Source organism: Streptomyces sp. NPDC050422 (assembly GCF_044458665.1).
In the GTDB taxonomy this organism is placed as follows: domain Bacteria; phylum Actinomycetota; class Actinomycetes; order Streptomycetales; family Streptomycetaceae; genus Streptomyces.
In genome coordinates this window covers 1-56,110 of the sequence record NZ_JBITIE010000031.1, presented here as the reverse complement: position 1 = coordinate 56,110, position 56,110 = coordinate 1, and the positions used below count along the sequence as shown (strand labels likewise).

Here is a 56,110-nt window from a genome sequence, read left to right as displayed (position 1 = left end):
GGGTGGGGGTTGCTTCCTGGGGGCGGTCGGGGCGGGTACGCAAACGGGGGCGGGTGCCGGCGCGTGTTTCGGGGCCTCAGTCGTCTTCGGTTCGGGTGTGGGCGAGTTGGGAGTGATGTGGGCGGGTTTCGGGGCTGATTCGGGTGTGGTGGGCGCCCACATCGCTCTCAACTCCGGGGCTGGAGGTGGGTTGAGCTGTCCGGCCTGCCGTCGTGGCTTCTGCTGTGGTGCGGTGACCGGTGGTGTGGTGGCGTCCGGCTGGTTGTACGAGAGGGTGCGGGTGACGAAGCGGCCGTTGGGGAGGCGTACGCGGCTGCGGTGGAGGTAGCCCTCGGCTTCGAGTTCGTGGAGTGCGGCGGTGATGCGGGCTTCGCTTTCGGGGAAGCGGTCGGTGAGGACCTTGATGCCGACTTTGGCCCCGGCGGGCATGGACTGGATGTGGACGGCGAGCCCGATGGCGATGAGGGAGAGTTCGTGGTTCTGGGCGAGGTGGTTGCCGATGATCACGAAGCCGGAGGCGTGGCGGGTGTTGACGTGGATGACGCCGGATGTCGGCGTGACGTCATGGGAGCCGGGAGCGCCGGGGGAGCCGGGCTGGGCGCACGGGGGCGCGATAACCTGCGGGGTATCCATCGGGAAGCGTCTTCTTCCTCGTGGTCAGGCCTCGGTCGGGATTACAGTCCCGGCCGGGGCCGTCTCGTGTCTGTGGTTGTCGCGGCGAGCATATGCCAGCCAACCCGCCTCGGATCCAGCCCAGTTGCCACAGTTCACTCGCGCGAGTGACGCAGGTCAGGACGGGGGTGGGGTGGGGTTTGGTGGGGTTATTTCCCTGAGTTCTTTAAAAGCATTCAGCGGTGGTGGGTTGCGGGGGGGGGGGGCGCGGGGGCGGGGCGGGGGGGGGCGCGCCCCCCCCCGACCCGGTGGAGTCGGTCACGGTACGAGGTCGAGTTCCGCCCACACCGTCTTGCGCGGGACGGGGCCCGGAACGATGCCCCAACGGTCGGCGAGCGCCTCGACGATGAGCAGGCCCCGCCCGCTGTCCGCGAGTGGGTCGGGCGTGGCTGCGGCGGGCAGGCGGTCGCCCCGGGTGTCGGTGACCTCGATCCGTAGTCGGCTGTCGGGGTGGACGGTGAGGCGGAGTTGGAAGTCCCGTCCAGTGACCCGCCCGTGGACCGTGGCATTGGTGGCGAGCTCCGCAACGATGTGCGCGGGCGACTCCGAGCGCAGTCCCCAGAGGTCGAGATGGGCCACGGCGTGAAGGCGGGCGAGCCGGGCGCCTCGGCGGGTGGGGGAGAGCAGCACCGTGAACGTGCGTTCGGTGGTGCGGAGTTGGGGGGTGGCGGTTTGTTGGTTCACGTCACTCAGCGTGGCCGGATCTGCGTACCGTGCCCAGTGACCCAGCCCTTGCGTACGGTGATTGTCCCGGGCTTGTCCAGCGCTGTCCCGGCTGTCCGGAGTGACGTGCGGGGAACAGAGGCGGTTGAGAAAGAACGGCACGCACGTCGGAAGTGGGGCACGGATGAGTGTGGACGGGGTCGGTACGGAGCAGGGTGACGGCGGGGCGGACGAGCCGGGTTGGGACGTCGATCCCGATGACGAGTCGGGCGTTGCGGTGGTCGCCGCCGTGGGACGCCAGATCAAGGCCTGGCGCGAGGCGGCCGGGCTGCGGGCCGGCGAGCTCGGTGCCGCGATCGGGTACGGGGAGAACCTGGTCTACAAGGTGGAGGGCGGGCAGCGGATCCCGCGCCCGGAGTTCCTGGACAAGGTGGACGAGGTGGTCGGCGCGGGCGGCAAGATCGCTGCGATGAAGCAGGATCTGGCGGCGGTCCGGTACCCGAAGAAGGTGCGGGACCTGGCGGGGGTGGAGTCGAAGGCAGTCGAGATCGCCGCCTACGTCGCGCACGGCGTGCATGGGCTGTTGCAGACTCCGGGCCATGCGCGGGCGCTGTTCGAGGCCCGGCAGCCCGCGTACTCGCAGGATGAGGTCGAACGGATGGTGGCCGCGCGGATGGCCCGGCAGTCGATCTTCGAGCGGTCACCTGCTCCCGCCCTCAGCTTCGTGCTGGAGGCGTCGGCACTCAGGCGGCCGATCGGGGGCACAATGGAGTGGCGGCAGCAGCTCGAACGGCTGCGGCAGATCGGGCAGTTGCGCCACGTCACCCTCCAGGTGATGCCTACGCACCGTGAGGCGCATCCTGGGATGGACGGTGACATCGACGTGCTGAAGTTCAAGGACGGCACGGCGGTCGGACGTTCGCACGGCGCGTTCAATGGGCGCTCAGTGACCGACGCCAGACAGCTCCGCATCCTTGAGCTGCGGTATGGCATCATCCGGGCCGAGGCTCTCACTCCCCGAGAGACTCTGGCCCTCATCGAACAAGTGCTGGGAGAGACATGATCCGCAGGACTTCTGCGCAGGACGTTTCTGAGCTGGCCTGGTTCAAGAGCAGCTACAGCAGCAACGGCAACGAAGGCGACTGCGTCGAGGTCGCCGCGGCGCCGGGCTCGGTACACGTGCGCGACTCCAAGAACGTGCAGGGGGCGCGGCTCGCCTTCGGGTTCGGCGCGTGGGCGGCCTTCACGCCCTACGCGTCGACAAGCTGAACTCGTCGCGATCTGAATGCCTCCTGCTGCGGAAGCCAGGAGGGATAGGGCGCCCGGAACCCATCGGTTCCGGGCGCCCTTCGTTGCTCCGCAGACCCGCCGAGAATCCGAACCGCTCACGGAAGCCCCAGCCTCTGCCTCGGCGCACGCGCGCCCCGGGCGACGGGGCAGGCCCACGCCGTGGTGGGGCCACAGGGGAAGGCCGGACCGAAAGCCGTCCGTAACATCGGCCGCCGCCCGGGCGTGTATGGGGTAGAGGCAGTTCTCGGGCATGTGAGGAGACGGACGGGGGCCATGACGGCAGATTTCGAGGATTCCGAGGCATTCGACGCGTTCTATGCGGCGACCGCCAAACGCCTGGTCGCCACGGTGTACGCGGTGACGGGCGATCTGGGTGAGGCAGAGGACGCCGTTCAGGAAGCGTATGTGCGGGCCTGGCAGCGGTGGGACAAGGTCTCCGGGGCCGGTGACCCGCTGCCGTGGGTACGGACTGTGGCGGTGCGGCTGGCGATCAGTACGTGGCGCAGGACGCGCGGCCGGCTGCGGGCGCACTTCCGGCACGGCGTGCCCGCCGATGTGCCGGGTCTGTCCGAGGACCGGGTGGCCCTGGTCGGCGCGCTTGGGGAGTTGAGCAAGGACCAGCGCCAGGCGGTGGTCCTGCACCACATGCTCGGCCTTCCTGTGGAGGAAGTGGCCCGGGAGACAGGAGCGTCGAGCGGTGCGGTGCGGACCCGGCTCCACCGGGCCCGCAGGATTCTCGGCGAGCGGCTCGCCGACACGTCGGTCGTTACGGAGCGGAAGGGGAGGGTGGACCATGGCTGAGGTCGAGGACCTGCTTGAGGGCGTTGCCGTGCGGTTGCCGGCCGCGGAGGAGATTCGGGCAAAGGGACAGCGGCGGCGGACCCGCAGCCGCGCGGTGCGGGCGGGTGCGGGGGGCGCGGCCCTCCTAGTGGCGGCGGGTGCGTGGGTGCTGCTTCCGTCGGACGACCAGGGAACCCGGCAGACGGTCGCCACCGCGACGGCCAACCCCTTCCGGACGGACGGGGAGATCCAGATGCTCCGGACCGACGAACTGCCCGGGAACGCGCGGTGGCACTGGAAGGAGAGCGCGAGCCTGCCGGCGGGCGCCGGACGGCGGAGCGGCCCTCTGCCCCAAGTGGGCCTGGACGAGGCATGTCCTGGTTCGTTCGTCGTGAAGGACTCGCCCGGGCAGAAGGCGTACAGCCTGTTGTACACGGGGCGCGACCACGCCCTTGCCCAGTACCGGGTCGTCGAGTACGACGACACCGCGACTGCCCGGTCCCAGGTGGCGGAGCTGCGGGAGGAGATCACGAAGTGCGGTCTGCGGGCCGTGTCGCCGACGGCGCGGGAGGCGGAGGAGGGCAGCAAGGCCTGGTCCGGAACGGTGCGGGACGGCCGGTCGATGCGGGTCACCGTCCGGCGCTGGAACTCCTGGGTGTCGGTGGCCGAGGTACTGGACGGGGCGCCGCCCGTCGGCTGACCGCCGCTTGCCTCGAAGAACGGCCACGTAGGCGCCGCCCGCAACCGCGTGACGAAAGGCGCCCCGGAACCGATCGGTTCCGGGGCGCCTTCCCCGTATACCCGGGAACCGGGCTCGCAGGTGGCTCGGGTCAATGGGCCGACGTGCTCGGTTCTCTGGGCCGGGACGGACGCGCGGGACGAGGGACCGATCGGGTCCACCGTCCGCGGGGCAGCCCCGGGGCCGAGGAGAGGGGTGTCAGCCTCGGGCCTTGGGGTCTTGGGTGGTCTCCTTGCCGGACTTCGCCAGGTCGGCCTTGCGGGCCTGCGGGACCAAGGACGCGGACTGGGAGTCCTCGGGGTAGTGGCAGGCCGTCAGATGGCCGTCCCGGCTGCCTTCTATCTGCACCAGCGGCGGGGCCTCGCTCGCGCACTTGTCCGTCGCCTTCCAGCAACGGGTGCGGAAGCGGCAGCCCGACGGCGGGTTGAGCGGGGAGGGCACGTCACCGGTGAGCAGGATGCGCTCGCGGGGCGGGACCTGGTCCGCGGTGGGCTCGGGCACGGCGGACAGGAGGGCCCGGGTGTAGGGGTGGCGGGGGTTCCCGTACAGGTCCTCGCGGTCGGCGATCTCGACGATCTTGCCGAGGTACATGACGGCGACGCGCTGCGAGAAGTGGCGCACGATCGCGAGGTCGTGGGCGATGAAGAGGAACGCGATGCCGAGTTCCTTCTGCAGCTTCTGGAGCAGGTTGACGACCTGGGCCTGGATCGACACGTCCAGTGCGGAGACCGGCTCGTCGGCCACGATCAGCTTCGGCTCCAGGGCCAGCGCGCGGGCCACCCCGATGCGCTGACGCTGGCCGCCGGAGAACTCGTGCGGGAAGCGGTTGTAGTGCTCCGGGTTGAGACCGACGGTCTCGAGGAGCTCGCGGACACGCGACTCGAAGCCCCCGGCCGGCTTGATGCCGTTGATCTCCATCGGGGCCGAGATGATCTTGCCGACGGTCTGACGCGGGTTCAGTGACGCGTACGGGTCCTGGAAGATCATCTGGATGTCGGACCGGATCGGTGCGAGCTGCCGACGGCCGGCGTGCGTGATGTCCTGGCCCTGATAGCTGATGGTGCCGCCGGTGGGCTCCAGCAGACGGGTGATGAGCCGGCCCGTCGTGGACTTGCCGCAGCCGGACTCGCCGACCAGGCCCAGGCTCTCGCCGGCGGCGATCTGGAGGTCGAGACCGTCCACGGCCTGGACCGCGCCGATCTGCCGCTTGAAGGGGAACCCGCCCATCACCGGGAAGTGCTTGGTCAGGCCTTTGACGTCAAGGAGGGGGGTCGTGTTGCTCATGATCGTGGAATCCCGTCTCTTGTACGTCAGTGCGACTGGCTCGTGGTGTATTCGGCGAAGAAGTCGCGCCGTTGGTCCGCCGTGAGGTGGCAGGCCGCGGTGTGCCCGCCGACACCCTCAAGCACCGGCCGCTTACCGGAGCAGAGGCCGCTCTCCGTCCGCTCCGTGAAGCCGCACCGCGGGTGGAAGCTGCAGCCGGACGGCGGGTTGAGGAGCGACGGGGGCGCTCCCGGGATCGGCGACAGCGGTACGTCGACCGGCCCGTCCAGCGTCGGCATGGACCCCAGCAGACCCCAGGTGTACGGGTGCTGGGGCACGCCCAGCACCTCCTTCTTCGTGCCGCTTTCCACACACCGGCCGCCGTACATCACCAGCACGTCGTCGGCGATGTCGGCGATGACACCGAGGTCGTGGGTGATGAAGATGATCGCCGTGCCGAACTCCTGCTGGAGTTCCTTGAGCAGGTCCATGATCTGGGCCTGCACGGTGACGTCGAGCGCGGTGGTCGGCTCGTCCGCGATCAGCAGCTCGGGGTCGCAGACCAGCGCCATGGCGATCATCGCGCGCTGGCGCATACCGCCGGAGAACTGGTGCGGGTAGTCGTCGACGCGCATGTCCGGCTGCGGGATACCGACCCGCCGCAGCATCTCGACCGCCCGCGCGCGGGCGTCCCTCTTCGAGGCGCCCGTGTGCTTGCGGTACGTCTCGCTGATCTGCTTGCCGATCGTGTGGTACGGCGACAGCGAGGCCAGGGCGTCCTGGAAGATCATCGACATCGTGTTGCCGCGCAGCTGCTCCAGCTGCCGCTCGGTCGCGGTGAGCAGGTCCTTGCCGTCGAGCAGGATCTCGCCGTCGATGGCGGTGTGGCCGGGGTCGTGCAGGCCCAGGATCGTCAGGTTCGTGACGGACTTGCCGGAGCCCGACTCGCCCACGATGCCGAGGGTCTTGCCCCTGGCCAGGTCGAAGGAGAGACCGTCGACGGCCTTGACGACGCCGTCTTCGGTGGAGAAGTGGACCTTCAGGTCCTTGACGGACAGGAAGGGCTGCTGGTCGGTGCTCGTCACGGGGACGCTCCTGAGAGGGTGATGCCGGGGTAACTGTCGAGGGCGGGGCGCCCGGGGTCAGGCGAGCCGGATCCGCGGGTCGATGAAGGCGTAGACGGCGTCGATGATGATGTTCATGAACACGATCGCGCCGGCTGCCAGGACGGTGACGCCCAGCACCATCGGCAGGTCGCTCTTGATGGTGGAGTCCACCGCCAGGCGGCCGATGCCCTGCATGCTGAAGGTCGTCTCGGTGATGATCGCGCCGCCGATCAGCACACCCAGGTCGATTCCGAAGACGGTGACGATCGGTCCCATCGCGCCGCGCCAGGCGAAGCGGAAGAACACGTTGGCCCGGGAGAGGCCCTTGGCACGGGCCGTGCGTACGTAGTCCTCGCTGAGCTCCTCGACGAGCTGGGAGCGTGTCATACGGGTGTAGTTGGCGGTGAAGATGATCGCCAGGACGAACCACGGCAGAAGGAGTCCTGAGAACCAGGCGGCCGGGTCCTCGGTGATCGGGGTGTACGACGGCTGCGCGAACAGGCCGAGCTTCGTGACGAGGAAGAACATCGCGATGTAGCCGACGAAGTAGATCTGCAGCGAGGAGCCGAACAGCGAGGCCGAGCTGGCGAACTTGTCCAGGAACTTGCCCTGCTTGACGGCGGCCAGCATGCCCGCGCCGATGCCGAGGATCAGGAACACGATGGCCGCGCCGAAGGCGAGCGAGAGGGTCGTCGGCAGGCGGTCCAGGATCGTGCCGAGGACGGGCTCGCGGTTGGCGAAGGAGTAGCCGAGGCAGGGCGCGGCGCAGTATCCGTAGCTGGCGTAGTCGCGCCCCGCGAAGACGCCCACCAGCCAGTGCCAGTACTGCACCGGGACCGGCGAGTCGATGCCCAGATTCTGCCGCACCTGCGCGAGGTTTTCCGGTGTGCAGTTCTTGCCGCACGACATCATCGCCGGGTCACGCGGGACGGCGTAGAAGAGGGCGAAGGTGATGGCACTGACGATCAGAAGGATGACCAGTGCGCCGAGGATTCGGCGGAAGAGAAAGCGGGGCATGGGGGCGTGACTTTCCGGACGGGGCGCCGTCGCCGGGGCGTGATAGGGAGAGAGCCGGAGAGGGAGGCCGGGCGAGCGGCCGCCCCCGGCGGCCCCACCGCCGGACCCGCGTCGGCCTCCTCCGAGAGGCGGCCGACGCGGGTCCGGCGACGGGACCCGGGTGGTACGGCCTACTTCATGGCGTACATCTTGCAGAGGGCGACGCAGGTGTTGGCGCTGTCGTAGACCACGTTGCCGACCTTGGACCCGTGCATCCAGTTGCGGAGCGGGTGGTAGTCCGGGACCGTGGCGGCCAGCTCCATGATCTGACGGTCGATCGCGCCCCAGGCCTTGTTGGCTGCCTCGGTGTCCGCGATCGCGGAGGCCGCGTTGATGGCCTTGTCGACGCTCGGGTCCTTCAACTGGGCGTAGTTGCTACGGCCGTCGCCGATGTTCTCGCCGCTCCAGCAGGGGTAGAAGACGGAGTAGCCGTTCGGCCAGTCCGGGCTCCAGCCCGCGGCGAACATGTCGAAGTCGTTGTCGATCTTGCCGATCTGGGTGTAGAAGGTCGACTTGTCGATCTGCTTGTTGACGACGGTGAAGCCGGCCTTCTCCAGCGCGTTCTTGACCGCGACGGCCTGCTTCAGCGCGTTGTCCGAGGTCTGCCAGGCGATGACCAGCTTCTGGCCTTCCTTGCCGGCCTCCTTCAGCAGGGCCTTGGCCTTGACCGGGTCGCCGCCGGGCTTCGTGGTCGCGCCGTACAGGTCGAACTTCTGGTAGCCCGGGGTCACCGGCGAGAAGATGGTCGTGGCGATCTCGGTGCTCGAGGCGCCGCCGCGGATGGTCTGCAGCTGCTGGTGCGGCCAGGCCCAGTTGATGGCCTGGCGGACCTTGACGTCCGTGATGCGGGTCGTGTTGATCGGCCAGTAGTAGGTCGCCGTGTCGACCGCGTTGAGCACGCGCTTCTTGTACTGCGGGTTGGTGAGGACCTGGGCGATACGCTCCGCGGCGACCTCGTTGAAGATCGTCATCGCGTACTGGTCCTTGCCCGAGTCCGCGATGAAGCGGTCCGTGGCGGCCAGCGGCTGGAAGCCGAACTGGAAGACGTACTTGTCCGGGTAGTTGTTGCGGATCGAGTCGGTCGCCGGGTCCCAGTGCTCGTTGCGCACGTAGGTCAGCGACTTGCCTATGCTGCGGCTCTCGATCTTGTACGGGCCGTTGCAGAACGGCTGCTTGTCGTACTTCTCCTTGGTGTCGTGCTTCTTGTTCACCAGGGCGTAACCACGCATGGCGAGCGTGAAGTTGAAGTCCGCGCGCGGCTCGTTCAGACGGAAGGTGATGGTCTTGCCCTCGACCTCGAGGGAGTCCAGCTTCTTGCCCTCGTAGGGGCCCTTGTACTTGTCGCCGCCGACCAGGAACTGCTGGACGTAGCGGGGGCCTTCGGTGACGAAGGAGGCGAAGCCGCGCTCGAAGGTGTGGCGGAGGTCGTCCCCGGAGATCTCCGAGCCGTCCTCCCACTTCACACCGTCCTTCAGCGTGAACGACCAGGTCTTGCCGGCGTCCTTCATCGTGCCGGCGTCGGTGGCGAGGTCGCCGACCAGCGTGGCGCCGCCCTTGTTGTCGATCTTGTAGCCGGTGAGGCCACGCAGGATCGGGACGGTGATCGCGGCCTCGGTGGAGACGTAGATCTGCGCCGGGTCCATGTGGTCCATGTCGAACTGGTCGAGCGAGTAGAGCGTTCCGCCCTTGACCGCTCCCGTGACCTCCGCGGCCGGCCCGGTCGAGTCGGCCTTGGTGCCGACCAGGATCTCCTGGGTCTTGGAGCCGCTGACCTTGGGAGCCGAATTCTTCTTGGAGCTTCCGCCGTCGTTGCTGCCGCCGCACGCCGTGAGGACGGACGACGAGGCCGCCACCACGCCGGTGGCGATCAGAAAGTTTCTACGGGAGAAAGACATGGGTGATCCTGCCTCATAGGGACGATCGGAACGGATGGTGCCGGCCTTGCGTGCTGCACTGAACGGGCCGGTGGAACGAGGTGGTTACCGCTTGGACTTCGGGTCGAGCGCGTCGCGCACCGAGTCGCCGAGCAGGTTGAAGGCGAGGACGAAGATCACCATCGACAGGCCCGGGAAGAGCATGAAGGTGAGGTCCTCGGTGTAGAACTGCGCCCCGCGCTGGATCATGACGCCCCAGTCCGGGGTCGGGTCGATGATGCCGACACCGAGGAAGGCGAGCCCTGCCTCCGCGGTCACGAAGGCGGGGAGCATCAGGGTGGACTGGATGATGATCGGTGTCCACAGGTTGGGCAGCAGTTCCTTGAAGACGATGCGCCGCGGTGATGCACCCGTGACCTTGGCCGCCTCGACGAACTCCCGCTCGCGCAGGCCGAGTACCTGACCGCGCAGCAGACGGGCGATGGAGGCCCAGCCGAAGGCGGAGAGAACCAGGATCAGCGAGATGGCGCGCAGGCTGGTGGGGATGTTCTCGTCGGGGGCGACGAACAGCCCGTAGACGACCGGCATGAAGGCGATGAAGAACAGCGTGGAGGGGAACGACAGCAGGATGTCGATGACCCGTCCGACGAAGTAGTCGGTCCTTCCGCCCAGGTAGCCCGCCGTGATGCCGACAATCACGCCGGCGAGGGTGGTCAGCAGAGTGGCGGCGACGGCGATGCTCAGTGAGGTGCGGATGCCGTACAGCAGGAAGGTGAAGACGTCCCGCCCGAGCTGCGGCTCGATGCCGAACCAGAACTCCGAGCTCATCCCGCCGTTGGGCCCGGACGGGTACGCGAAGGCGTCCAGGAGCTCCGGCCGGTCACTGGCGTAGGTCGTGTACGGGTCCTTGCCGTACAACTTCGCGATCAGAGGTGCCGCGAGCGCGATCACGAAGAAGAACACGACGATCCAGGCGGACACCACGCCGGTCTTGTCGCGCTTGAAGCGGATCCAGGCGAGACGGCCCGGACTCCTGGAGGTGGCTCCCTTGTCGGCGCTGTCGGGCAGCCGGGACTCCCCGGTCACTTCGGTGGGCGTCAAGTCCACCGACAGGCTGGGGGCCGGGGATGGCGTGGTCATCGTGCTCCTGTCCCCGTACGGAACGGCGTCCTCCGGGTGGGAGGAGTGTGAAGAAGAGGTTGGGATGGACCCAATCAACCGAGTTGACACTGGTCAATCGGCTGTGGAAGTCCATACGGGGTCTTTAGGTTCTTGACCTGAACTTGACATACGCAAGGTGAAATAAGAGTGGACGGCCGATTCACAGGGAGGGCGTTCCGGATGATCTCGGGCGCACGTGTCCGATCAGACACGTGTCCTTTTCGTTATCCGGATCTCTCGATCACACGTTCTTCCCTTCGGGTGGCGGTCTGACACATTCGGCCGTAGTGCGGGTGCAGTGATCCGCTTATGAGGTGATATTTGACCTCACGTAAGACGGAGCACTACGAGGAGGCACTCCATGCGCGGAGCCACACAGGTCAAGTGGGCCGCATGCGCGGTGGCCGTCGCTTTGACGGCGACGGCCTGCGGCGGAGGGGGCAGTGGCGGTGGTGGCGGTGGTGCCAATGGGATCGTGAGCTCCTCCTGGGGTGACCCGCAGAACCCGCTGGAGCCCGCCAACACCAACGAGGTGCAGGGCGGCAAGGTCCTCGACATGATCTTCCGGGGGCTCAAGAAGTACGACCCGAAGACCGGCGAGGCGACGAACATGCTCGCCCAGAAGATCGAGACCAAGGACAACCAGAACTTCACGATCACGGTGAAGGACGGCTGGACCTTCAGCAACGGCGAGAAGATCACCGCCAAGTCGTTCGTGGACGCCTGGAACTACGGCGCCCTGTTGAAGAACAACCAGAAGAACGCCTACTTCTTCGGATACATCGACGGATACGACAAGGTCCACCCCGAGACGGGCACGGCGAGCGCCACCACGCTCTCCGGGCTCAAGCAGGTCAACGACATGACCTTCACGGTCAAGCTGACGCAGAAGTTCTCGCTGTGGCCCGACACCCTCGGCTATCCCGCCTTCTCACCGCTGCCCAAGGCCTTCTTCACCGACCACGCCGCGTGGGTGTCCAAGCCGATCGGCAACGGCCCGTACACGATCGACAAGTACGCCAAGGGCTCGTCGATGAACCTGCGCAAGTGGGACGGCTACCCCGGTGACGACAAGGCGCAGAACGGCGGGATCGACCTCAAGGTCTACACCGACAACAACACCGCCTACACCGACCTGACGGCCGGCAACCTCGACCTCGTGGACGACGTGCCCGCCTCACAGCTCAAGAACGTCAAGGCGGACCTGGGCGACCGCTACATCAACACCCCGGCCGGCATCATCCAGACCCTCGCGTTCCCCTTCTACGACAAGGCGTGGGACACCCCGGGCGGTGCCAAGGTCCGCCAGGGGCTGTCCATGGCGATCAACCGCGACCAGATCACCAACCAGATCTTCCAGAAGACCCGCACCCCCGCCTCCGACTGGACCTCGCCGGTCCTCGGCGCCGACGGCGGCTTCAAGAAGGGGCTCTGCGGCAAGGAGTGCACGTACAACGCCGCCGACGCCAAGAAGATGATCCAGGACGGCGGCGGCATCCCCGGCGGCCAGCTCAAGATCTCGTACAACGCGGACACCGGCTCCCACAAGGAGTGGGTCGACGCCGTCTGCAACAGCATCAATAAGGTCATGGGCAACAACAAGGCGTGCGTGGGCGCCCCGATCGGCACCTTCGCCGACTTCCGCAGCCAGGTCTCCCAGCAGAAGCTGCACGGAGCCTGGCGCGCGGGCTGGCAGATGGACTACCCGCTGATCCAGAACTTCCTGCAGCCTGTCTACTACACCAACGCCTCGTCCAACGACGGCAAGTGGAACAACAAGCAGTTCGACGACCTCGTCAACAAGGCCAACGCCGAGTCGGACAAGGCCAAGGCCGTCTCCACCTTCCAGGACGCCGAGAAGGTCATGGTCCAGCAGATGCCGGTCATCCCGCTCTGGTACCAGAACGGCAGCGCCGGCTACTCGGACAAGGTCACCAACGTCTCGCTGAACCAGTTCAGCGTCCCGGTGTACGAGCAGATCAAGGTCAAGTAGGCCGCTGAAGCCGGGTGGCCGGTGCGCTCCCCGCACCGGCAGCCCGGCTTCCCCGTCCCCACGACACCTCAGCCACCCCGCGACCCCCGGAGCCCTTCATGGGACGTTATGTGATCCGGCGGCTGCTGCAGATGATTCCGGTCTTCTTCGGCACCACGCTGTTGATCTTCCTCATGGTGAACGTGATGGGTGACCCCATCGCGGGTCTCTGCGGCGACCGCCAGTGCGACCCGGCGACCGCCGCCCAACTCCGTTCGGAATTCGGCCTCGACAAGCCGGTCTGGCAGCAATACCTGACCTACATGGGCAACGTCTTCACCGGCGACTTCGGCACCGCGTTCAATGGGCAGAAGGTCACCGAGCTGATGGGCACGGCCTTCCCCATCACCATCCGCCTCACCGTCATCGCGATCGTGTTCGAGATCGTCATCGGCATCAGCCTCGGCGTCGTCACCGGCCTGCGCCGCGGCCGGCCCATCGACACCACCGTGCTGATCCTGACCCTGGTCGTCATCTCCATCCCGACCTTCGTCACCGGTCTGCTCCTCCAGCTCCTGCTCGGCGTGGAGTGGGGCGTCATCAAACCCTCCGTCTCCAGCGAGGCCCCGGTCAACGAACTGCTCATCCCCGGGCTCGTGGTCGCCTCCGTCTCGCTGGCCTACGTCACCCGGCTCACCCGGACCTCGATCGCCGAGAACGCCCGCGCCGACTACGTACGCACCGCCGTCGCCAAGGGCCTCCCCAGGCGCCGCGTGATCATCCGTCACCTGCTGCGCAACTCGCTTATCCCCGTCGTCACCTTCATCGGTACGGACGTGGGCGCCCTGATGGGCGGGGCGATCGTCACGGAGCGGATCTTCAACATTCACGGCGTCGGCTACCAGCTCTACCAGGGCATCCTGCGCCAGAACTCGCAGACCGTCGTCGGGTTCGTCACCGTCCTGGTCCTCGTCTTCCTGGCGGCGAACCTGATCGTCGACCTGCTGTACGCCGTACTCGACCCGAGGATCCGCTATGCCTGAGCAGACACCGGACGAGGCGATCTCGTCGGCCGGAGCCGGCGGGACGATGGACCTCGCACTCGACGAGGGCGACACCCTCGAGAAGACACCCGGCGGCCCCGAGGGGACGGGCCCCGGCACCAAACCGCAGAGCCTGTGGTCCGACGCCTGGCGCGACCTGCGCCGCAACCCCGTCTTCATCATCTCCGCGCTGATCATCCTGTTCCTGGTGATCATCTCCATCTGGCCGCAGCTCATCGCCTCCGGCGACCCGCTCGACTGCAACCTGGACAAGGCGCAGGAGGGCTCCCAGCCCGGCCACCCCTTCGGCTACGACGGCCAGGGCTGCGACGTCTACACCCGTGTCGTGTACGGCGCCCGGAACTCCGTGACCGTCGGTATCTGCTCCACCATCGGCGTCTCCCTGATCGGCTCCGTCCTGGGCGGCCTGGCCGGCTTCTTCGGCGGCTGGTGGGACGCGATCCTCTCCCGCCTCACCGACGTCTTCTTCGGCATCCCCGTCGTCCTCGGCGGACTGGTCTTCCTCTCCGTGGTGACCAGCTCCACCGTCTGGCCCGTCATCGGCTTCATCGTGCTGCTGGGCTGGCCGCAGATCGCCCGCATCGCCCGCGGCTCCGTCATCACCGCCAAGCACAACGACTACGTCCAGGCGGCCCGGGCACTCGGCGCCTCCAACGGGCGGATGATGCTGCGCCACATCGCACCGAACGCCATCGCCCCGGTCATCGTCGTGGCGACCATCGCGCTGGGCACGTACATCTCCCTGGAGGCGACCCTGTCGTTCCTCGGCGTCGGCCTGAAGCCACCGGCCGTCTCCTGGGGCATCGACATCTCCGCCGCGTCCCAGTACATCCGCAACGCCCCGCACATGCTCCTCTGGCCCGCCGGTGCGCTGGCGGTCACCGTGCTCGCGTTCATCATGCTCGGCGACGCGGTGCGCGACGCCCTCGACCCCAAGCTGCGCTGAGGAGTCCGCTGCCATGTTGCTCGAAGTGCGCGATCTGCACGTGGAGTTCCACACCCGGGACGGGGTCGCCAAGGCCGTCAACGGGGTCAACTACTCGGTGGCCGAGGGCGAGACGCTCGCCGTGCTCGGCGAGTCCGGCTCCGGCAAGTCGGTCACCGCACAGGCGATCATGGGCATCCTCGACATGCCGCCCGGCAAGATCAGCGGGGGCGAGATCCTCTTCAAGGACCGCGACCTGCTGAAGCTCAAGAAGGAGGAGCGCCGGAAGATCCGCGGCCAGGAGATGGCCATGATCTTCCAGGACGCCCTCTCCTCCCTCAACCCCGTGCTCACCGTGGGGGAGCAGCTCGGTGAGATGTTCGTCGTGCACCGCGGAATGTCCCGCAAGGACGCGAAGGCCAAGGCCGTCGAGCTGATGGACCGGGTCCGCATCCCGGCCGCGAAGGAGCGGGTCGGCAACTATCCGCACCAGTTCTCCGGCGGGATGCGCCAGCGCATCATGATCGCGATGGCGCTGGCCCTGGAGCCCTCGCTGATCATCGCGGACGAACCCACCACCGCCCTCGACGTCACCGTCCAGGCCCAGGTGATGGACCTGCTCGCGGAGCTCCAGCGCGAGCTGAACATGGGCCTGATCCTCATCACCCACGACCTGGGCGTGGTCGCCGACGTCGCCGACAAGATCGCCGTGATGTACGCGGGCCGCATCGTGGAGACCTCACCCGTCCACGACATCTACAAGGCGCCCGCGCACCCGTACACCAAGGGCCTGCTCCGCTCGATCCCGCGCCTGGACCAGAAGGGCCAGGAGCTGTACGCGATCAAGGGTCTGCCGCCCAACCTGCTCCACATCCCGCCCGGCTGCGCCTTCAACCCGCGCTGCCCGATGGCCCAGGACGTCTGCCGCAAGGACGTGCCGCCGCTGTTCGACGTGGCCGAGCACCGTCAGAGCGCCTGCTACTTCTGGAAGGAGACGCTCGATGCACGCTGACCACTCGGGGCGCAAGGGAGCGCGCGAAGAGGGCGAGGTGGCGCGCGACCTCCTGGCCAAGTCGCGGGAGGGCAGCAGGTACGCGGGCGGCGAGCCGATCCTTGAGGTCCGCGACCTCGTCAAGCACTACCCGCTGACCCAGGGCATCCTGATCAAGAAGCAGATCGGTGCCGTCAAGGCCGTCGACGGGGTCTCCTTCGACCTGGCGGCGGGCGAGACCCTCGGCATCGTGGGGGAGTCCGGCTGCGGGAAGTCGACCGTGGCCCGGCTGCTCGTGCACCTGGAGGACCCGACGGCCGGTTCGATCCGGTACAAGGGCGAGGACATCACCAAGCTGTCCGGCCGCGCGCTGAAGGCCGTACGCCGCAACATCCAGATGGTGTTCCAGGACCCGTACACCTCGCTGAACCCGCGCATGACCGTCGGCGACATCATCGGGGAACCATACGAGATCCACCCCGAGGTCGCCCCGAAGGGCGAGCGGCGGCGCAAGGTCCAGGACCTGCTGGACGTCGTCGGCCTCAACCCGGAGTACATCAACCGCTATCCGCACCAGTTCTCCGGCGGCCAGCGCCAGCGCATCGGCATCGCCCGCGGCCTCGCGCTCAACCCCGAGATCATCGTCGCCGACGAACCCGTCTCGGCCCTCGACGTCTCCGTCCAGGCCCAGGTCGTCAACCTGCTGGACCGGCTCCAGACGGAGTTCAACCTCAGCTACGTGTTCATCGCCCACGACCTCTCCATCGTCCGGCACATCTCCAACCGGGTCGGGGTGATGTACCTCGGCCGGTTCGCCGAGATCGGCACGGACGAGGAGATCTACGACCACCCCACGCACCCGTACACCCAGGCGCTGCTCTCCGCCGTGCCGGTGCCGGACCCGATGGCGCGCGAGTACCGCGAGCGGATCATCCTGCACGGCGACGTGCCCTCGCCCGCCAACCCGCCGTCCGGCTGCCGCTTCCGCACCCGCTGCTGGAAGGCGCAGGAGCGGTGCGAACTGGAGGTGCCGCTGCTCGCGGTCCCGGCGGTCTTCCGGCTGACGGAGACCCCCGCCAAGCACGATTCGGCCTGTCACTTCGCGGAGGAGAAGCGGGTGGTGCCGCCGGAGGGGACGCTGGAGCAGGTGGGCGAGGGCGGTGAGGGGGCCGCGGGGGCCGGACCGGACGTGGAGAAGGTGGACCGGGAGGCGCGGAAGCCGCCGCAGTCGCCGTCGTCTCCGGAGACGGAGGGCGGGGACGCGGAGCCGCCTCCGGCGACCGGGGGCAGGGACGAGGAGCCGCCTCCGCCGTCCGGCAGCAGCCGGGTCAGTTGAGCCGGCGGCCCGTTAACGAGGGGGCAACTCGGGCGTCTCACGTCCGATATACGGACCCGTCAGCATGGATGACGTACGGCCGTGCGGGTGCCGTGGACCGGCCGGAAGGACTCAACCCCCTCCGGCCGGTCGCCCGACGGGACCGCGCCGACGGCCCTCTTGTCGGGAGGCCGGGCGCGGTGGAGTATCGCTGGGGTGATACTCACCCGTGGAGCAAGAGTGACCGGCGCCGCTCTCTGCGCTGTGCTCGCCGTGATCGTCGCGAGCTGGCTCGTACGGGACCTCAGGGCCGTGGACGCCGACCAGCTGTGGCGCTACTGGGCCGGTTTCCACGACGCGCGCCCGAAGGCGATGCCCTCGACCTCACCCCTGGATGTCGCCCTCCTCGTGGTGTACGTCGTCGCCACCGTCGCCGCGCTGCGCTCCGCGGTCGCCGCCACCGTGCTCGTCGCGACCGGAGTGATCACCCTCGCCGTACGGCTGCCGGGGCTCTGGAACATCGGCAGCCGCCGGATGGAGACGGTGTTCTCCGACGACCTGCGCTCACGAGCGCTGATCTGTGCCTTCGTCGCCCTCGCCGCGGGCATCGCGCTCCTCATCACCGCCGGGGCCGGCCGCCGTCCGCCGGCCGACTCCTACGAACAGCTGCCCACCCGGCCCGGCCCGGGCGCATCCGTCGCCGCGTTCCTGATGCTGGGGGCGGCCGGAGCGGTGCTGATCGCCTGGGAGATCCGCCAGATGGTGCGGTACCCCGAGATCTATCCCGAGTGGTACGTGGGCGGCGACCGGGTCCCGCAGGGCGTGATCGACCCGCCGCCCGGCTGGGGCACCGCGGCGCTGGCGCTGCTCTGTCTGGTCGCGGGGGCGAGCGCCCTCTTCCACGCCGTGCACGCACGGCCGTTCGGGCTGGTGGCCGCCGCGCTGCTGCTGCCCGGCGGGGTGCTGGGCGTGGTCCGGGTCGTGCGCTACGACCTGTTCGACCACTTCGGTTCGCTGCCGACGGAGACCCAGCTCACCCTCCTGAGCTGGATCTTCGAGGTGATCGCCGCGCTGGTGGTGCTGATCGCCCTGGCGCCCAGGGGCTTCGCCGACGTCCCCGGCCCGTACGGACCGGGGCAGGGCCCGGGGTACGGCACCCCGGAATTCGGTCCCCCGGGTTACGCCCCCGCTCCGTACCCGGGGCAGCAGCCGCCGGCCCCGGGGTACGGGTACCCGCAGGGCGGCGGCTTCGGGCCGCCTCCGCCGCCCTCGCAGCCGCCGCCGGGCTGGTAGCCCTACCTGCCGAGTGACCGCTTCAGGAAGTCCACCTGGAGCAGCAGGAGGTTCTCCGCCACCTTCTCCTGCGGGGTCATGTGCGTCACCCCGCTCAGCGGCAGCACCTCGTGCGGGCGGCCGGCGGCGAGCAGCGCCGACGACAGCCGCAGGGTGTGCGCGACCACCACGTTGTCGTCCGCCAGACCGTGGATGATCATCATGGGGCGTACCTGCTCGGCGGCGTGCGAGAGCCCCTCGTCGGTGAGCAGCGAGTTGTACGCGTACACCTCCGGCTGGGTCGCCGGGTCGCCGAGGTAGCGCTCCGTGTAATGGGTGTCGTACAGCCGTTGGTCGGTGACGGGAGCGCCCACGACCGCCGCGTGGAAGACGTCGGGCCGCCGCAGCACCGCCATGCCGGCCAGGAAGCCGCCGTACGACCAGCCCCGGATGCCCACCCGGTCCAGGTCCAGCGGGAACCTCTCCGCGAGTGCGTGCAGCGCCTCGACCTGGTCGTCGAGGGTGAGGGCGAGATCGTGCTTGACGGCCTTCTCCCAGCCGGGCGAGCGGCCCGGGGTGCCTCGGCCGTCCGCGACGACCACGGCGAATCCCTGGTCGGCGAACCACTGCGAGGTGAGATGCGGATTGTGGGCGGCGAGGACCCGGCGGCCGTGCGGCCCGCCGTACGGATCCATCAGGACCGGAAGCGGACCATCCGATTCCTTGTAACCGGTGGGGAGCATCACGGCGCACGGAATCCGCCGTGCGCCCCCTTCGGTGAGCTGCGGCCGGGCGGACAGCACCGGCTGCTCCGCGTGACTGGTGACGGTGGCGATCCGCTTCCCGTCCCGGAACACCCGTGCCGTCGATCCGGGCACGTCCAGCGCGGTGGAGACCATGACGGTCACGCCGCCGGACCGGACCGCCGCGTGCACGCCCGCGCCCTGTGAGACCCGCTCGACGCCCAGCTCGTTGACCCGGTACACATGGCTCTCGCCGATCTCGGCCTCGGCCGCCCGCTCACCCGCCGACGCCGTGACGAGGATGTCGGACTCCCCGATGTCCAGCACCGCCTGGATCTGCAACTGGGCCCCGGTCAGCGGCCGGTCGCCGACCGCCAGGACCCGCGCCCCGCCCTCGTCCGCGATCCGCACCAGTCGCCCGTCCGCCGCCCACGCGGGCACCCCGGGGAACAGTTCCAGCCACACCGGGTCCTCGTCCGCGTGCACCGTCCGGGTCGCCCCGGTCTCCGGGTCCACCGCCAGGTAGAGCTGACTCTGCTGGTCACGGGCCTGCACCAGCAGCAGCGGCGCCCCGTCCGACGACCAGTGCACCCGCGCCAGATACGGGAACGCGGCTCGGTCCCAGGCCACTTCGGTACGTTCTCCGGCCAGCCCCACGACGAAGAGCCGCACCTCGGCGTTGGGCGTACCGGCCGCCGGGTACGCGATCTCGGCGGGCTTGCGGTCCGGGTGCGCGGGATCCGCGATCCACCACCGCCGCACGGGGCTGTCGTCGACCCGGGCCACCAGCAGCCGGTCCGAGTCCGGCGACCACCAGAAGCCGCGCGAGCGCTGCATCTCCTCGGCCGCGATGAACTCCGCGAGACCGTAGGAGACATGCGCGTCCTCCGGCTCCGCGAGCGCCCTGTCCCCTTCGCCTTCGGTGCTCACGACGCGCAGCGCGCCCTTGGACACGTATGCGATCTGTCGTCCGTCGGGGGAGGGGCGCGGGTCGATCACCGGGCCCGGCACGGGCAGGGCGCGCGCCGTTCCGGCCCGCAGTTCGGCGACGTACACCTTCCCCGAGAGCGCGAACGCCGCCAACTCGGCTGCCGCGTCCACCGCGTAGCCCACGATCCCCGACGACCCCTCGCGGCTCCGCTCGCGGCGGGCCCGCTCCTGGACCGAGAGCCGCTCCGCCGAGCCGCCCAGCAGCACCGCCGGATCGGCCACGACCCGCTCCCGCGGGGCCTCGCCGTCGCCGAGGTCCAGCACCCAGAGCTGCCCCGAGCGGTCGGTGCCCGACCCCGAGCGGAGGAAAACCACGCGTTCACCATCGGGTGAAACCGTGAACGCGCGCGGTGCACCGAGGGTGAAGCGCATGGTCCGGGCCAACTGCAGCGGGAAGGTGATATCTGACGAAGTCATATGCCGAACCTATCGGCCGGCCCCGCCGTCCGTGCGCCCCTCGTGCTGCCGTGCCCCGATCAATGCCATGCCACGGATAGTTATGATCCGTAGCGCTCGGTGGGTATGAACCTGCTGGCTCCATGCGTGCTGCCTGTCCCGACCGTACAGATGGAGGTGAACCGCTGTGGTGCTCTCGATTTCGGCGGTGGTGCTGCTGGCGATCGTCGTCTTCCTGCTGATCCGGAAATCCGGACTGAAGGGCGGACACGCGGTCGTCTGCATGCTGCTCGGCTTCTACCTCGCCAGCTCGTCCGTCGCACCCACCATCTCCGAGCTGACCACGAATGTGGCCGGCATGATCGGGGGCATGAAGTTCTGACCCCGGCAGCCGCCCGTGAACCAGCGGCGTCCGGAGGGCGGCCGCAGTCGGCTCCGGGGGCCGTCGGCTCGTAGGGTGGTCCCCATGACGGACCTTCCCGCCCGGCGTCTGCTCCTGGTGCACGCGCATCCCGACGACGAGTCGATCAACAACGGCGCCACCATGGCCAGGTACGCGGCCGACGGCGCCCTGGTCACCCTGGTGACCTGCACGCTCGGCGAGGAGGGCGAGATCATCCCGCCCGCTCTCGCGCATCTCGCCGCGGACCGGGACGACTCCCTGGGCCCCTACCGCCGAGGTGAACTCACGGCGGCGATGAAGGAACTCGGGGTCACCGACCACCGCCTCCTCGGCGGCGCCGGCCGGTACCGCGACTCCGGAATGATGGGCGCCGAGCAGAAGCGCCGCCCCGGCGCCTTCTGGTCCGCCGACGTCGACGAGGCCGCCGGGTACCTCGTGGAGGTGATCCGCGAGGTGCGCCCCCAGGTCCTGGTGACGTACGACCCCGAGGGGGGCTACGGGCACCCCGACCACATCCAGGCGCACCGGGTCGCGACGCGCGCCGCCGAACTGGCCGCCGACCCCGCCTGCCGTCCGGACTCCGGCGCTCCGCACACCATCGCCAAGATCTACTGGAACCGGGTGCCGCGCTCCGTCGCCGAGGAGGGCTTCGCCCGGCTGCGGGCCACGGCGCCGGACACGTTCCCGGGCATCGCCGCGATCGACGACGTGCCGGGTGTGGTGGACGACACCCTGATCACCACCGAGATCGACGGCACCGGTCACGGCGAGGCGAAAGCCGCGGCAATGCGGGCACACGCCACCCAGATCGCGGTCGACGGCCCCTTCTTCGCCTTGTCGAACGACCTGGGCCAGCCCGTCCTCACCACCGAGTACTACGAGTTGGTCAACGGCGCCCCGACCGGCGGCGGGGGCGCCCGGGAGCACGTTCTCTTCGAACACGATCTCTTCGAAGGCGTGCTCTTCGAAGGCGTGACGGAGGTGGACCGGTGAGCAGCAGCAGGCAGCGGGCCGCGCGGACCAACGCCCCTCCGAGGGACATTCCGGCCACCGGCCTGGCCGCTCCTCTCAACCTGCGCCGGATCGCCGCCCTGCTGGGCCTGGCGGTTCTCGGCGCGCTCGTCGGTATCGCCGGAACGCTGGTCCAATCCGCCTGGTTCCCCGGCGGATTGCTGCTGGCCCTGCTCGCGTCCGGCGGCCTCTTCTACGGCGGCCGCTGCCTCATGGGCACACAGCCCGGAGCGCTGGCGCCCGCCGCGGGGTGGCTGATTTCGGTCATTGTTCTGCTGGGCGGAAGACCCGAAGGGGACTACGTTTTTGGGGACGAACTGGGCCTCGCCCTCTTCATGCTGGGTGGCATGGCCATCGCTGTGATCTGTGCCACCATGTCGCGGTCGCCCCAACTGGGGGCCGACAGCGGCCGACCAGGCAAGTAATGTGCCACGTCCGATCGCGTAATGCCCTCTGTCCGTCCGGGGGGTAGGCAGTCGTTTCCCCCGGTCGCGGGGTGTCTGTCGGCCGCGGCCAGTAAGGTGGTTGCGCGCCGAGCCGTCCCCTGGCCTGCGGCATGGGGGAAGTACGGGCGGCGGAGCCAATCGGGAGAACTTGCTTTGAGTCGTGAAACTGACAGTTCGTCCTCCGGGCCCCAGGGTCGCGGAGGAGCCGCGTACCCCTCGGGTACGCCGCCGTACGGATCCCGCCAGTATCCGTCGCTGCACCCTTCACAGGACGGCCCGGAGGAGTCCCCGGAGTCTGCGGATCCGCCTCAGCCCGACGAGCCGAGAACCGAGACGACGCTGACGACGCGGATCCGGATCAACATTCCGGGCTCTCGCCCCATCCCTCCGGTTGTCATGCGTACGCCCATGAGCGACGTCGACGGCCCCAGCGGCGAGCGCACCGGCTCCACCCCGCGCCCGGGCGCCCCCGCGTCCAACGGCGCGCAGGCGGCGCCGACCACGCCGGGCCCCGAGACCCGGGAGATCCCGGTCGTGGCGGAGCCCGCTGCCGAGAAGCCGGCCAGGGAGAAGAGCGGCAGCGACTGGTTCGCGCCGCGCAAGCCCCCGGCCGCCGCCCCGGCGGCCGCGAGCGCCTCGTCCAGCACCCCGTCGGGCGACGGCACGGACGGGGCCGGCTTCAAGACCGGCGGTCCGGGTGGTGCGGGTAGTCCCGGTGGTCCCGGTGGTCCCGGTGGTGCGGGCGGTTCCGGTGGTCCCGGTGGTGCGGGCGGTTCCGGTGGTACGGGTGGCTCCGGTTTCGCGGCCGGTGGTCCCGGCGGCCGGCCGGACGGGCCGGCGACCCCGCCCGCAGGTGGCCCCCGGGCCGATCTGCCCTACTTCTCCGACGGACCGCAGCGCGCCGGTGACCCCGGTGCGCCCGGTTCCGGCGGCTTCGGTTCGGGTGGCGTCGACTCCGATGGCTTCGGCGGCGACGGCTTCGGCGGCGACGGTGGCGGGCCCCGCTCCACGCCGAACCTCGGCGTCCGTACGCCCGGACCGTCCGGCCCCACCGCGGGACCGGCCACCGGCACCTCGGCCCTCACTCCTGACCTCGACGGCCGGGCACCCTTCGGGCCGGGCCCGGGCGGCCCCGGCAGTGCGCAGGGCCCCGGCACCCCCGGCGGCGTTCCGCCGAGGATGCCGGACGACACCGCCGTGCTCACCCCGCAGTTCGGGCCCGGCCCCGTCGGCCCCGGCCCCACCGGCCCCGGGGGCAACGTCTCGGGGGACACGCTCACCAGCGGCATCCCCGTCGTGCCGCCGGAGCACCGCTCGTCGGGGGCGCCGTCGCCGTTCGCCGGTCCCGACTCCGGCCCCCGGACACCGGACAGCCCGATGGGCACCGGACCGGCCGGGCCGGGCGGGTTCGCCGCGCAGGCGCCCAAGCCCGCCGCCCGTAACGCCCCGAAGCCCGCGGCGCCGAGCGCCCCGGCGAAGAAGGGCCGCTCCAAGCTCGTCATGCTCTGCGTGGCCGCGGTCTGCCTCCTAGGGGTCGCCTACGGCGCCGGGCTGCTGATGAACCACTCCGACGTTCCCAAGGGCACCACCGTCCTCGGCGTCGACATCGGCGGCGGGACCAGGGACGACGCCATCGAGAAGCTGGACGCCGCGCTCGGTGAGCGGTCCAAGGCCCCGCTCCAGCTGACCGTGGACGGCAAGAAGACGCAGCTCACCCCCGACAAGGCCGGACTCTCCCTGGACAGTCAGGCGACTGTGCGCGGCGCGGCGGGCAGCGACTACAACCCCGTCTCCGTCATCGGTTCCCTCTTCGGCCGCGTGCGCACGGTCGACCCGGTGATCCCGGTCGACGAGGAGAAGCTAGGTGTCGCGCTGAAGGACCTGGCCGGCGCCTCGGGCTCGGCCAGCGACGGCACGATCAAGTTCGTGCCGGGCAAGGCCGTCGCCGTCCCGGGCAAGACGGGCAAGGCGCTCGACGTCAACCAGTCCATGGTGTCGGTACGTGACGCCTACCGCGCCCAGGTCGAGACGGGCAAGGCGAACACCGTCCAGCTGCCCGTCACCGCAAGCGAGCCCACCATCAGCCAGGCCGAACTCGACCGGGCGATGAAGGAGTTCGCGGAGCCCGCGATGTCCGGCCTGATCCGCATCAAGGCGGGATCGAAGGAGATCCCGTTCGGCCCGACCAAGTCGCTGCCGAAGATCCTTTCGATGGTGGCGGTCGACGGCAAGCTCGTCGACCACTACGACAAGAAGGCCATCGAAGAGCTCTGCGGAAGTGTCTTCGACGGGATCATGGTCACCAAGGCCGACGGTACGAAGCACCAGGTCGGCCCCGACGACGTGGCCTTCGCCATGAAGGGCGCGCTGCTGGGCAAGACCGAGGCCCAGCGGACCGTCACGATCGACCTGGGCGGCAACGGCTGACGCCGCCACCTGCCGTACGCCGCCGCCCCCGACCGGACCTCCGGCCGGGGGCGGCGGCGTATCCGCCCGGCGCCGTCGTCATACGTACGGCATGACATCTGTCATCCCGGATCCACGACCCGTGACCCTGCCGGGCGCACCCCCTGCTGAGCCACGCTGGGAGCATGACAACGACAGCCCCCGAAGTCACCGCGGCGAAGACCGCCGTGGTCAGCTTCGATCAGGTCAGCAAGGCCTACGGAGACGTACGCGCCGTCGACGGACTCACCCTCGACCTGTACCCCGGTGAGACCGTGGCGCTCCTCGGACCCAACGGTGCCGGCAAGTCATCCACCCTCGACCTCCTCCTCGGCCTGCGCACCGCCGACTCCGGGGCGGTCCGCGTCTTCGGCACGACCCCGCAGGCGGCCATCGCCGCCGGCCGCGTCGGCGCCATGCTGCAGTCCGGCGGCCTCATGGAGGACGTCACCGTCGGCGAACTGGTCGGGCTCGTCTGCGATCTGCACCCCAGGCCGTACCCGGTGAGCGAGGTGCTGGCCAGGGCCGGCATCGCGCCGATCGCCGACCGCATGGTCAACAAGCTCTCCGGCGGCCAGGAACAGCGCGTACGGTTCGCGCTCGCCACCGCCGGGGCCAACGACCTGATCGTGCTCGACGAGCCGACCACCGGCATGGACGTCACCGCCCGCCAGGCCTTCTGGGCCACGATGCGCGAGCAGGCAGACCAGGGCCGCACCGTCCTGTTCGCCACCCACTACCTGGAAGAGGCCGACGCGATCGCCGACCGCGTCCTGGTCCTGCACAAGGGCAGGATCCTCGCCGACGGCACCGCCGCCGAGATCAAGCTGAAGGCCGGAGCCCGCCGGATCTCCTTCGAACTGGAAGGCGCGATCGACGAAGAGGCCCTGCGCGCGCTGCCGTTCCTCTCCACCCTCGACATCGCCGGCCAACGGGTGCGAATCCAGTCGCACAACGCCGACGCCACCGTGCACGCCGTCTACGGGCTGGGCCTCTACCCGCGCGAACTCGAAGTCGCCGGGCTCGGCCTGGAGCAGGCCTTCGTCGCCATCACCGAGGCCGAGGAGGCCAAGACCCGATGAACACGCTCATCAAGCTCGAAGTGACCCGCACCCTGCGGAACAAGAAGTTCATGTTCTTCTCGATCATCTATCCGTCGGTGATCTACCTGCTGATCTCCGGCACCCAGAACACCACCGACAAGGTGCCGGGCACCGACCTCACCCTGCAGTCCTTCTTCATGGTCTCCATGGCCTCCTTCGGCGCACTGACCGCCGTCCTGATGGGCAACAGCGAGCGCATCGCCAAGGAGCGCGAGAAGGGCTGGGTACGCCAGCTGCGGCTGACCGCACTGCCCAGCCGCGGCTATGTCCTCGCGAAGATCGCCAGCGCCGCCATGGTCACCCTGCCCTGCATCCTGGTCGTCTTCCTCGTCGCCGTCTCCGTCAAGCACGTGCGGTTCGACGCCTGGCAGTGGTTCGCCCTCGCCGGCGTCATCTGGGCCGGCTCGCTGGTCTTCGCCGCGCTGGGGGTCGCCATCGGCTACATCGCCAGCGGTGACGCGGTCCGCCCGATCACCATGATCATCTACTTCGGCCTCTCGATCCTCGGCGGCCTGTGGATGCCGAGCGCGACCTTTCCGCAGTGGATCCAGAACATCTCCGAGTGGCTGCCCACCCACGCGTACGCTGCACTCGGCCAGGCCGTCGAGTTGGGCGGCGCGCCGCATGCCAAGGACGTCGTCATCCTCTGTGTCTACTTCCTGATCTTCGCGGGCGGCGCCGCCTGGCTCTACCGCAAGGACACCCTGAAGGCATGAACGAGGACGGGACGACGGCATGAACGAGGGCGGAGCGGCGGCATGAACGAGGACGGGACGACGGCATGAACGAGGACGGAGCGGCGGCATGAACGAGGGCGGGGCGACGGCATGAACGAGGGCGGGGCGACGGCATGAACGAGGACGGAGCGGCGTAATGAACGAGGACGAGACGACGGCATGAACGACGACGAGACGCACGTGGGCATCGGGCGCCCGCCCGCGAACACGAAGCAGGCCGGGACCAAGCTCCTGTGGATCGGCATCTGGCTCGCCTTCATGAGCGCGCCGGTCAAGGACCTCGCCGACGGCAACCACACCCCGTGGGCGACCGCGCTCGGCGCCCTCGGACTGCTGGTCTTCGTCGGCAGCTATCTCGTCCTGGTGTTCCGCCACACCTCGAAGGCGCTGGACCCCTTCCGGGTCCGCGCCGCCCTCGCCTTCCTCGGGGCCCTCGCCGTCCTGCTGTCCCTGACGTTCGGCACGCCCTGGCTCGTCCTGTTCGTGTACGTGTCCGTCTCCGTCGGCGCCACACTGCCGATGCGGACCGCCCGTTGGCTGATCCCCGCCGTCACCGCCGTCCTGGTGGCCATCGGTCTGACCGGCGACCATCCCCGCGAGATCATCACGGCCCTGGTCTTCCCCGCACTTCTCGGCGGCTTCGCGATGTCCGGCGTACGGCAGATGATCCGCACCACGATCCAGCTCCGCGAGGCCCGCGCCACCGTCGCCCAGCTCGCCGCCAACGAGGAACGGTTGCGCCTCGCCCGCGATCTGCACGACCTGCTCGGCCACTCCCTCTCCCTGATCACCCTCAAGAGCGAACTGGCCGGGCGCATGCTTCCCGGCCATCCGGAGCAGGCGGCCGCCCAGGTCGCCGACATCGAACAGGTCAGCCGCCAGGCCCTCGTGGACGTACGCAGCGCCGTCACCGGCTACCGGCGGCCGACCCTCCCCGGCGAACTCGCCGGGGCCAGGACCGCCTTCGCCGCAGCCGGAATCGCCGCCGACATCCCGGCCGAGGCCCCCGAGGACCTCCCGGAGAAGGCGGAGGAGGTGCTCGCCTGGGCGCTGCGTGAAGCCGTCACCAACGTCGTACGCCACAGTGGCGCCGACCGCTGCACGGTCACCCTCACCCCCCGGCAGACCCTCGACGGGCGCGTCCTCGAACTCGCCGTCGCCGACAACGGCCGCGGCGCCGCCGGCACGACGCGGGGCAACGGCCTCACGGGAATGACCGAGCGCCTGTCCTCGGTCGACGGGGTCCTCACCACCCGGGCCACCGACTCCCGTTCGGGCAAAGGCTTCACCACGGTCCTCAGCGTTCCGCTCGAATCCGGCCTAGGATCCGGGGAATGAGCATGATCAGACTCCTCCTCGCCGAGGACCAGTCCATGGTGCGCGAGGCCCTTGCGACGCTCCTCGGCCTGGAACCCGACATCGAGGTGGTCGCCCAGGTCGCCCGCGGCGACGAAGTGCTGGCCGCGGCACGGGAACACGGCGTCGACGTGGCCCTCCTCGACATCGAGATGCCCGGCATGACGGGCATCGAGGCGACGGCGGAACTGCACCGCGACCTCCCCGACGTCAAGGTCGTCGTCGTCACCACGTTCGGCCGCCCCGGATATCTGCGCCGCGCGATGGAGTCGGGCGCGGACGCCTTCCTGGTGAAGGACGCACCGGCATCCCAACTCGCCGAAGCCGTACGCAAGGTGCTCGCCGGGGAACGCGTCATCGACCCCACCCTCGCTGCCGCGGCCCTCGCCGACGGGGCCAGCCCGCTGACCGCGCGCGAACGCGATGTGCTGCACACCGCCGCGGACGGCTCCACCAACGCGGAGATAGCCGACGCGCTGCACCTGTCGCAGGGCACGGTCCGCAACTACCTCTCCACGGCGATCCAGAAGATGGCGGCGCGCAACCGCGCGGAGGCGGTCCGGATGGCACGGGAGAAGGGCTGGCTGTAGGGCCGTCCCGCAGTGGCCACCCCCTCACCGGGCCGCCGACACCAGTCCCGCCTCGTACGCGATGATGACGAGCTGCACCCGGTCCCGGGCGTCGAGCTTGGCGAGCAGGCGGGTCAGATACGTCTTGGCCGTGGCGACGCTGATGAACAGCCGCTCCGCGATCTCCGCGTTGGACAGCCCGCTGCCGACCAGGACGAGCACCTCGCGCTCCCGGTCGGTGATCGCGGTGAGCGTCCTGGGCGGTGACGCGGTGGCCGGGCGGCCCGCGAACTCCTTGATCAGCCGCCGAGTGACGCCCGGTGCGATCAGGGCGTCCCCGCCCGCCACCACCCGGACCGCCGCCAGAATGTCGTCCAGCGCCATGTCCTTGACCAGGAAGCCGGCTGCGCCGGCGCGCAGGGCACCGTACACGTAGTCGTCGTCGTCGAACGTGGTCAGGACAACCACATGGGCGGTGGCCGGGCCCGCTGCGATCCGCGCGGTGGCCTCGATGCCGTTCAGACCCGGCATCCGGATGTCCATCATGACGACATCGGGGGCCAGTTCGGCGGTCAGGCGGACCGCCTCGTCGCCCGTCCCCGCCTCGCCCACGACGTCGATGTCGGTGGTCTCGGCCATGACCATGCGCAGCGCCGTGCGCACCAGCGGCTGGTCGTCGGCGAGCACGACGCGGATCGGCTCCACGGCTTCGGGCGTTCCCTCGCTCATGCCGTGCTCCCCGCAGCCGCCGCGATCGGCACCGGCAGCCGGACCGTCACCCTGAAGCCGCCCTCGGGCCGCGGGGCGGCGGCGAACTCGCCGTGCAGCAGGGCGACCCGCTCCCGTATGCCGACGAGGCCGAACCCCGGCTCCGTGACGAGGCCCGCGCCCCGGCCTCGGTCGACGACCTCGATGGCGAGCTCCTCGGAGCCGTAGGCGACGGACACCCGGCAGGAACCGGTCGCGGCATGACGGACCACGTTGGTCACCGACTCCTGGATGATGCGGAACGCCGACAGGTCGATGTCCGGGGGCAGCGGCCGCCGTTCGCCCTCCCAGTGCACCTCGACCCGGACCCCGGCTGCCGTCGTCGCCCGCGCCAGCCGCTCCACGTCGGCCAGGCCCTCCGCGGGACGCAGCGTTCCCGCGTCCCGGCCCGTTCCTTCGTCGTCCGGATCCGCCTGACGCAGCGCGCCGAGCATCCGGCGCAGCCCCGACAACGTCTCGCGGCCCGCGGTCTCCACCGCGCTCATCGCCTCGCGCGCGGCGTCCGGCCGGGTGTGCACGACCCGGGCCGCCGCACCAGCCTGGAGAGCGATGATGCCGACGCTGTGCGCGACCATGTCGTGCATTTCGCGCGCGATGCGCAGCCGCTCCTCGACGACCGCCTGTTCGGCGGCCCGCGCGGCCAGATGCTCGTCGTGCCGGCGTGCCTCGTATGCCGAGCCGCCCACCAGCCAGGCCACTACCGCGGTCAGGGCGACGACCAGTTCTGCCGACGTACCGACAGCCCACCCGGCCAGCAGCCGGAAGGACAGGAAACCGGTGAGTGTGCCGAGCGCCATCAGGAGAGCGACGAAAGCGGTCCGGCGCGACCGGGTGGCGGCGATGAAGTACAGCGCCACATCGGCGGCCACGAACTGTGCGAGCGGTATCTCCCCCACGCTCAGCGCGACCGTGGCGAGCGAGGCGGCGCCCAGTACCAGCGCCAGGGCTTTCAGCGGATGCCGCTCCAGCGTCACGCAGCCGGCCGCCGCCAGGGCTGTGGCGAGCAGCTGGGTCACCAGACCGTCCCACCGGTAGAACAGCACCCCGGGACGGACGGACGGCTCGTACTCGCCGGGCAGCCGCACCCGCACGAGGAAGGTGAGCAGCATGCCCGCGTACCAGCCCATGCCTACCCACCAACCAGGCGGCACGCGCTTGAGACGAGGCAGAGAGGGTGAGTGGGACATGCGCCGATCGTAGCCACCGCCACCCTGACCGGCATCGGACCACGGTCGTACAACCGGGGTCGACACCGGGCCGGACAGGTGTCACCGCCGGTCCGACGACGAACGGGTGCTGCGGGCAGGACAGTTGACGGCGTGATCGAAGTCAACGGACTGACCAAGCGATACGGCGCCGCCACCGCCGTCAAGGACCTCACGTTCACCGTACGGCCGGGTGAGGTCACCGGCTTCCTCGGACCCAACGGGGCCGGCAAGACCACCACTCTGCGCATGCTGCTGGGCCTGGTTGAGCCGACCGCCGGAACCGCCACCCTGCAAGGCCGGCCGTTCCGCGACCACCCGCGCGGACTGCGGCACGTCGGCGCCCTCCTCGACGCGGGTGACGTGCACGGCGGCCGTACCGCCCGCGCCCACCTCGCGATGCTGGCCCGCAGCAACGGCATTCCGCGCGCCCGGGTCGACGAACTGCTCCAGGACGTGGGCCTCGCGGGAGCGGCCCGCCGCCGCATCGGCGGCTTCTCCCTCGGGATGCGCCAGCGCCTCGGCATAGCCACCGCGCTGCTCGGCGACCCGCCGGTGCTGCTCTTCGACGAACCGCTCAACGGCCTCGACCCGGAAGGCGTGCTGTGGGTGCGCGGGCTGTTCCGCCGGCTCGCCGCCGAGGGCCGCACCGTGTTCGTCTCCAGCCACCTGATGACGGAGATGGAGCACACCGCCGACCGGCTCGTCGTCATCGGTCGCGGCGAACTCATCGCGGCCGAGAGCCTGACCGCGTTCGCCGCCCGGAGCACCCGCCTGAGTGTGGCCGTAGGCACCTTCGACCCCGCCGTCCTGGCCACGCTCCTCACCGCCGAGGGGGCCGAGGTGGTCCGGGACGGCGACCGGCTCACGGTCACCGGGATCACAGCCGTCCGTATCGGTGAGCTCGCCCTGAACCACCGTGTCCCGCTCCACGAACTCACCACGCTCGGCGCTTCGCTGGAGGAGGCGTTCATGGAACTCACCGCGGACAGCGTCGAATACCTCGCAGGAGACCCCCGATGACCACGGCACAGGCCACGACCGCGCCCCCCGCCCGCGTGACCGACGACGAACCCCGCGCCCGCTTCGGCAATCTGCTGGTCGCCGAGTGGCTCAAGACGTGGTCACTGCGTTCCACCTCCTGGATGTACGCGATCACCGCGCTGGCCGTCATCGCGTTCAACGCCGGCACGGCCTACGACCACTACAAGTACTGGTACCAGTACGGCGAGCGCGGCCGCGAGGCCTTCATCGCCAACGGCTCGCCGCTCATGGACGCCTTCACCGGGAACGCAGCCATGGTGCTGGTGCTGGCCGTCGCCGCGATCGGCGCCGTGTCGATCACCGGGGAGCACGGGACAGGCCTGATCCGTACCACGTTCACCGCCGTCCCGGCCCGCCGCTCGGTGATGGCCGCCAAGGCGCTTGTCCTCACCGCGGTCACCACCGTCTTCGGCATACTCGTCGCCCTGGCCTCGTTCGTCTCGACGCAGGCGATCCTCTCCGGCCGGGACGCCTCGGTCTCCCTCTCCCACCCCGGCGCCCTGCGCCTCGTCGTGGCCTCCGCGCTGCTCGCACCGGTGGCCGCCCTCGCGGGCCTGGCGATCGGCGCGGTGATCCGTCACACCGGAGGGTCCGTCATCGGATGCGTGGTGGTGCTGCTCCTGCTTCCGATGGTGCTCAGCGACCGCCGCCATCTGACGGCGGTGCTCCAGCACACGATGCCCTTCAGTGCGTGGGAGCGGCTGTCGGCCTCGGACCTCCACGCGTCCGTCCTCTACCCGTGGACGGTCGCCGGGGCCTGGACGGTCTACGCTCTCTGGGCGCTGCTGGCGGGTGCGGTGGCGGTGGTCGCGGTGCACCGCAGGGACCAGTGACGCGTTCCCAACCCGCCTACCCCGCGTCCGTCCTCTACCCGTGGACGGTCGCCGGGGCCTGGACGGTCTACGCTCTCTGGGCGCTGCTGGCGGGTGCGGTGGCGGTGGTCGCGGTGCACCGCAGGGACCAGTGACGCGTTCCCAACCCGCCTACCCCGCAACATATTTCAGAAACCTGCTGGAAAATCTTGCGACACCTCTTGACGTGTTCACCGCCGTGACGGCAGTCTCCGAACTCCCCCCATGGTGGCCAGGCGCGTGGCTGCCCACGCCGGGTTCGGACCCCATATCCGTACCCGCGAACGAAGGAGCCGCAATTGAGTTCCCGTGCCGCTCGCGCGACACTGGCCGGTCTGCTCGCAGCCGCCGGTATCACCGCCCTCGCCCCCTGGACCTCCCAGGCGACCCCGCCGGGCGAGAAGACCGTCACCGCGACCCTGTTCGAGTGGAAGTACGACGCGGTGGCCCAGGCCTGCACGGACTCGCTGGGTCCGGCCGGCTACGGCTACGTCGAGGTCTCGCCCGCTTCCGAGCACATCCAGGGCGACCAGTGGTGGACCTCGTACCAGCCGGTCAGCTACAAGATCGCCGGGCGTCTCGGTGACCGCGACGCCTTCGCCTCGATGGTGGAGAGCTGCCACTCGGCCGGGGTGAAGGTGGTCGCCGACGCCGTCATCAACCATATGTCGTCCGGCTCCGGTACGGGGACGGGCGGCACGGCCTACACGAAGTACGACTACCCCGGGTACTTCCAGGACCAGGACTTCCACGGCTGCCGCAAGGACATCAGCAACTACGGCGACCGCAACGACGTCCAGACCTGCGAACTGGTCGGCCTGGCCGACCTCGACACCGGTAGCGACGCCGTCCGTACGACGATCGCCGCCTACCTCTCCGACCTGCGCGGTCTCGGGGTCGACGGTTTCCGCATCGACGCCGCCAAACACATGGCCGCCGTCGACATCGCCGCGATCAAGGGCAAGATGGCCGACCCGGGCTTCTGGGTCACCGAGGTCATCTACGGGGGCGGCGAGGCCGTTCAACCCGACGAGTACACGGGCGTGGGTGACGTCGACGAGTTCCGGTACGGAGGGCATCTCAAGAGCGGCTTCCAGGGCGGCGGCATCACCGGCCTGAAGAACATCGCGGACGGCAAGCTGGCCGGCGGCAGCGCCCGTACGTTCGTCGACAACTGGGACACCGAGCGCAACGGCTCCACGCTGATGTACAAGGACGGCGCGGCCTACACCCTGGCCAACGTCTTCATGCTCGCCTCGCCCTACGGCTCCCCGAACGTCTTCTCCGGCTACGAGTGGTCGGACAAGGACGCGGGCCCGCCGAACGGTGGCGCGGCCGCGTGCGGCAGCGGCGGCTGGACCTGCACGCACGCGCAGACGGCGATCACCGGCATGGTCGGGTTCCACAACGCGACCGAGGGGGCGGAGTTGACCGACTGGTGGGACAACGGCTCGTCCGCCATCGCCTTCGGCCGTGGCGACAAGGGCTTCGTGGCCATCAACAACGGCGACGGCGAGCTCCAGCAGACGTTCACCACGTCGTTGCCCGCAGGCACCTACTGCAACGTGGCGCTGGCCTCCCCGGATGCCTGCGACGGCAACACGGTGCAGGTCGGCGACGACGGTACGGTCACGGCGACCGTCCCGGCGAAGGGTGCGCTGGCACTGCACGGCTGACCTTGCGGCCCGGGGAAGCGCCTCCGGCTCCGGAGGTGCTTCCCCTTGTGGGCGGGCGGTCGGGCGGTCGCGCGGTCAGGCCCTCCCGCGGTCGGGCGGTCGGGCTGCCAGGCCCTCCCGCGGTCACACCATCAGGCGGACGGGGCGTCGAAGTAGTGCCCCTTGTCGAGGTCCTCGATCAGCCCCGGGTGCGTCGGCTGCCACCCGAACGCGGCGCGGGTCAGGGCGCTGGAGGACGGCCCGTCCACACCCACGATGCCGCCCAGCCAGCCGAAGTGCGCGTCCGCGTCCTCGGGGGAGACGGAGGCGACGGGGAGGCCGAGCCGGTGCCCGATGGCGTCGGCGACGGCGCGGATCGGGACACCCTCCTCGCCGACCGCGTGCAGCGTCGATCCCGCGGGGGCGGACTCCAGCGCGAGCCGGACGAGGTGGGCGGCGTCGGCGCGGTGCACGGCCGGCCAGCGGTTGGAGCCGTCGCCGATGTAGCCGGAGACGCCCTTGTCGCGGGCAATGCCGACCAGGGCCGCCATGAAGCCGTGGTCCCCCTCGCCGTGCACCGTCGGGGGGAAGCGCACGACGGACGAGCGGACGCTCCGCGAGGCGAGGCCGGTGGTCAGCAGGGCCGTGGCCAACCGCGCCCGCGCGGCCTCGAACGGCGTCGGCCAGTCGGCGCTCTGCCCGTCCTCCTCGGTGGCGATACGGCCCGGGGCGAGACCGAGAGTCCCGGAGGCGATGACGAACGGCTTGCCCGAATCCGCGAGTGCCTCGCCGAAGGTCTCGACGGCCCGGCGGTCCGCGGTGGCGGCGTCCTGGAAGTTCCCCGAGAAGGCGATGTCGTGCTTGAACGCGAGGTGGATCACGCCCTCCGCCTCGGCGGCCGCGTCACGAAGGGTGTCGAGGTCGTCCAGCTCCCCGCGCCGTACCTCGGCACCCGCGGCGGCGAGCGCCTCGGCCGAGGCGTCCGAGCGGGCAAGTCCGACGACTTGGTGGCCCGCGTCGATGAGCTCGGGGACGACGGCGGAACCGATCCAGCCGGACGCGCCGGTCATGAATACACGCATGGGAATCCTCCAGAGTGGGTCGGCCGTCCGGGCGTCCCGCCACAAGCAGCCGGATCCGGACAGTCAATGTCAGCAACTGACATCACCCTACAACTGATGTCGGTCACTGTCATCACATAGAATCGGCGGCATGAGTCGATGGGAGCCGAACGCGCGGGGCCGGCTGGAGCAGGCCGCAATGGATCTCTACGGCGAGCGCGGATACGAGCAGACGACCGTGACCGAGATCGCCGCACGGGCGGGGCTCACCGAGCGGACGTTCTTCCGGCACTACGCCGACAAGCGCGAGGTCCTGTTCGCGGGGTCCGCCTCGCTCCAAGAGCTCCTCGTGAACGCCCTCGCCGAGGCGCCCGCGAGCGCGTCGCCGATCGAGGCGGTGGCCGCGGCACTCCACGCCGCCGCAGGCGTGTTCGACGAGCGCCGCGAGCAGTCCCGGCTGCGCCAGAAGGTCATCTCGGCCAACGCGGAACTGCGGGAACGCGAGCTGATCAAGCTCGCCTCGCTGGCCGCCGCGCTCGGCGAGTCCCTGCGGGCGCGCGGCGTCTCGGAACCGGCTGCGAGTCTGGCGGCCGAGGCGGGGATCGCCGTCTTCAAGGTCGCGTTCGAACGCTGGATCGCCGGGACCGACGAGCGGACCATGGGCGCGTTCATCCAGGAGTCCCTCGACGAGCTCAAGACCATGGCGGCGGACAGCCGGGCCTGACAGCGGGAGGCCGACCCTGGTGGCAGCGGACAGAGGGGTCTGGCAGCGGACAGTCGGCCCTGTAGCGGACAGTCGGCCTGACAGCGGTGCGCCCCGTCATTCCATGACGGGGCGCACCGTGTTGGGGACGGGAGCTGCTAAGGGAACGACACCACCTGCGACGGCACGGTGTCCGTCCCCGAGGTGGGTGATCCGGTGTCGTTGATCACGTGTTCGTACTGGCCCTGGCCGCCGAGGGAGACGACGAGCAGGTCGTGGAACTTCACGCCTGGTTTCACCGGGGCCTGGAAGCCGTGGTCCTGGCGGATGGTGGGGTCGACGTTGAAGTAGCAGTAGCTGCCCAGTCCCCAGCCTTCGTGGGTGGTGACGGAGTCGTCGACCTTGTAGGCCGCGTATCCCTTGATGTCACCGTTCTGGATGGCGGCCTGGTTCGGGGCGTCGTACGCCTTCTCGTTCTGGAAGAAGATCGTCTTGCCGTTCTCCCCGGACCAGCGGACGTCGTACTTGTTGAAGTGCTCGACGAACAGCCCGGTCGCCAGGACGTTGTCGCCGTTGACCTGGAGGCCGTAGTCGGCCCGGTTGGTCTCCCAGCCGACACCCTCGCCGTGGTCGGCGCGCCACAGCCAGGTGTGGTCGACGATCGTGTCGTTGCTGTTGATGACCATGCCGGTGGTGGCCTTGCCCGCTCCCGCGCCACCGACCCGCACGAACACGTCCTGGAGCGAGGTCGGGTTGCCCGCGTGGCTCGCGGACGCGCCCTCGGGGCCGACCTCGATCAGGGTGTCGGAGTTGGTGGGACCGGCGTCGACGAGGAGTCCGGCGAGCTTCACGCCGTCCACGTCACCGACCTTGATCGCCGTGACCCCGTTGTCCGGGATGATCGTCGCGAGACCCAGGCCGAGCGCGACCGTGTCGGCGCGGTCGATGTTGATCGTCTGGTCCACGTGGTAGACGCCGGGCGTGAACAGCAGGTGCAGGCCCTGCTGCACGGCCGCGTTGATGGTCTCCGCGGTCGCGCCGGGCTTCACCACGTAGAACTGGTCCAGCGGGATGGACTCGCCCTGCGGTGTGCCGTTGCCCCATGAAGTGCCGCGCGCGTTGGTGCGCTTGGCCGGGACGAAGACCTTGTAGTCGTCACCGTCCAGGTAGAGGAACGGCTTCTCGCGGGAGACCGGGGTGGTGTCCAGGGTGGTGTACGGCGGCTCGGGGAAGCTCTGGGCGGGTGCCCCCTCGACGCCGGAGAACGTCATGTTCCAGACGCCGTTGCCCCAGCCGCCGACCGAGCTGTCCCGGGTGTACCACTGCTGCTGCGAGTACGGGCCGACCTGGCCGTCGATCTTGCTGTCGGCGATGTACCCGCCGCTCGCCCAGCCGTACCCGTCGGGCGCCAGGTTCAGTCCGCCCTTGACGTGCATCCGGCGGAAGGGGGCTGCCTGGGAGACGGCCCAACGGTCGGTGCCGTTCACCGGGTTGAGCGCGAGGTTCTCGGCCGAGCGCCAGAAGTTCTGGGTGGCGTTGCCGTTGAACCAGCCCGCGTCGACGGTCACGTCGCCGTTGAACGTGGTGTCGTCCGGGTTCAGGCCGAGGCCGGCGATCTGGGTGTAGAAGCCGATCTGCGCGTTGATGTTGTCGTACGTGCCCGGCTTGAACATCAGCGCGTAGCGGCCGGTGCCGAACTGGGCCGACTCCTGCTGCTTGAACACCTCGTCGACCTTGGCCTGGATGCCGGGAGTCGACGGGTCGAACACCATCACGTTCGGTCCGAGATCGCCGCCGCCCTCGATGGCCTGCGCGTCCTCGCCGAAGGCGGTCTGTGCTGTGGGGACGGCCATGAGCAGCGATACGGCGAACGCCGCGAACCCGAATGTGCGGCTCCGGCGCCTGCGGCGGGAGGCGGTGGGGGCTTCCGCGGGGCGAATCGCGGGGAGAGCTGTGAGGGGAGTTGTGGGGGGTTCCGTGGGGGGAACATGCATGGGTTACGTCTCCAGGGTCGTGGTTCGGGATGGCACGACGAGCTTGTGGGGAAGCTGTTGAGAGCGCTCTCTGACGGGAGTTGATGGTTCCGCCGCTACCCGGATGCCGTCAAGAGGTGTGCAACAGGAGCCTCAATGGATCTCTCTGTGCGCAACAATTAACAGCAGGAGAACGGCAATTGACCCGGTCTGCGATCAGTTCGAGGTGCACTTGGGTTCAGAGGATGACGCGGGTGGCCGCAGGAGTCGCAGGGCTTCTCGGCCGCTAGGGTCGTGCGGTGTGACACCCATACCCACGCTGCCCGCGACCCGCGACTACTACGACACCGTGGCCGAGGACTATGCGGAACGGGTGCGACTTCCCTTCGCGCGGGACGCGCTGGGGCGCGCGATGCTCGGCGCGTTCGCCGAGGAGGTACGGGCCGACGGAGGGCTGCCCGTGGCCGATCTCGGGTGCGGGCCGGGGCACGTGGCCGCGCACCTGGAGTCGCTCGGCCTCCGCGTCCGTGGTGTGGACGTGTCGCCTCGCATGGTGGACATCGCCCGTCGCCGCCATCCGGACCTGCGGTTCGAGGTGGGGTCGATGGACGCGCTCGGGTTCCCGGACGGCGGGCTCGGCGGCATCGTCGCCTGGTGGTCGATCCTGCACACGCCGCCGGATCTGCTGCCGCTGCTCTTCACCGAGTTCCGGCGCGTCCTGGCGCCCGGTGGCCGGCTGCTGCTGGGGTTCCACGCCGGGGGCGGGCAGCCCTACACCGGGCAGAAGCGTGCGAACGGGGTGGCGTACGCCATCCACCTGCTCGACCCCGGCCGGGTCGGCGCTCAGCTGGCAGAGGCCGGGTTCACCGTCACCGCGAACCTGCTGGGCGAGGGGGAGAAGTGGCCCCAGGCGTGCGTGTTCGCGCGAGCGGGCGCATCACAGGAGTGACCTGGCCGGCACCTTGGTCAGGTGGGGTGCCGGCCAGGGGTCTTGGGGGTGCGCGTCAGGAACGCGCGCCGGGAGCCCGGGTGATGCGGGCGATCGCCTCGACGGTCAGGGCCCGGTCGTGGGGCTCCGTCTCCAGGGCGCGGTGGATGGACAGGCCCTCGATCAGCGCGTCGAGCTGGCGGGCCGTCGCCGGGTCGAAGTGCCACTCCAGGGCGACGCGGCTGCGGCGCATCCACTCCCGGGTCAGCTCGCGGTAGGCGGGCTTGCGGGCGGCGAGGGTGTACAGCTCATGCGTGAGGACGAGCTCGCGCTGGTTGCCGCCGGACAGGTGGTGGACCAGGTCGGCGACCGCCTCACGCGCCTCGTCGGGCGTGGTGGCGGAACCGAGACGCTCCTCGAAGACGGCGACGATGCTGCTGGAGAAGCGGATGAACGCCTCCCGCAGCAGCTCGTCCATGCCGCCGAAGTGGTACGTCATCGAGCCGAGCGGCACACCGGCACGGGCGGCGACCTTGCGGTGCGAGGTCCCGGCGACCCCCTCCTCCGCGATCAGGTCGAGCGCGGCGGCGATGATGCGCTCCCGCCGCTCGGGGTCGTTCTGTCCGGTCGCCACAGTGCTTCCTTCTGCAGGGAGGTTCTAGATCGAGCGGATCACCCGGGCCGGGTTGCCGACCGCGACCACGTTGGCGGGGACGTCCTTGGTCACGACGGCTCCCGCGCCGATGACGCTGTTGTCCCCGATGGTCACCCCGGCCAGCACGATCGCGCCGCCGCCCAGCCAGACATTGTCGCCGATCGTGATCGGCCGCGCCGCCTCCAGCTTGTCCCGGCGCGGCTCGGGCTCCACCGGATGGGTGGGCGTGAGCAGTTGGACGTTCGGCCCGATCTGGCAGTCGCGGCCGATGGTGATCGGGGCCACGTCCAGGGCGGTGAGGTTGTAGTTGATGAACGTGTCCTCGCCGACCGTGATGTACGAGCCGTAGTCCACGTACAGCGGCGGCCGGATGTGCGCACCGGCGCCGACACCGCCCAGGAGTTCGGCGACGACGGGCTGTGCGGCGTCGGGGTCGTCGGTGTAGGCCGCCAGATACCGTGCGGCCAGCCGCACGGCCCGCCGCTGGGCCTCCACGATCGCGGGGTCGTCGGCGACGTAGAGGTCACCGGCGAGCATCCGCTCATGGTTCGTACGCGGGTCTCCCGCGAAGTGGTCCGTCATGGGTACGACCGTACACTCTGGGGGCGTACGATCGTACGCTCCTGCTGAATTCACCCCCCGACTTCCGAGGCCCTCTCATGGATGCCGCAACCCGCCGCCGGCGTGCCGCCCTGTTCCTCTTCATGCTCGCCGCCGGAACCGGCATGGCCTCCTGGGTGGCACGCACCCCGGCCGTCAGGGATGGACTCGACGTGTCCACCGGCGCGATGGGGATGGTGCTCTTCGGGCTGTCCACCGGTTCGATGGCCGGTGTGACCGCGTCCGGGCCGCTCGTACGCCGTTACGGAGCCCGGGCCGCCATCGCCTTCGGTGCGGCGCTGGTCGTCGCCGGACTGCTGGTCGTCGCGGCGGGCACGGGCCTGGCGCTCGCGGGCGGGGTCTTCTGCGGACTGGCCCTGTTCGGCGGCGGGATGGGGCTGGCCGAGGTCGCGTTCAACATCGAGGGCGCGGACGTGGAGCGGGTCATCGGCCGGCCCGTCCTGCCGGTGCTGCACGGCTGCTTCAGCATGGGCACCGTGATCGGGGCACTGCTGGGCATGGCGCTGACCGCGGCCGCGTTCCCCGTCGGATGGCATCTCACGGCCGTCGCGGTGCTCGTCGCCACCGCCGCGGTCGTGGCCGTCCGCGCGATTCCGCACGGCACGGGTAAGGAGGCGGCCGATACCGCCCGAGCGGGCGGGTGGCGCGGCCAGGTCGAAGTGTGGCGGGACCGGCGACTCGTCCTCATCGGGGTGATCGTGCTGGCCATGGCCTTCGCGGAGGGGGCCGCGAACGACTGGCTGCCGCTGCTCATGGTGGACGGCTACGAGGTGAGCGCCACCGCCGGCTCGCTGACCTTCCTGGTCTTCGCCTCCTCGATGACGTTCGGCCGCTTCGCCGGCGGCCCCCTCCTGGAGCGCTTCGGCCCAGTCAAGGTCGTCCGGATCAGCGCGGTCCTTGCCGCGCTGGGCCTCGTGGTGGTGATCGTCTCGCCGAGCCCGGCGGTGGCGGGCGCCGCCACGGTGCTGTGGGGGCTGGGTGCCTCGCTCGGATTCCCGGTCACCGTGTCCGCGGCGGGCGACCACCCGCACGACGCGGCGGCACGGGTCGCCGCGGTCTCCACCGCGGGCTATGTCGCCTTCCTCGTCGGCCCGCCCGCCCTCGGCTTCCTCGCCGACCACGTCGGGCTCAGGCTCACGATGACCGTCGTCCTCGTCCTGCTGATCGTCGCCTCCACCCTGACCGGAGCGCTCGGCGCCGGCCGGCATGCCGGAGCCGAGGCGGAGCCCGTAACGGGTTAAGCGGTCTCCCACAAGTCGGTGCTGTGCGCCGCGACCAGAGCCCCGATCCGCTCCAGCACCTCCGGGGCCGGCAGCGGATCGAGGCGGCGGCCGTCCCGCAGACGCAGGGCCACCAGGTCGTCGGCCGCCTCAGCGGCGCCGACGACCGCCTGGTACGGCACCAGCCGGGCCGCCCGGATCCTGGCCCCCAGGCTGCCGCGCTCCCGGCCGCTGACCTCCGCGCGCAGCCCGAGCGCGAGGCAACGCCGGGCGAGGGCCTCGGCGTTCGGCAGTTCGTCGTCCGAGACCGGCAGGATCACCAGCTGGACCGGGGAGAGCCAGGCGGGGAACGCACCGCCGTGCTGCTCGACGAGATGGGCCACGGCCCGCTCCACGCTGCCGATGATGCTGCGGTGCACCATGACCGGCCGGTGCTTCGCCCCGTCCGCGCCGATGTAGTGCAGATCGAACCGTTCCGGCTGGTGGAAGTCGACCTGGACGGTCGACAGGGTCGACTCCCGGCCCGCCGCGTCGGCGACCTGGACGTCGATCTTCGGCCCGTAGAACGCGGCCTCGCCCTCGACCGCCTCGTACGGCAGCCCCGATGCGTCGAGGACCTCGGTCAGCAGGGCGGTCGAGCGCTGCCACATCCCGGGCGCGGCGACGTACTTCCCGCCAGGCCCCGGCAGGGAGAGCCGGAATCGGGCCGGGCGGAGGCCCAGTGCCTCGTACGCCCGCCGGATCATGCCCAGCGCGGCCCGCGCCTCCCCGGCGACCTGGTCCAGGGTGCAGAAGATGTGGGCGTCGTTCAGCTGGATGGCCCGCACTCGGGTCAGCCCGCCGAGCACGCCGGACAGCTCGGAGCGGTACATGCCGCCCAGCTCGGCCATCCGCAGCGGCAGTTCGCGGTAACTGTGCGAGCGGGAGCGGTAGATGACCGCGTGGTGCGGGCACAGGCTCGGCCGCAGCACGACCTGTTCGCCGCCCAGGTCCATCGGCGGGAACATGTCGTCGCTGTAGTGCGACCAGTGCCCCGAGATCTCGTACAGCTCCCGTTTGCCAAGCGCCGGTGAGTACACGTGCCGGTAGCCCGCCAGCCGCTCGGCGGTGCGGATGTACTCCTCCAGGGTGTGCCGCAGCGCCGCGCCGTCCGGCAGCCAGTAGGGGAGCCCCGCGCCGATCAGCGGGTCGGTGTCGAACAGCTCCAGCTCGCGGCCGAGTCTGCGGTGGTCGTGCATGGCGGTCTCCTCGCGTACGAAGGGCGAGTGACCGCAAGCAGAAGCCCCGGGGCACTCGCCCCGGGGCTTCGGACTGGTCAGCAGTCAGCGCGCCGGGACACTCTCCGGCGTCGTCGTCATCGCAGCGCGCTTCTTCATGCGGGGGACGCTAGCAGCGGCCGCCTGCTCGTCGCACGGGGTTTTCCGCCGGGGGAGCACGGCGGCTCAGCCCTTCTTGGCCGAGTCGAGGTGCGCGAACACGACCACGTTGTCCTCGTAGTCCTTGGCCTTCTTGTCGTAGTTGCCGCCGCACGTGATCAGCCGCAACCGGGCGTCCGGGGTGTCGGCGTAGACCCGCTTGTCGGGGAACTTCGCCTTGCTGAACGTCTCGACGGTGTCGACCTTGAACGTGGCCACCGTGCCGTCCGTACGCGTGATGTCGACCGTCGATCCGGGCTGCAGGAACCGCAGCTGGAGGAAGACGGCCGGGCCGGTCTTCGTGTCGACGTGGCCTGCCACGATCGCCGCGCCGCGCTCGCCGGGCGTCACGCCGCCCTTGAACCAGCCGACCAGGTTCGTGTCGTTCGGGGGAGGGGCGTCCAGCCGGCCCGAGGCCCCGATCGACAGCGGGGTGAAGGGGGCGTCCACGGCGATGGCGGGGATCTTGAGCCGGGTCGGCACGGAGCGGGACAGGGCCGGCGCGGCGGGGGAGGGGGAGGGGGAGGCCTGACGGGGGACCGCGGCGGCCGCTGAGGAGGCGGGGGCCGGAGCGGCGGGCGCAGCCGCGGCGAGCGGGGCGGGTGGCTTGTCGTCGGCCGAGGGGGCGATGGAGTTGTAGATCAGGAGCATGCCGAGCCCGGCCACTGCGGCGGGCCAGAGCAGGGCGCGGCCGAGCGTGACGGTGTCGGAGGCAGTCCGGGAGGAGGAGGAACCGGGCGACTGCGGGGCGGCCATGGGAACGTGCCTTTCGTCCGTGCGGGGCGGTGCGGTGCGGTGGTGGCGCGGGACGGGGCCCGGACGGGCCCGGGCCGTGTCCCCAGGGGAAAACGAAGGCGCCGCGGCCGCCGTCCGGAGGGACGGCGGCCGCGACAGCGAAGCGACCGGATCGCGATGCGGCCGGGTCAGGCCATCGCGCCACCCGTCGCCTGACGGCGGCGCACCTTGTACGCGCCGACGCCGACACCACCGAGGAGCAGCAGCGAGCCGGCCGCCAGGCCGCCGCCGGTCATGGCCATCGCGCCACCGCCGGTGTGCATACCGCCGCTGGGCTTGTCCTTCTTCCAGCCCTCGTCGCTCTTCTCGGTCTTCGTCGACTTGTCGCTCTTGTCGGTCTTCCCGGCCTCGTCGCTGCCCGGCTGCCATTCCTTGGCGACGGTCATCGACATGGCGCCGCCACCGGCGTGCATGCCGCCGCTGGGCTTCTCCTCGCCCTTGTACTTGCCGCCCTCTTCGTCGTTACCGGGCTGCCATTCCTTGGCGACCGTCGACGACAGCGCGCCGCCGCCGGTGTGGACGCCGCCGCTGGGCTTCTCCTTCTTCCAGTCGGAGTTGCCGCCGCCGTCGTCCTTGCCGGGCTGCCATTCCTTGGCGACCGTCATCGACAGCGCACCGCCGCCGGTGTGGACTCCACCGTGGGGCTTGTCCTTCTTCCAGCCCTCGTCGTCCGACTTGCCGTGCTCGTCGCCGGCGACCGTCTTGGCGAGGGCGCCGCCGCCGGTGTGGACGCCGCCGTTCGGCTTGTCCTTCTTCCAGCCGCCGTCCTCGCTGCTGGAGGACGAACCGCTGTCGTGCTCCCAGTCGCCGGTGGTCAGGGCGTACGCCGAGGGAGCGGTGATCGTGAGGACCGCCGTGGCGGCGGCCGTAGCGAACAGTGTGCGGGCAGAGCGCATCTGAACACTTTCCTTTCGTCGCGACTGCGAAGGGTGACGGACCGTCGACCCAGAGTGGCGCAGTGGCTACGTGATCCACCGTCAGCCCGGAGTTCGGAGCGCGCCATCGGGGAGCCCCGCATTGGAGCTACGGCGTGGGCTCATCGAGTGGCGAAAAGCGGATAGTCACCCGTTGGGCGGCACGGCGCGCCGGGGAGAGGTTTGGGAGCCGCGTTCGCTGACGGCGTCTCACCGAGGGGCAGTGCTCATGGCGCCGGTAAACAGGTTGCACCGTCGGCCCGCCCGCTGTTGTACTCGCCGCATCAGCCGACAGCACCAGGAGAAATCGATGCGCCGATCTCACATGTTCGTCTCGACGGGAATTCACCCCACCGCTGAGAACATGGAGTTCTGTGCACACGCTGAATCTTGGAATTCTGGCGCATGTCGACGCCGGTAAGACGAGCCTGACCGAGCGGCTGCTCCACACCGCCGGAATCATCGACGAGATCGGCCGCGTCGACGACGGGAACACACAGACCGATTCCCTTGCGCTCGAACGGCAGCGCGGCATCACGATCAAGTCCGCGGTCGTCTCGTTCGCCCTCGACGACGTCACCGTCAATCTGATCGACACACCCGGCCACCCGGACTTCATCGCCGAGGTGGAACGGGTCCTGAGCGTGCTCGACGGCGCGGTGCTGGTCGTCTCCGCCGTGGAAGGCGTGCAGGCCCAGACCCGCGTACTGATGCGCACGCTCCAGCGCCTGCGCATCCCCACGCTCGTCTTCGTGAACAAGACGGACCGGGCCGGAGCCCGGTATGCGCCGGTGCTGCGCGAGATCGCGGAGAAGCTCACGCCGCACGCGGTCGCGATGGGACCGGCCGTCACCGGCCTCGGCACCCGCGAGGCCCGCGGTGTGGCGTACGCCGACGGCGACCCCCGGCTCACGGGCCCGCTCACCGAGCTGCTCACCCAGCACGACGACGCCCTGCTGGCCGCCTACGTCGAGGGCGAAGCCGAACTCGCCCCCGCCCGGCTCCGCGCGGAACTGGCGGCGCAGACCCGTCGGGCACTGGTGCACCCCGTGTACTTCGGCTCGGCCGTCACCGGCGCCGGCGTCAGCGCACTGACCGAGGGGATCAAGGAGCTGCTTCCCGCGGCCGGGGGCGACGCGGACGGGCCGGTCTCCGGCACCGTCTTCAAGGTCGAACGCGGCCGGGCCGGTGAGAAGCTCGCCTGGGCCCGGATGTTCTCCGGAACCGTACGCACCCGCGACCGACTGGCGTTCGGGCAGGGCCCCGGCGCTGCGTCCGAAGGCAAGGTGACCGGCATCCGGGTCTTCGCCGACGGCGCGGACGCCGACGCGGCATCGGCGGGGCCGGGGCGGATCGTGAAGCTCAGGGGCCTCGGAGACATCCGGATCGGCGATGCGGTCGGCGACACCCGTGCGGCGGCCGCCGGGCACCACTTCGCACCGCCGACGCTGGAATCCGTGGTGGTACCCGCCCCGCCCGCCTCCCGGGGCGAACTGCATTTCGCACTCGCGCAACTCGCTGAGCAGGATCCGCTGATCAATCTGCGGCAGGACGACATCCGTAAGGAAGTCTCCGTATCGCTCTACGGAGAAGTGCAGAAGGAAGTCATCCAGGCGACGCTCGCCGACGCATTCGGAATCGACGTCACCTTTCGCGGAACCACGACCATCTGCCTGGAGAAACCGTCCGGAACCGGAGCCGCTTTCGAGATCATCGACAAGGACGACAATCCCTTCCTCGCGACGGTCGGACTGCGCGTCGATCCCGCCCCGCCCGGCAGCGGTGTCTCCTACGGGCTGGAGGTCGAGCTCGGCTCGATGCCGTACTCCCTGATGAGAGCCGTCGAGGAGACCGTCGTCGAAACGCTCGGACAGGGCCTGTACGGCTGGCGCGTCACCGACTGCACGGTGACGATGACGCACTCCGGCTACTGGCCCCGCCAGAGCCACTCGCACGCCGTCTTCGACAAGGCCATGTCGAGTACGGCCGGGGACTTCCGCAATCTGACCCCGCTGGTCCTGATGGCCGCGCTCCGCCGGGCCGGCACCACGGTGTACGAGCCGATGCACCGCTTCCGGGCGGAGCTCCCCGCCGACACGCTCGGGCCGCTCCTCCCGGTCCTCGCCCGCCTGCGGGCCGTCCCGGGCCCCCCGTCCGTCGACGGCGCCCGCTGCGTACTGGAGGGCGAGATCCCGGCCGCCCGGGTGCATGAACTCCAGCAGCGGCTCCCGGGGCTGACCCGGGGCGAAGGGATGCTGGAGACCGCCTTCGACACCCACCGCCCCGTCACCGGCACCGCTCCGCAGCGCTCCCGTACGGACAGCAACCCGCTCGACCGGAAGGAGTACCTGCTGCACACCGTGAGGCGGGCCGGCGGCGAACCGGACTGAGACGCTGTCAGTTCAGCATCGCCCGGGCCGCCCGCGCACTCCCGCGCACCGCCTCCGCCGTGGCCGGATCGACGTCGGCGAGCACCTGCGCGTACTCCTCCATCTCCGCCGCCCCGCGCAGGAACTCCCCGCCCCGGACCAGCAGCTGGGCCCGCTCGTAGCGCAGCCTGGCCGGGTGCGACGGGAGGAGCAGGGACAGCTCCACCGCCCACAGCGCCACGTCGTTGCGTTCCGGGCGGGCCGCCGCCCACGCCCGGATGTTGTTCAGGATCCGCAGCACGATCTCCAGCGGCCGGGCCGGCACCAGCATCGACGCCTCCAGCGGCTGCCCGGTCGCGCCCGCCACCAGGAGTTCCGCGTCCTGGCCCGTCAGCGGCCGCCCACCGGCGAACGGATCGGCCAGCACCCGCTCCGCCGGATCCCCGAAACCGACCACGAAGTGGCCGGGCAGCGCCACCCCGTACACGGGAGCACCCGCCCGCCGCGCCACCTCGATCCACACCACCGACAAGAGGATCGGCAGCCCGCGCCTCCGCCGCAGCACCTCGTGCAGCAGCGACGACTCCAGCCGCTGGTAGTCCGCCGACGAGCCCTCGAACCCGCACCGCTCACCGAGCAGTTCGGCCAGCGCCGAGGCCCAGGCACGGCCGCCGCGCAGCCCGTACGGCAGCAGACCCGCGAGCCGGTCCAGCTCGATCTGGGCCGCGTCCATGCCCTCTCCGCCTGGTGAGGCGCCGGCCTGCGCACCCAGCAACAGGCAGAGCAGCGCCAGATCCGGCCGCTCCGCCCGTGCCTCCTCGGCGAACCGGCGGCGCAGCTCGTCGCTGTCGTTCCTCTCGGGAGCCATCCCTAGGCCGCCCGGAAGTGGTGGTACAGGTGGTGCGTCGCGAAGCCCATCCCGTCGTACAGCGCCCGGGCGCCGTCGTTGGCCGCCTCCACCTGGAGCCATGCGGCCGATGCGCCCTCATCCATCGCCTGCCGGGCCAGCGCCGTCATCACGAGGGTGGCGAGCCCCTGCCTGCGGTGCTCCGGAGCCACCTCGACGGCCATGAAGCCGGCCCACCGGCCGTCCACGACACACCGTCCGATCGCGGCGGGTGCCTCGTCCCCCGCCTCGCCCGGCACGGTCGCGAACCACACCGAGGGGCCGCCGCTCAGCACCGCGGACACCTGCGGGCCCGGCGTCCCGACGCGCTGGTAGCGGGCCAGCCAGGAGGAGTCCACCGCGCGGCTCAGCCGCACCCGCGACACCTCGGCCGCCAGATCACCGATCGGGGCCAGGGCGGCGATCCGCACCTCCGCGGTCACCTCACGCCGCCACCCGTACCCCTCCAACGCCGCGCACAGTTCCTCCTGCGCCCCCTCGGCGCCGGTCGCGGTCTGGATGTACGCGGGCAGACCCCGGTCGGCGTACCACTGGCTGACCCGCCCGAGCGCCGCGTCGAGCGGCGCGCCCGGATCGCCGAGCGGAAGCACGGAGTTGGCCCGCCGGGTGAAACCACCGGAGGCGCGCAGCTGCCAGTCGCCCAGTGGTTCGCTCTCCACGGGCTGCCAGGCGCGCGCGCAGACCCGGGCGAGTTCGGCGAAGGAGGCCGCGGGTCCGCGCCGGCGGGCCGGGGCGGGCGGCACGACCTTGCCCGCCACCAGGGCCGATTCCGCGATCCGGACTGACTCGCCGCTCTTCGGTGTGACAGAGAGCACACCGGCGTTCCAGGATGTGAGAACACCGACCGTGTCGGTGAATTTCGGACCCTGGGGGCCGTCCTCGGTCAGGCGCCGGACTGATACCCGTTTGCCCACGTCAGCCGGTGCAATTCGGACCTCCAGCCGTCCGCCCATGGTGAATTCCACAGCTCTGTCCGCCCCTCCTGTTCGGATCGTGCCCGGGAACGGAGATACTAGGTGCGGGCATCGACGACGCCGCGCTCCCGCGCGAGAGCCAACGCCCTACCGAGGAGGAACGACAGCGTGACCTACGTCATCGCGCAGCCTTGTGTCGACGTAAAGGACAAGGCCTGCATCGAAGAGTGCCCCGTCGACTGTATCTATGAGGGTCAGCGGTCCTTGTACATCCACCCGGACGAGTGCGTCGACTGTGGAGCCTGCGAGCCGGTCTGTCCGGTCGAGGCGATCTTCTACGAGGACGACACCCCGGAGGAGTGGAAGGACTACTACAAGGCGAACGTCGAGTTCTTCGACGACCTCGGGTCGCCGGGTGGTGCCTCCAAGCTGGGTCTGATCGAGCGCGACCACGCGTTCATCGCCGCGCTGCCGCCGCAGAACCAGTAGCAGCGTCCCGGCATGTGCGTCGCCCCGGTCCCGTACGGCTCGTCACCGTGCGGGACCGAGGTGTTTCCCCGGCAGTCTCCGCGTCGCCGTGCCACCCGCGTGAACTTCGTACGAGAAAGCAGAGATCCGTGTCCGCAGTCTCCTCCCGCCTCCCGGTCTTCCCCTGGGACAGGCTCGCGCCCTACAAGTCGACGGCCGAGAGTCACCCGGACGGCATCGTGGACCTGTCCGTCGGCACGCCCGTCGACCCGGTGCCCGAGCTGATCCAGCAGGCGCTCGTCGCCGCCGCGGACAGCCCCGGCTATCCGACGGTGTGGGGGACGGCCGCGCTGCGTGACGCGCTCACCGGCTGGGTGGAGCGCCGCCTGGGCGCGGTCTCGGTGACGCACGAGAACGTGCTGCCCGTCGTCGGCTCCAAGGAGCTGGTGGCCTGGCTGCCGACCCAGCTCGGCCTCGGCGCCGGCGACACGGTCGCCTACCCGCGGCTCGCCTACCCGACGTACGAGGTCGGCGCCCGGCTCTGCGGCGCCGAGCCGGTCGCGTACGACGACCCGACCGACCTCGACCCGGCTGGACTGAAGCTGCTCTGGCTCAACTCACCGTCCAACCCGACCGGCAAGGTGCTCTCCAAGGACGAGCTGACCCGGATCGTCGCCTGGGCGCGCGAGCACGACGTGCTGGTCTTCAGCGACGAGTGCTACCTGGAGCTGGGCTGGGAGGCCGAACCGGTCTCCGTGCTCCACCCGGACGTCTGCGGCGGTACGTACGAGGGCATCGTCGCCGTCCACTCGCTCTCCAAGCGCTCCAACCTCGCCGGCTACCGCGCCGCCTTCATCGCGGGCGACGCGGCCGTGCTGAGCGAGCTGCTGCTGATCCGCAAGCACGGCGGGATGATGACGCCGGCCCCCGTCCAGGCGGCGACCGTCGCGGCGCTCGGCGACGACCGCCACGTGGCCGCGCAGCGCACCCGGTACGCGGACAGGCGCACGGCCCTGCGCACCGCCCTGGAGGCCCACGGCTTCCGCATCGAGCACAGCGAGGCGAGCCTCTACCTGTGGGCGACCCGCGACGAGCCCTGCTGGGACACCGTGGCGTACCTGGCGGGGCTGGGCATCCTGGTGGCGCCCGGGGACTTCTACGGGCCGGCGGGCGACCACTTCGTGCGCGTGGCGTTCACGGCGACCGACGAACGCGTGGCGGCCGCGGTCAAGCGACTGGGCTGAGCCCGGAGTACCGACGAACGCGTGGCGGCCGCGGTCAAGCGACTGGGCTGAGCCCGGAGTACCGACAGACGCGGGGGGGGCGCGGGGGGGGCCCCCCCCCCCGCCCCCCCCGCGTCTGTGTGCGGGTGTGGTGCGGATCAGCCGATCGGCAGGCCCTGGGTGGGCAGACCGCCGAGGTTGCCGGTGGGCAGGCCGCCCTTGGTCACGGCACCGGTCGCGTCACCGAGGGTGTCGGACGCGCCGCCCTTGGCGGTCTTGCTGACGCCCTTCGCCGCGGGTGCGGCCTTGGCGCCCGTCTCGCCGAGGGTCTTGGCCGCCACCGGCAGGGTCGTCCCGACGACCTTGCCGCCGGCCTTGCCCGCGGTGTCGGTGGCCGGCTTGGCCGCGTCGACCGCCTGGCCGAGCCCGGCGCCCTCGACGGTGGTGAGGCCGCCGAGCTCCGGGGCCTGCGGGAGCTCCGCGGCACCTGCGGCACCGGCCGCACCGACCACGGGGGCCGCACCCGCCGCGATCAGCAGCGCGGTGCGGGCGATCCGACGGGTCAGGGGGAGGGACATGATGCTCCTTCGACGGGGTGGGAAATCCTGGTGTCCGTGGGTCGGACGCCATGACAACCGCCGTGGGGGAGGGAGAGGTTGCGGTGTGCCGGGGTAAAGATCGGGTAACGCGTCACATAATCCTCAAGGGAGGAACCCGGGCGGACAACGCAGGGGGCGACCCCTTGCTGAACCGTCACTTCCCTTTGGCCGCAAGGAAATGGGCGCGTACGGAAGCGGCTCCCGGGATGCCTGGCGGAGCCCGGACCGGGAAGGCGCGGACCCCCCTGCGCGAGTGACAGGTCGCACTACTGTGCGAGGTGCATGCGGACCGCGGTGGTGCCCGATTCCTTCCGCTCCGTCCGCCAGCCCGACCCGGAGTCCCACTTCTTGCCGGCGTAGGAGACCTCGTCGATACCGAGCGCCTCGGACTGGGCGACCGCCCAGTGCGCGAGTTCCCAGCCGCGCCGAGGAGCGCCGCCCTCGGCGGCCCTGCGGGTCGCCTGCACCGGCACCGAGAGCGTGCCCGCGGTGGGACCAGCGGCCGGGGCCCCGGTGTCCGCCCCGTCCGTCGCCTCGTCGGAAGGCAGCACGTCCTTGCCGAAGGAGCGCACCAGCGCGGCCCGGACCTTCGTCATCTCGCCCGTCCCGGCCGTGCTCCGCGGCGGATCGCAGTTCAGGGCCGCCGGCGCCCGGCCGGTCAGCGCGGCGGCCAGCAGCGTGGCATCCGGCTCGTGCTTCGCGTACGCCTGCGGGAAGCCACTGCGCTGGACCCGCTGCGCGGCCACGGTGAGCGGCAGCCGCGAGTAGCCGGGCACCTCGGCCAGGTGCTGGTAGAACTTCCCGGCCGAGTAGGCCGGGTCCAGGATCTGCTTCGCGGTACCCCAGCCCTGCGAGGGGCGCTGCTGGAAGAGGCCCAGCGAGTCCCGGTCGCCGTGCTCGATGTTGCGCAGCCCGGACTCCTGCAACGCCGTCGCCAGCGCGATCGTCACCGCACGCTCCGGCATGCCGCGCGTGGTGCCGACGGCGGAGATCGTCGCGGCGTTCGCCGCCTGCTCCGAGGTCAGCCGGTAGGTGCGCCCCTCGCCCACCGAACCGTCGGCCGACTGCACGGTGCACTGGTCGGAGCCCTTGCTGCCCGTGACGTACTGCACGGTCAGATAACCGGCCACCGCCACGAGCACGGCGAAGGCCGCCGTGATCCGCAGACGGCGGCTGCGGGCGGTGTGTCGGCGGGCAGGGGCAACGGTCCGGGGCACGGGGCCCACCGTACGCGAGGCACGTGCCTGCCCGGGGTCCCCTGTCGTTCGCGCGGAGCGCGGGCGTAGGGACGCCCGCGGGGGGCTACCGGACAGGCACTAGGGTCGTGGCCATGGCCGAAAGCACGCTTGACCTCACACTGGACGGGCCCGCGCTCACCGCGTGGCTCGTCGACTTCCCCTCGGTCAGCGGGGAGGAGAAGGACCTCGCCGATGCCATCGAGTCGGCGCTGCGGACCCTTCCGCACCTGACCGTCGACCGGCACGGCAACAACGTCGTGGCCAGGACGAACCTGGGCCGCAGCGAGCGCGTCGTACTGGCCGGTCACATCGACACCGTGCCGATCGCCGGCAACGTGCCCTCGCGCCTCGACGCGGACGGCCTGCTGTGGGGCTGCGGGAGCTCCGACATGAAGTCGGGCGTCGCCGTCCAGTTGAAGATCGCCGCGACCGTGCCCGAGCCCAACCGCGACCTCACCTTCGTCTTCTACGACAACGAAGAGGTCGCCGCCGACCTCAACGGCCTCGGACACATCGCCGCCGCTCACCCCGACTGGCTGACGGCCGACTTCGCCGTCCTTCTGGAGGGCTCCAACGGGGAGGTCGAGGGCGGCTGCCAGGGCACGCTGCGCGTCTTCCTCCGTACCGAGGGCGAGCGGGCGCACTCTGCCCGCAGCTGGATGGGGTCCAACGCCATCCACGCCGCCGCCCCGGTCCTCGAAAGGCTCGCCGCCTACGAACCGCGCAAGCCGGTGATCGACGGCCTGGAGTACCACGAGGGGCTCAACGCCGTACGGATCGAGGGCGGCGTCGCCAACAACGTCATCCCGGACGCCTGCACGGTCGTCGTCAACTACCGCTACGCCCCGGACATCGGCCCCGAGGAGGCCCTGGCCCACGTCCACGAGGTCTTCGCCGACTGCGGCGTCGCCGAATTCATCGTCGACGACCACTCCGGCGCGGCCATGCCGGGCCTGTCCCACCCCGCGGCCAAGGCCTTCATGGAGGCGGTCGGCGGCACCGCCAGGCCCAAGTTCGGCTGGACGGACGTGTCCCGCTTCGGCTCGCTCGGCGTCCCCGCGGTGAACTATGGCCCCGGCGACCCGATCCTCGCGCACAAGCGAAACGAGCACGTGCGGACCGACCGGATCACCCACTGCGAGGACCGGCTCCGCTCCTGGCTCACGAGCTGACCTCGGCTGTTCCCCCGTCCGTAACCTCCGGGGATCTACGCTGGCCTGAGACGGAGCGCCGCAGGGCGGCTCCGACGTCGGCGTAGGGAGCAGGTCATGGGCAACCCGGAGGACGCGAGGATCCCTGAGGGCGCGGAGATCCCCGAGGGAGCGGTCAGGCCCGAGGAACAGCGACTCGGCCCGGTGCTGCGCCGCAGGGACCAGGTGCAGCCCGGCACGACGGATCAGCGGCTGCTGGATTCCGAGGGCGACTCCGAGTGGGTGCACACCGACCCGTGGCGGGTCATGCGCATCCAGTCGGAGTTCGTCGAGGGCTTCGGCGCACTCGCCGAACTGCCGAGCGCCATCAGTGTCTTCGGATCCGCCCGCACACCGGCCGGTACGCCGGAGTACGAAGCGGGTGTACGCATCGGCCGGGCGCTCGTCGAGGCGGGCTTCGCGGTGATCACCGGGGGTGGCCCCGGAGCGATGGAGGCGGCGAACAAGGGGGCGCGGGAGGCGAACGGCGTCTCGGTCGGCCTCGGCATCGAGCTGCCGTTCGAATCGGGCCTCAACCCGCACGTCGACATCGGCGTCAACTTCCGCTACTTCTTCGTCCGCAAGACGATGTTCGTGAAGTACGCCCAGGGCTTCGTCGTGCTGCCCGGTGGCCTCGGCACCCTGGACGAGCTCTTCGAGGCGCTCACCCTGGTCCAGACGGGCAAGGTCACCCGCTTCCCGATCGTTCTGTTCGGTACGGAGTACTGGGGCGGCCTCGTGGACTGGCTGCGCGACACGGTGGTGGCCCAGGGCAAGGCGTCGTCGAAGGACCTGCTGCTGTTCCACGTCACGGACGACGTCGACGAGGCGGTGAACCTGGTGACGAAGGAGGTCGGGCGGTAAATATCAGCTTCGCCCAGCTTGCCTTTCAGCCCCTCCGGCGTTTGAGGAGCGGGGTTCCGGGGCTGGCGGAGCCCCGCCGGGCTACGCCAGGCCCCGCCGGGCTACGCCAGGCCCCGCCGGGCAACCGCCGGCGCGCGGTGCCCGGCGATGGACGCCACCATGTCCAGCACATCCCGCGTCTCCGCCACTTCGTGCACCCGGTACACCCGCGCCCCCAGCCACGCGGACACCGCGGTCGTCGCCAGCGTGCCGAGCAGCCGCTCCTTCACCGGACGGTCGAGCGTCTCGCCGACGAAGTCCTTGTTGGAGAGCGAGACCAGCACCGGCCATCCCGTCTCCGCCATCTCGCCGAGCCGGCGCGTCGCCTCCAGCGAGTGCCGGGTGTTCTTCCCGAAGTCATGACCGGGGTCGATCATGATCCCGTCCGGCCGGACCCCCAGTTCCACGGCCCGCTCGGCCAGCCCCACGGTCACCCGCAGGATGTCGGCCATCACGTCCTCGTACCCGGCCCGGTGCGGCCGGGTACGAGGCTCGGCGCCGCCCGCGTGGGTGCAGACCAGACCGGCCCCGTACCGCGCGGCGACCTCCGCCAGCTTCGGGTCGACCCCGCCCCAAGCGTCGTTCAACAGGTCGGCACCGGCCTCGCAGACGGCCTCCCCGACGTCGTGACGCCAGGTGTCGACACTGATCACCACGTCCGGGTGGCGGCGGCGCACCTCGGCGACGAACCCCACGGTGCGACGGGCCTCCTCCTCGGCGGTGACCTCCTCGCCGGGGCCCGCCTTCACTCCGCCGATGTCGATGATCGCGGCGCCGTCGGCCACCGCCTGCTCGACCCGGGAGAGGGCGGGCTCGTCGTGGAAGGTGGCGCCCTGGTCGTAGAAGGAGTCCGGCGTGCGGTTCACGATCGCCATGATCACCGGCTCGTGGGCACCGAATTCGCGCCGCCCCAGCCTGAGCGCACCGCTTCGCATCCCGTGTCTCTCCTTTGAATCCACCCAGCAGAACGCCCACCGGAGCCGACTGCGACCCTAACTGTCAGTCCCTCATGGCACGATCGGACCCGGACGAATTCCGCTCCCGGGGAGATACGCGTGTTCTGGTTCTTGCTGCTCGCGATGGTGGTGGTGGTTGCCGCGGTCACCCTCGCGGTGGTCGGCGGAGGGAAGAGTGCCATCCTGCAGGACGTGGCGCCCGAGCAGCTGACGGATCCGCTGCCCGCGACGCGCCCGGTCGGCCGGGCGGATGTCGAGGCGCTCCGGCTGCCCGTAGCCGCGCGGGGTTACCGGATGGCCGATGTGGACGACGCGCTGGGCCGTCTCGGTGCCGAGCTCGCGGAGCGCGACGCGCGGATCGCCGAGCTGGAGTCGGCGCTCGCCGGCGCCCAGGCCACGAGAGCCGGCCGTCCCGATCTCCTGAAGCAGCCCGAGGACCGCCCACAAGCGCCCTGGGAGGCGCCGGAAGCGCAGGGTGAGGGTCACCCGCACCCCGAGGAGGAGACCGGACGATGAGCGGTGACGCAGTAGCGGCGGCGGACGGCGGACTGCGCTGCCCGTGGGGCCTGTCCACCGAGGACTACCTCATCTACCACGACACCGAATGGGGCCGCCCGGTCCACGGTGACGACGCCCTCTTCGAGCGGCTGTGCCTGGAGGCGTTCCAGTCCGGGCTGTCCTGGCTGACGATCCTGCGCCGCCGGGAAGGCTTCCGCAGCGCGTTCGCCGGGTTCAGCATCCCGAAGGTGGCGGCGTTCACCGACGTGGACCGGGAGCGGCTGCTCGCCGACGCGGGCATCATCCGCAACCGGGCGAAGGTCGACGCCACCCTCGCCAACGCCCAGGTGCTGGCCGGCTGGCAGGACGGCGAGCTGGACCAACTGATCTGGTCGTACGCCCCCGATCCGGTGAGCCGTCCCGCCCCGCGCGTCCTCGGGGACGTGGCGGCGGTCACCGCGGAGTCCACCGCCCTGTCGAAGGACCTCAAGAAGCGCGGGCTGCGGTTCATCGGTCCGACCACGGCCTACGCCCTGATGCAGGCGTGCGGCCTGGTCGACGACCACCTCGCCGACTGCGTGTCCCGCGGCGGCGCCGCCGCCTAGGGCGTGTTTCGAAAGTCCCGCCTGCCGGGCGGCGTCTGGCACTTCCCCGAGCTCTCGGCTTCGCTCGAGCAGGGGAGACCCCATTGCTCG

At 70.5% G+C, this 56,110-nt stretch carries 54 protein-coding genes (1 of these 54 cut by a window edge); 32 read left to right on the top strand and 22 right to left on the bottom strand.

Annotated features, from left to right (window positions below; translation table 11 throughout):
- Together ACIBJG_RS35280 and ACIBJG_RS35275 are read right to left on the bottom strand one after the other, a co-directional pair.
- Positions 1 to 633, bottom strand: partial view of a helix-turn-helix domain-containing protein gene (locus ACIBJG_RS35280; protein WP_399313939.1) — the 5' portion only. Its footprint begins 417 nt before the window's first position; only the first 633 of its 1,050 coding nucleotides appear in the window; the start codon lies at positions 631 to 633; its stop codon lies off the left edge, out of view.
- A gap of 297 nt (positions 634 to 930) precedes the next feature.
- A complete protein-coding gene (locus ACIBJG_RS35275) occupies positions 931 to 1,356 on the bottom strand; it encodes an ATP-binding protein (protein ID WP_399313937.1) in 426 nt (141 codons plus the stop codon).
- 163 nt (positions 1,357 to 1,519) lie between these two features.
- Between ACIBJG_RS35275 and ACIBJG_RS35270 the strand changes: the two genes are divergently transcribed.
- From ACIBJG_RS35270 to ACIBJG_RS35255, 4 genes are all read left to right on the top strand, one after another.
- Positions 1,520 to 2,398, top strand: a complete 879-nt coding sequence (locus ACIBJG_RS35270) for a helix-turn-helix domain-containing protein (RefSeq protein ID WP_399313936.1) — start codon at positions 1,520 to 1,522, stop codon at positions 2,396 to 2,398.
- Entirely contained in the window at positions 2,395 to 2,604 is a 210-nt protein-coding gene (locus ACIBJG_RS35265; RefSeq protein ID WP_399313934.1) for a DUF397 domain-containing protein, read from the top strand. Before ACIBJG_RS35270 ends, ACIBJG_RS35265 begins: the two co-directional genes overlap by 4 nt.
- A 294-nt stretch (positions 2,605 to 2,898) precedes the next feature.
- On the top strand, positions 2,899 to 3,426 hold the full coding sequence (locus ACIBJG_RS35260; protein ID WP_399313932.1) for a SigE family RNA polymerase sigma factor: 528 nt from the start codon (positions 2,899 to 2,901) through the stop codon (positions 3,424 to 3,426).
- A complete protein-coding gene (locus ACIBJG_RS35255; protein WP_399313931.1) occupies positions 3,419 to 4,105 on the top strand; it encodes a hypothetical protein in 687 nt (228 codons plus the stop codon). Before ACIBJG_RS35260 ends, ACIBJG_RS35255 begins: the two co-directional genes overlap by 8 nt.
- Before the next feature lie 237 nt (positions 4,106 to 4,342).
- Here ACIBJG_RS35255 and ACIBJG_RS35250 read toward each other — a convergent pair whose 3' ends face one another.
- From ACIBJG_RS35250 to ACIBJG_RS35230, 5 genes are all read right to left on the bottom strand, one after another.
- On the bottom strand, positions 4,343 to 5,428 hold the full coding sequence (locus ACIBJG_RS35250) for an ABC transporter ATP-binding protein (protein ID WP_399313930.1): 1,086 nt from the start codon (positions 5,426 to 5,428) through the stop codon (positions 4,343 to 4,345).
- A 26-nt stretch (positions 5,429 to 5,454) separates the two neighbouring features.
- Entirely contained in the window at positions 5,455 to 6,492 is a 1,038-nt protein-coding gene (locus tag ACIBJG_RS35245; RefSeq protein ID WP_399313928.1) for an ABC transporter ATP-binding protein, read from the bottom strand.
- A gap of 57 nt (positions 6,493 to 6,549) precedes the next feature.
- Entirely contained in the window at positions 6,550 to 7,530 is a 981-nt protein-coding gene (locus ACIBJG_RS35240; protein ID WP_399313926.1) for an ABC transporter permease, read from the bottom strand.
- A gap of 170 nt (positions 7,531 to 7,700) precedes the next feature.
- Complete coding sequence (locus ACIBJG_RS35235; RefSeq protein ID WP_399313924.1) at positions 7,701 to 9,464, bottom strand: ABC transporter substrate-binding protein; 1,764 nt, start codon at positions 9,462 to 9,464, stop codon at positions 7,701 to 7,703.
- Between the two features lie 84 nt (positions 9,465 to 9,548).
- The gene (locus ACIBJG_RS35230) at positions 9,549 to 10,583 is read right to left on the bottom strand and encodes an ABC transporter permease (RefSeq protein WP_399313921.1); all 1,035 of its coding nucleotides are present in this window, start codon (positions 10,581 to 10,583) and stop codon (positions 9,549 to 9,551) included.
- A gap of 382 nt (positions 10,584 to 10,965) precedes the next feature.
- Here ACIBJG_RS35230 and ACIBJG_RS35225 point away from each other — a divergent pair, with 382 nt between their 5' ends.
- The 6 genes from ACIBJG_RS35225 to ACIBJG_RS35200 all read left to right on the top strand — a co-directional run bounded on the left by ACIBJG_RS35225 (position 10,966) and on the right by ACIBJG_RS35200 (position 18,164).
- Positions 10,966 to 12,597 carry an ABC transporter substrate-binding protein gene (locus ACIBJG_RS35225; protein WP_399313919.1) on the top strand — a complete coding sequence of 544 codons (1,632 nt, stop codon included), beginning with the start codon at positions 10,966 to 10,968 and terminating at the stop codon, positions 12,595 to 12,597.
- Between the two features lie 98 nt (positions 12,598 to 12,695).
- Positions 12,696 to 13,619, top strand: coding sequence for an ABC transporter permease (locus ACIBJG_RS35220; protein ID WP_399313918.1), 924 nt, complete (start codon positions 12,696 to 12,698; stop codon positions 13,617 to 13,619).
- Complete coding sequence (locus tag ACIBJG_RS35215; RefSeq protein WP_399313916.1) at positions 13,612 to 14,586, top strand: ABC transporter permease; 975 nt, start codon at positions 13,612 to 13,614, stop codon at positions 14,584 to 14,586. Before ACIBJG_RS35220 ends, ACIBJG_RS35215 begins: the two co-directional genes overlap by 8 nt.
- A 13-nt stretch (positions 14,587 to 14,599) precedes the next feature.
- Positions 14,600 to 15,577, top strand: a complete 978-nt coding sequence (locus tag ACIBJG_RS35210; protein ID WP_399313914.1) for an ABC transporter ATP-binding protein — start codon at positions 14,600 to 14,602, stop codon at positions 15,575 to 15,577.
- Positions 15,567 to 16,892 (top strand): ABC transporter ATP-binding protein, encoded by a 1,326-nt coding sequence (locus tag ACIBJG_RS35205; protein ID WP_399313912.1) that lies wholly within the window; start codon positions 15,567 to 15,569, stop codon positions 16,890 to 16,892. Before ACIBJG_RS35210 ends, ACIBJG_RS35205 begins: the two co-directional genes overlap by 11 nt.
- A gap of 219 nt (positions 16,893 to 17,111) precedes the next feature.
- Positions 17,112 to 18,164 (top strand): hypothetical protein, encoded by a 1,053-nt coding sequence (locus tag ACIBJG_RS35200; RefSeq protein ID WP_399313911.1) that lies wholly within the window; start codon positions 17,112 to 17,114, stop codon positions 18,162 to 18,164.
- A gap of 2 nt (positions 18,165 to 18,166) precedes the next feature.
- Here ACIBJG_RS35200 and ACIBJG_RS35195 read toward each other — a convergent pair whose 3' ends face one another.
- Complete coding sequence (locus ACIBJG_RS35195; protein WP_399313964.1) at positions 18,167 to 20,248, bottom strand: prolyl oligopeptidase family serine peptidase; 2,082 nt, start codon at positions 20,246 to 20,248, stop codon at positions 18,167 to 18,169.
- 211 nt (positions 20,249 to 20,459) lie between these two features.
- Here ACIBJG_RS35195 and ACIBJG_RS35190 point away from each other — a divergent pair, with 211 nt between their 5' ends.
- From ACIBJG_RS35190 to ACIBJG_RS35155, 8 genes are all read left to right on the top strand, one after another.
- A complete protein-coding gene (locus tag ACIBJG_RS35190; protein ID WP_326738529.1) occupies positions 20,460 to 20,654 on the top strand; it encodes a hypothetical protein in 195 nt (64 codons plus the stop codon).
- Between the two features lie 84 nt (positions 20,655 to 20,738).
- Complete coding sequence (mshB, locus tag ACIBJG_RS35185; protein ID WP_399313909.1) at positions 20,739 to 21,668, top strand: N-acetyl-1-D-myo-inositol-2-amino-2-deoxy-alpha-D-glucopyranoside deacetylase; 930 nt, start codon at positions 20,739 to 20,741, stop codon at positions 21,666 to 21,668.
- Entirely contained in the window at positions 21,665 to 22,111 is a 447-nt protein-coding gene (locus ACIBJG_RS35180) for a DUF6113 family protein (protein WP_399313908.1), read from the top strand. Before mshB ends, ACIBJG_RS35180 begins: the two co-directional genes overlap by 4 nt.
- A gap of 429 nt (positions 22,112 to 22,540) precedes the next feature.
- A complete protein-coding gene (locus tag ACIBJG_RS35175; RefSeq protein WP_399313906.1) occupies positions 22,541 to 24,559 on the top strand; it encodes a hypothetical protein in 2,019 nt (672 codons plus the stop codon).
- 164 nt (positions 24,560 to 24,723) lie between these two features.
- On the top strand, positions 24,724 to 25,659 hold the full coding sequence (locus ACIBJG_RS35170) for an ABC transporter ATP-binding protein (RefSeq protein WP_399313904.1): 936 nt from the start codon (positions 24,724 to 24,726) through the stop codon (positions 25,657 to 25,659).
- Positions 25,656 to 26,396, top strand: coding sequence for an ABC transporter permease (locus ACIBJG_RS35165; protein ID WP_399313902.1), 741 nt, complete (start codon positions 25,656 to 25,658; stop codon positions 26,394 to 26,396). Before ACIBJG_RS35170 ends, ACIBJG_RS35165 begins: the two co-directional genes overlap by 4 nt.
- Before the next feature lie 180 nt (positions 26,397 to 26,576).
- Positions 26,577 to 27,755, top strand: coding sequence for a sensor histidine kinase (locus tag ACIBJG_RS35160; protein ID WP_399313900.1), 1,179 nt, complete (start codon positions 26,577 to 26,579; stop codon positions 27,753 to 27,755).
- Positions 27,752 to 28,363, top strand: a complete 612-nt coding sequence (locus ACIBJG_RS35155) for a response regulator (RefSeq protein ID WP_399313898.1) — start codon at positions 27,752 to 27,754, stop codon at positions 28,361 to 28,363. The genes ACIBJG_RS35160 and ACIBJG_RS35155 overlap by 4 nt, the downstream gene beginning before the upstream one ends.
- Before the next feature lie 24 nt (positions 28,364 to 28,387).
- Here the strand turns inward: ACIBJG_RS35155 and ACIBJG_RS35150 are convergent, their stop codons facing one another.
- Both ACIBJG_RS35150 and ACIBJG_RS35145 read right to left on the bottom strand, forming a co-directional pair.
- Positions 28,388 to 29,071, bottom strand: a complete 684-nt coding sequence (locus ACIBJG_RS35150) for a response regulator (RefSeq protein ID WP_399313896.1) — start codon at positions 29,069 to 29,071, stop codon at positions 28,388 to 28,390.
- A complete protein-coding gene (locus tag ACIBJG_RS35145; protein ID WP_399313894.1) occupies positions 29,068 to 30,297 on the bottom strand; it encodes a sensor histidine kinase in 1,230 nt (409 codons plus the stop codon). The genes ACIBJG_RS35150 and ACIBJG_RS35145 overlap by 4 nt, the downstream gene beginning before the upstream one ends.
- Positions 30,298 to 30,429: 132 nt before the next feature.
- On the opposite strand from ACIBJG_RS35145, the gene ACIBJG_RS35140 reads away from it, so the two are divergent.
- From ACIBJG_RS35140 to ACIBJG_RS35125, 4 genes are all read left to right on the top strand, one after another.
- A complete protein-coding gene (locus tag ACIBJG_RS35140) occupies positions 30,430 to 31,338 on the top strand; it encodes an ABC transporter ATP-binding protein (protein ID WP_399313892.1) in 909 nt (302 codons plus the stop codon).
- Complete coding sequence (locus tag ACIBJG_RS35135) at positions 31,335 to 32,192, top strand: ABC transporter permease (protein WP_399313890.1); 858 nt, start codon at positions 31,335 to 31,337, stop codon at positions 32,190 to 32,192. The genes ACIBJG_RS35140 and ACIBJG_RS35135 overlap by 4 nt, the downstream gene beginning before the upstream one ends.
- A complete protein-coding gene (locus tag ACIBJG_RS35130) occupies positions 32,189 to 32,326 on the top strand; it encodes a hypothetical protein (protein ID WP_399313889.1) in 138 nt (45 codons plus the stop codon). Before ACIBJG_RS35135 ends, ACIBJG_RS35130 begins: the two co-directional genes overlap by 4 nt.
- Positions 32,327 to 32,509: 183 nt before the next feature.
- On the top strand, positions 32,510 to 33,886 hold the full coding sequence (locus ACIBJG_RS35125; RefSeq protein WP_399313888.1) for an alpha-amylase family protein: 1,377 nt from the start codon (positions 32,510 to 32,512) through the stop codon (positions 33,884 to 33,886).
- Between the two features lie 131 nt (positions 33,887 to 34,017).
- On the opposite strand, the gene ACIBJG_RS35120 is transcribed toward ACIBJG_RS35125, so the two are convergent.
- Complete coding sequence (locus ACIBJG_RS35120; protein WP_399313886.1) at positions 34,018 to 34,947, bottom strand: SDR family oxidoreductase; 930 nt, start codon at positions 34,945 to 34,947, stop codon at positions 34,018 to 34,020.
- Between the two features lie 130 nt (positions 34,948 to 35,077).
- Here ACIBJG_RS35120 and ACIBJG_RS35115 point away from each other — a divergent pair, with 130 nt between their 5' ends.
- A complete protein-coding gene (locus tag ACIBJG_RS35115; protein ID WP_399313884.1) occupies positions 35,078 to 35,650 on the top strand; it encodes a TetR/AcrR family transcriptional regulator in 573 nt (190 codons plus the stop codon).
- A gap of 137 nt (positions 35,651 to 35,787) precedes the next feature.
- Here ACIBJG_RS35115 and ACIBJG_RS35110 read toward each other — a convergent pair whose 3' ends face one another.
- A complete protein-coding gene (locus ACIBJG_RS35110; protein ID WP_399313882.1) occupies positions 35,788 to 37,623 on the bottom strand; it encodes a coagulation factor 5/8 type domain-containing protein in 1,836 nt (611 codons plus the stop codon).
- A 280-nt stretch (positions 37,624 to 37,903) separates the two neighbouring features.
- Here ACIBJG_RS35110 and ACIBJG_RS35105 point away from each other — a divergent pair, with 280 nt between their 5' ends.
- Positions 37,904 to 38,551 carry a class I SAM-dependent DNA methyltransferase gene (locus tag ACIBJG_RS35105; RefSeq protein WP_399313880.1) on the top strand — a complete coding sequence of 216 codons (648 nt, stop codon included), beginning with the start codon at positions 37,904 to 37,906 and terminating at the stop codon, positions 38,549 to 38,551.
- Positions 38,552 to 38,606: 55 nt separating this feature from the next.
- On the opposite strand, the gene ACIBJG_RS35100 is transcribed toward ACIBJG_RS35105, so the two are convergent.
- Together ACIBJG_RS35100 and ACIBJG_RS35095 are read right to left on the bottom strand one after the other, a co-directional pair.
- Complete coding sequence (locus ACIBJG_RS35100) at positions 38,607 to 39,164, bottom strand: TetR/AcrR family transcriptional regulator (protein ID WP_399313878.1); 558 nt, start codon at positions 39,162 to 39,164, stop codon at positions 38,607 to 38,609.
- A 24-nt stretch (positions 39,165 to 39,188) separates the two neighbouring features.
- Entirely contained in the window at positions 39,189 to 39,767 is a 579-nt protein-coding gene (locus ACIBJG_RS35095; RefSeq protein ID WP_399313876.1) for a sugar O-acetyltransferase, read from the bottom strand.
- A 77-nt stretch (positions 39,768 to 39,844) separates the two neighbouring features.
- Here ACIBJG_RS35095 and ACIBJG_RS35090 point away from each other — a divergent pair, with 77 nt between their 5' ends.
- Positions 39,845 to 41,047, top strand: a complete 1,203-nt coding sequence (locus tag ACIBJG_RS35090) for an MFS transporter (protein WP_399313874.1) — start codon at positions 39,845 to 39,847, stop codon at positions 41,045 to 41,047.
- Here ACIBJG_RS35090 and thrS read toward each other — a convergent pair.
- From thrS to ACIBJG_RS35075, 3 genes are all read right to left on the bottom strand, one after another.
- Positions 41,044 to 42,348: a threonine--tRNA ligase gene (thrS, locus tag ACIBJG_RS35085; protein WP_399313962.1), complete on the bottom strand. Its 1,305-nt coding sequence runs from the start codon at positions 42,346 to 42,348 to the stop codon at positions 41,044 to 41,046. The two genes, ACIBJG_RS35090 and thrS, sit on opposite strands and share 4 nt — an antisense overlap.
- Positions 42,349 to 42,468: 120 nt before the next feature.
- Complete coding sequence (locus tag ACIBJG_RS35080; protein WP_399313872.1) at positions 42,469 to 43,197, bottom strand: class F sortase; 729 nt, start codon at positions 43,195 to 43,197, stop codon at positions 42,469 to 42,471.
- 167 nt (positions 43,198 to 43,364) lie between these two features.
- Complete coding sequence (locus tag ACIBJG_RS35075) at positions 43,365 to 44,132, bottom strand: hypothetical protein (protein WP_399313871.1); 768 nt, start codon at positions 44,130 to 44,132, stop codon at positions 43,365 to 43,367.
- Between the two features lie 392 nt (positions 44,133 to 44,524).
- Here ACIBJG_RS35075 and ACIBJG_RS35070 point away from each other — a divergent pair, with 392 nt between their 5' ends.
- Positions 44,525 to 46,540: a GTP-binding protein gene (locus tag ACIBJG_RS35070; protein WP_399313868.1), complete on the top strand. Its 2,016-nt coding sequence runs from the start codon at positions 44,525 to 44,527 to the stop codon at positions 46,538 to 46,540.
- Positions 46,541 to 46,547: 7 nt separating this feature from the next.
- Here ACIBJG_RS35070 and ACIBJG_RS35065 read toward each other — a convergent pair whose 3' ends face one another.
- Together ACIBJG_RS35065 and ACIBJG_RS35060 are read right to left on the bottom strand one after the other, a co-directional pair.
- Positions 46,548 to 47,387, bottom strand: coding sequence for a transglutaminase-like domain-containing protein (locus ACIBJG_RS35065; RefSeq protein WP_399313867.1), 840 nt, complete (start codon positions 47,385 to 47,387; stop codon positions 46,548 to 46,550).
- Between the two features lie 2 nt (positions 47,388 to 47,389).
- A complete protein-coding gene (locus tag ACIBJG_RS35060) occupies positions 47,390 to 48,391 on the bottom strand; it encodes a GNAT family N-acetyltransferase (RefSeq protein ID WP_399313865.1) in 1,002 nt (333 codons plus the stop codon).
- 117 nt (positions 48,392 to 48,508) lie between these two features.
- On the opposite strand from ACIBJG_RS35060, the gene fdxA reads away from it, so the two are divergent.
- Positions 48,509 to 48,829: a ferredoxin gene (gene fdxA / locus ACIBJG_RS35055; RefSeq protein ID WP_018956287.1), complete on the top strand. Its 321-nt coding sequence runs from the start codon at positions 48,509 to 48,511 to the stop codon at positions 48,827 to 48,829.
- Positions 48,830 to 48,957: 128 nt separating this feature from the next.
- Positions 48,958 to 50,052, top strand: a complete 1,095-nt coding sequence (dapC, locus tag ACIBJG_RS35050; RefSeq protein ID WP_399313862.1) for a succinyldiaminopimelate transaminase — start codon at positions 48,958 to 48,960, stop codon at positions 50,050 to 50,052.
- 137 nt (positions 50,053 to 50,189) lie between these two features.
- On the opposite strand, the gene ACIBJG_RS35045 is transcribed toward dapC, so the two are convergent.
- Together ACIBJG_RS35045 and ACIBJG_RS35040 are read right to left on the bottom strand one after the other, a co-directional pair.
- Positions 50,190 to 50,609, bottom strand: a complete 420-nt coding sequence (locus ACIBJG_RS35045) for an ATP-binding protein (RefSeq protein WP_399313860.1) — start codon at positions 50,607 to 50,609, stop codon at positions 50,190 to 50,192.
- A gap of 287 nt (positions 50,610 to 50,896) precedes the next feature.
- Positions 50,897 to 51,847, bottom strand: coding sequence for a hypothetical protein (locus tag ACIBJG_RS35040; RefSeq protein WP_399313858.1), 951 nt, complete (start codon positions 51,845 to 51,847; stop codon positions 50,897 to 50,899).
- Positions 51,848 to 51,960: 113 nt separating this feature from the next.
- Here ACIBJG_RS35040 and dapE point away from each other — a divergent pair, with 113 nt between their 5' ends.
- Together dapE and ACIBJG_RS35030 are read left to right on the top strand one after the other, a co-directional pair.
- Positions 51,961 to 53,040, top strand: coding sequence for a succinyl-diaminopimelate desuccinylase (gene dapE / locus ACIBJG_RS35035; RefSeq protein ID WP_399313857.1), 1,080 nt, complete (start codon positions 51,961 to 51,963; stop codon positions 53,038 to 53,040).
- A 96-nt stretch (positions 53,041 to 53,136) separates the two neighbouring features.
- Positions 53,137 to 53,922: a TIGR00730 family Rossman fold protein gene (locus ACIBJG_RS35030; RefSeq protein WP_399313856.1), complete on the top strand. Its 786-nt coding sequence runs from the start codon at positions 53,137 to 53,139 to the stop codon at positions 53,920 to 53,922.
- Positions 53,923 to 54,023: 101 nt separating this feature from the next.
- Here ACIBJG_RS35030 and folP read toward each other — a convergent pair whose 3' ends face one another.
- Entirely contained in the window at positions 54,024 to 54,896 is an 873-nt protein-coding gene (gene folP / locus ACIBJG_RS35025; RefSeq protein WP_327708994.1) for a dihydropteroate synthase, read from the bottom strand.
- Positions 54,897 to 55,016: 120 nt separating this feature from the next.
- Between folP and ACIBJG_RS35020 the strand changes: the two genes are divergently transcribed.
- On the top strand, positions 55,017 to 55,433 hold the full coding sequence (locus ACIBJG_RS35020; RefSeq protein ID WP_399313855.1) for a hypothetical protein: 417 nt from the start codon (positions 55,017 to 55,019) through the stop codon (positions 55,431 to 55,433).
- Positions 55,430 to 56,020, top strand: a complete 591-nt coding sequence (locus ACIBJG_RS35015) for a DNA-3-methyladenine glycosylase I (protein WP_399313853.1) — start codon at positions 55,430 to 55,432, stop codon at positions 56,018 to 56,020. Before ACIBJG_RS35020 ends, ACIBJG_RS35015 begins: the two co-directional genes overlap by 4 nt.
- The last annotated feature ends 90 nt before the right edge of the window (positions 56,021 to 56,110 follow it).

Bases quoted from the DNA above. Each gene is read 5' to 3' on its own strand.
- ACIBJG_RS35270 (WP_399313936.1), top strand. From the start codon at position 1,520: ATGAGTGTGGACGGGGTCGGTACGGAGCAGGGTGACGGCGGGGCGGAC.
- ACIBJG_RS35265 (WP_399313934.1), top strand. From the start codon at position 2,395: ATGATCCGCAGGACTTCTGCGCAGGACGTTTCTGAGCTGGCCTGGTTC.
- ACIBJG_RS35260 (WP_399313932.1), top strand. From the start codon at position 2,899: ATGACGGCAGATTTCGAGGATTCCGAGGCATTCGACGCGTTCTATGCG.
- ACIBJG_RS35255 (WP_399313931.1), top strand. From the start codon at position 3,419: ATGGCTGAGGTCGAGGACCTGCTTGAGGGCGTTGCCGTGCGGTTGCCG.
- ACIBJG_RS35250 (WP_399313930.1), bottom strand. From the start codon at position 5,428: ATGAGCAACACGACCCCCCTCCTTGACGTCAAAGGCCTGACCAAGCAC.
- ACIBJG_RS35240 (WP_399313926.1), bottom strand. From the start codon at position 7,530: ATGCCCCGCTTTCTCTTCCGCCGAATCCTCGGCGCACTGGTCATCCTT.
- ACIBJG_RS35235 (WP_399313924.1), bottom strand. From the start codon at position 9,464: ATGTCTTTCTCCCGTAGAAACTTTCTGATCGCCACCGGCGTGGTGGCG.
- ACIBJG_RS35230 (WP_399313921.1), bottom strand. From the start codon at position 10,583: ATGACCACGCCATCCCCGGCCCCCAGCCTGTCGGTGGACTTGACGCCC.
- ACIBJG_RS35225 (WP_399313919.1), top strand. From the start codon at position 10,966: ATGCGCGGAGCCACACAGGTCAAGTGGGCCGCATGCGCGGTGGCCGTC.
- ACIBJG_RS35220 (WP_399313918.1), top strand. From the start codon at position 12,696: ATGGGACGTTATGTGATCCGGCGGCTGCTGCAGATGATTCCGGTCTTC.
- ACIBJG_RS35215 (WP_399313916.1), top strand. From the start codon at position 13,612: ATGCCTGAGCAGACACCGGACGAGGCGATCTCGTCGGCCGGAGCCGGC.
- ACIBJG_RS35210 (WP_399313914.1), top strand. From the start codon at position 14,600: ATGTTGCTCGAAGTGCGCGATCTGCACGTGGAGTTCCACACCCGGGAC.
- ACIBJG_RS35205 (WP_399313912.1), top strand. From the start codon at position 15,567: ATGCACGCTGACCACTCGGGGCGCAAGGGAGCGCGCGAAGAGGGCGAG.
- ACIBJG_RS35195 (WP_399313964.1), bottom strand. From the start codon at position 20,248: ATGCGCTTCACCCTCGGTGCACCGCGCGCGTTCACGGTTTCACCCGAT.
- mshB (WP_399313909.1), top strand. From the start codon at position 20,739: ATGACGGACCTTCCCGCCCGGCGTCTGCTCCTGGTGCACGCGCATCCC.
- ACIBJG_RS35175 (WP_399313906.1), top strand. From the start codon at position 22,541: ATGAGCGACGTCGACGGCCCCAGCGGCGAGCGCACCGGCTCCACCCCG.
- ACIBJG_RS35170 (WP_399313904.1), top strand. From the start codon at position 24,724: ATGACAACGACAGCCCCCGAAGTCACCGCGGCGAAGACCGCCGTGGTC.
- ACIBJG_RS35165 (WP_399313902.1), top strand. From the start codon at position 25,656: ATGAACACGCTCATCAAGCTCGAAGTGACCCGCACCCTGCGGAACAAG.
- ACIBJG_RS35160 (WP_399313900.1), top strand. From the start codon at position 26,577: ATGAACGACGACGAGACGCACGTGGGCATCGGGCGCCCGCCCGCGAAC.
- ACIBJG_RS35155 (WP_399313898.1), top strand. From the start codon at position 27,752: ATGAGCATGATCAGACTCCTCCTCGCCGAGGACCAGTCCATGGTGCGC.
- ACIBJG_RS35150 (WP_399313896.1), bottom strand. From the start codon at position 29,071: ATGAGCGAGGGAACGCCCGAAGCCGTGGAGCCGATCCGCGTCGTGCTC.
- ACIBJG_RS35145 (WP_399313894.1), bottom strand. From the start codon at position 30,297: ATGTCCCACTCACCCTCTCTGCCTCGTCTCAAGCGCGTGCCGCCTGGT.
- ACIBJG_RS35135 (WP_399313890.1), top strand. From the start codon at position 31,335: ATGACCACGGCACAGGCCACGACCGCGCCCCCCGCCCGCGTGACCGAC.
- ACIBJG_RS35120 (WP_399313886.1), bottom strand. From the start codon at position 34,947: ATGCGTGTATTCATGACCGGCGCGTCCGGCTGGATCGGTTCCGCCGTC.
- ACIBJG_RS35115 (WP_399313884.1), top strand. From the start codon at position 35,078: ATGAGTCGATGGGAGCCGAACGCGCGGGGCCGGCTGGAGCAGGCCGCA.
- ACIBJG_RS35110 (WP_399313882.1), bottom strand. From the start codon at position 37,623: ATGCATGTTCCCCCCACGGAACCCCCCACAACTCCCCTCACAGCTCTC.
- ACIBJG_RS35095 (WP_399313876.1), bottom strand. From the start codon at position 39,767: ATGACGGACCACTTCGCGGGAGACCCGCGTACGAACCATGAGCGGATG.
- ACIBJG_RS35090 (WP_399313874.1), top strand. From the start codon at position 39,845: ATGGATGCCGCAACCCGCCGCCGGCGTGCCGCCCTGTTCCTCTTCATG.
- ACIBJG_RS35080 (WP_399313872.1), bottom strand. From the start codon at position 43,197: ATGGCCGCCCCGCAGTCGCCCGGTTCCTCCTCCTCCCGGACTGCCTCC.
- ACIBJG_RS35075 (WP_399313871.1), bottom strand. From the start codon at position 44,132: ATGCGCTCTGCCCGCACACTGTTCGCTACGGCCGCCGCCACGGCGGTC.
- ACIBJG_RS35065 (WP_399313867.1), bottom strand. From the start codon at position 47,387: ATGGCTCCCGAGAGGAACGACAGCGACGAGCTGCGCCGCCGGTTCGCC.
- ACIBJG_RS35045 (WP_399313860.1), bottom strand. From the start codon at position 50,609: ATGTCCCTCCCCCTGACCCGTCGGATCGCCCGCACCGCGCTGCTGATC.
- dapE (WP_399313857.1), top strand. From the start codon at position 51,961: ATGGCCGAAAGCACGCTTGACCTCACACTGGACGGGCCCGCGCTCACC.
- ACIBJG_RS35030 (WP_399313856.1), top strand. From the start codon at position 53,137: ATGGGCAACCCGGAGGACGCGAGGATCCCTGAGGGCGCGGAGATCCCC.
- folP (WP_327708994.1), bottom strand. From the start codon at position 54,896: ATGCGAAGCGGTGCGCTCAGGCTGGGGCGGCGCGAATTCGGTGCCCAC.
- ACIBJG_RS35015 (WP_399313853.1), top strand. From the start codon at position 55,430: ATGAGCGGTGACGCAGTAGCGGCGGCGGACGGCGGACTGCGCTGCCCG.